Origin of the sequence: Corynebacterium nasorum, assembly GCF_022345765.1 — a bacterium.
Lineage (GTDB): Bacteria > Actinomycetota > Actinomycetes > Mycobacteriales > Mycobacteriaceae > Corynebacterium > Corynebacterium kefirresidentii.
The window spans coordinates 56,276-103,703 of record NZ_JAKRDR010000008.1 but is presented as its reverse complement, the minus strand read 5'-3'; the positions used below and the strand labels follow the sequence as shown (position 1 = coordinate 103,703).

General features: G+C 57.3%; 42 protein-coding genes, 1 tRNA gene and 1 pseudogene (1 of these 44 only partly in view). 34 read left to right on the top strand and 10 right to left on the bottom strand.

What is annotated here, in order from left to right:
• Positions 1 to 156 precede the first annotated feature (156 nt).
• From MHK04_RS07530 to MHK04_RS07520, 3 genes are read left to right on the top strand one after another with little or no spacing between them, the layout of a single operon-like run.
• The gene (locus tag MHK04_RS07530; protein WP_411350915.1) at positions 157 to 903 is read left to right on the top strand and encodes an ECF transporter S component; all 747 of its coding nucleotides are present in this window, start codon (positions 157 to 159) and stop codon (positions 901 to 903) included.
• On the top strand, positions 903 to 1,595 hold the full coding sequence (locus tag MHK04_RS07525; protein WP_023021524.1) for an energy-coupling factor transporter transmembrane component T family protein: 693 nt from the start codon (positions 903 to 905) through the stop codon (positions 1,593 to 1,595). Before MHK04_RS07530 ends, MHK04_RS07525 begins: the two co-directional genes overlap by 1 nt.
• Complete coding sequence (locus tag MHK04_RS07520) at positions 1,586 to 2,722, top strand: hypothetical protein (protein WP_023021525.1); 1,137 nt, start codon at positions 1,586 to 1,588, stop codon at positions 2,720 to 2,722. The genes MHK04_RS07525 and MHK04_RS07520 overlap by 10 nt, the downstream gene beginning before the upstream one ends.
• Before the next feature lie 74 nt (positions 2,723 to 2,796).
• On the opposite strand, the gene MHK04_RS07515 is transcribed toward MHK04_RS07520, so the two are convergent.
• Together MHK04_RS07515 and acnA are read right to left on the bottom strand one after the other, a co-directional pair.
• A complete protein-coding gene (locus MHK04_RS07515) occupies positions 2,797 to 3,372 on the bottom strand; it encodes a TetR/AcrR family transcriptional regulator (protein WP_023021526.1) in 576 nt (191 codons plus the stop codon).
• A 190-nt stretch (positions 3,373 to 3,562) separates the two neighbouring features.
• Positions 3,563 to 6,376, bottom strand: coding sequence for an aconitate hydratase AcnA (acnA, locus tag MHK04_RS07510; protein WP_239208994.1), 2,814 nt, complete (start codon positions 6,374 to 6,376; stop codon positions 3,563 to 3,565).
• 327 nt (positions 6,377 to 6,703) lie between these two features.
• On the opposite strand from acnA, the gene MHK04_RS07505 reads away from it, so the two are divergent.
• From MHK04_RS07505 to MHK04_RS07495, 3 genes are all read left to right on the top strand, one after another.
• Complete coding sequence (locus MHK04_RS07505) at positions 6,704 to 7,177, top strand: Rv1476 family membrane protein (protein WP_239208996.1); 474 nt, start codon at positions 6,704 to 6,706, stop codon at positions 7,175 to 7,177.
• Positions 7,178 to 8,890: 1,713 nt separating this feature from the next.
• A complete protein-coding gene (locus MHK04_RS12270) occupies positions 8,891 to 10,345 on the top strand; it encodes an NlpC/P60 family protein (protein WP_239208367.1) in 1,455 nt (484 codons plus the stop codon).
• 31 nt (positions 10,346 to 10,376) lie between these two features.
• Positions 10,377 to 11,450 (top strand): ferrochelatase, encoded by a 1,074-nt coding sequence (locus MHK04_RS07495; protein ID WP_239208366.1) that lies wholly within the window; start codon positions 10,377 to 10,379, stop codon positions 11,448 to 11,450.
• Here the strand turns inward: MHK04_RS07495 and MHK04_RS07490 are convergent.
• Positions 11,447 to 12,220: an Rv1486c family protein gene (locus MHK04_RS07490; RefSeq protein WP_239208365.1), complete on the bottom strand. Its 774-nt coding sequence runs from the start codon at positions 12,218 to 12,220 to the stop codon at positions 11,447 to 11,449. The genes MHK04_RS07495 and MHK04_RS07490 overlap by 4 nt on opposite strands.
• 33 nt (positions 12,221 to 12,253) lie before the next feature.
• On the opposite strand from MHK04_RS07490, the gene MHK04_RS07485 reads away from it, so the two are divergent.
• Positions 12,254 to 13,093, top strand: a complete 840-nt coding sequence (locus tag MHK04_RS07485; protein ID WP_239208364.1) for a DUF3097 domain-containing protein — start codon at positions 12,254 to 12,256, stop codon at positions 13,091 to 13,093.
• Here MHK04_RS07485 and MHK04_RS07480 read toward each other — a convergent pair.
• From MHK04_RS07480 to MHK04_RS07470, 3 genes are all read right to left on the bottom strand, one after another.
• Positions 13,090 to 13,668 carry a hypothetical protein gene (locus tag MHK04_RS07480; protein ID WP_023021534.1) on the bottom strand — a complete coding sequence of 193 codons (579 nt, stop codon included), beginning with the start codon at positions 13,666 to 13,668 and terminating at the stop codon, positions 13,090 to 13,092. The genes MHK04_RS07485 and MHK04_RS07480 overlap by 4 nt on opposite strands.
• A 54-nt stretch (positions 13,669 to 13,722) precedes the next feature.
• A complete protein-coding gene (locus tag MHK04_RS07475; protein WP_023027855.1) occupies positions 13,723 to 14,439 on the bottom strand; it encodes a TVP38/TMEM64 family protein in 717 nt (238 codons plus the stop codon).
• 76 nt (positions 14,440 to 14,515) lie between these two features.
• Positions 14,516 to 14,601 (bottom strand) — tRNA-Leu (locus MHK04_RS07470).
• 227 nt (positions 14,602 to 14,828) lie between these two features.
• Here MHK04_RS07470 and MHK04_RS07465 point away from each other — a divergent pair.
• A complete protein-coding gene (locus tag MHK04_RS07465; protein WP_086587667.1) occupies positions 14,829 to 15,368 on the top strand; it encodes a YbhB/YbcL family Raf kinase inhibitor-like protein in 540 nt (179 codons plus the stop codon).
• Positions 15,368 to 15,760 carry a hypothetical protein gene (locus MHK04_RS07460; protein ID WP_396335061.1) on the top strand — a complete coding sequence of 131 codons (393 nt, stop codon included), beginning with the start codon at positions 15,368 to 15,370 and terminating at the stop codon, positions 15,758 to 15,760. The genes MHK04_RS07465 and MHK04_RS07460 overlap by 1 nt, the downstream gene beginning before the upstream one ends.
• 98 nt (positions 15,761 to 15,858) lie before the next feature.
• Here the strand turns inward: MHK04_RS07460 and MHK04_RS07455 are convergent, their stop codons facing one another.
• Entirely contained in the window at positions 15,859 to 16,974 is a 1,116-nt protein-coding gene (locus MHK04_RS07455) for a quinone-dependent dihydroorotate dehydrogenase (RefSeq protein WP_239208362.1), read from the bottom strand.
• 4 nt (positions 16,975 to 16,978) lie between these two features.
• Entirely contained in the window at positions 16,979 to 18,025 is a 1,047-nt protein-coding gene (locus MHK04_RS07450; protein WP_239208361.1) for a YncE family protein, read from the bottom strand.
• 66 nt (positions 18,026 to 18,091) lie between these two features.
• Here MHK04_RS07450 and MHK04_RS07445 point away from each other — a divergent pair, with 66 nt between their 5' ends.
• The 9 genes and pseudogenes from MHK04_RS07445 (at position 18,092) to MHK04_RS07405 (ending at position 27,796) form a co-directional block, all read left to right on the top strand.
• Complete coding sequence (locus MHK04_RS07445; protein ID WP_049378148.1) at positions 18,092 to 18,946, top strand: undecaprenyl-diphosphate phosphatase; 855 nt, start codon at positions 18,092 to 18,094, stop codon at positions 18,944 to 18,946.
• 25 nt (positions 18,947 to 18,971) lie between these two features.
• Positions 18,972 to 20,210, top strand: a complete 1,239-nt coding sequence (mshC, locus tag MHK04_RS07440) for a cysteine--1-D-myo-inosityl 2-amino-2-deoxy-alpha-D-glucopyranoside ligase (protein WP_034655822.1) — start codon at positions 18,972 to 18,974, stop codon at positions 20,208 to 20,210.
• Positions 20,211 to 20,234: 24 nt separating this feature from the next.
• On the top strand, positions 20,235 to 20,618 hold the full coding sequence (locus MHK04_RS07435) for a hypothetical protein (RefSeq protein WP_023021542.1): 384 nt from the start codon (positions 20,235 to 20,237) through the stop codon (positions 20,616 to 20,618).
• 128 nt (positions 20,619 to 20,746) lie between these two features.
• The gene (locus tag MHK04_RS07430; protein WP_023021543.1) at positions 20,747 to 21,463 is read left to right on the top strand and encodes an HAD family hydrolase; all 717 of its coding nucleotides are present in this window, start codon (positions 20,747 to 20,749) and stop codon (positions 21,461 to 21,463) included.
• Between the two features lie 58 nt (positions 21,464 to 21,521).
• Complete coding sequence (locus MHK04_RS07425; RefSeq protein WP_023021544.1) at positions 21,522 to 21,785, top strand: phosphoribosyl-ATP diphosphatase; 264 nt, start codon at positions 21,522 to 21,524, stop codon at positions 21,783 to 21,785.
• Between the two features lie 29 nt (positions 21,786 to 21,814).
• Positions 21,815 to 22,660 (top strand): ATP phosphoribosyltransferase, encoded by an 846-nt coding sequence (gene hisG, locus MHK04_RS07420; protein WP_239208360.1) that lies wholly within the window; start codon positions 21,815 to 21,817, stop codon positions 22,658 to 22,660.
• Between the two features lie 110 nt (positions 22,661 to 22,770).
• Positions 22,771 to 24,330 carry an aspartate ammonia-lyase gene (aspA, locus tag MHK04_RS07415; RefSeq protein WP_023027852.1) on the top strand — a complete coding sequence of 520 codons (1,560 nt, stop codon included), beginning with the start codon at positions 22,771 to 22,773 and terminating at the stop codon, positions 24,328 to 24,330.
• Positions 24,331 to 24,682: 352 nt separating this feature from the next.
• On the top strand, positions 24,683 to 25,990 hold the full coding sequence (locus tag MHK04_RS07410; protein WP_023021547.1) for an anaerobic C4-dicarboxylate transporter: 1,308 nt from the start codon (positions 24,683 to 24,685) through the stop codon (positions 25,988 to 25,990).
• Positions 25,991 to 26,127: 137 nt separating this feature from the next.
• Positions 26,128 to 27,796, top strand: a pseudogene (locus tag MHK04_RS07405) (formate--tetrahydrofolate ligase).
• Between the two features lie 12 nt (positions 27,797 to 27,808).
• Here MHK04_RS07405 and MHK04_RS07400 read toward each other — a convergent pair.
• Positions 27,809 to 28,639 (bottom strand): RecB family exonuclease, encoded by an 831-nt coding sequence (locus tag MHK04_RS07400; protein ID WP_049378144.1) that lies wholly within the window; start codon positions 28,637 to 28,639, stop codon positions 27,809 to 27,811.
• A 46-nt stretch (positions 28,640 to 28,685) separates the two neighbouring features.
• Between MHK04_RS07400 and MHK04_RS07395 the strand changes: the two genes are divergently transcribed.
• The 13 genes from MHK04_RS07395 to MHK04_RS07335 all read left to right on the top strand — a co-directional run bounded on the left by MHK04_RS07395 (position 28,686) and on the right by MHK04_RS07335 (position 43,919).
• Positions 28,686 to 29,939, top strand: a complete 1,254-nt coding sequence (locus MHK04_RS07395) for a M18 family aminopeptidase (protein WP_239208359.1) — start codon at positions 28,686 to 28,688, stop codon at positions 29,937 to 29,939.
• Positions 29,940 to 29,967: 28 nt separating this feature from the next.
• Positions 29,968 to 30,804, top strand: a complete 837-nt coding sequence (locus MHK04_RS07390; RefSeq protein ID WP_023021551.1) for a tRNA (adenine-N1)-methyltransferase — start codon at positions 29,968 to 29,970, stop codon at positions 30,802 to 30,804.
• Between the two features lie 73 nt (positions 30,805 to 30,877).
• The gene (gene arc / locus MHK04_RS07385) at positions 30,878 to 32,443 is read left to right on the top strand and encodes a proteasome ATPase (RefSeq protein ID WP_239208358.1); all 1,566 of its coding nucleotides are present in this window, start codon (positions 30,878 to 30,880) and stop codon (positions 32,441 to 32,443) included.
• Positions 32,440 to 33,972, top strand: coding sequence for a depupylase/deamidase Dop (gene dop, locus MHK04_RS07380; RefSeq protein WP_239208357.1), 1,533 nt, complete (start codon positions 32,440 to 32,442; stop codon positions 33,970 to 33,972). Before arc ends, dop begins: the two co-directional genes overlap by 4 nt.
• Before the next feature lie 44 nt (positions 33,973 to 34,016).
• Positions 34,017 to 34,208 carry a ubiquitin-like protein Pup gene (locus tag MHK04_RS07375; RefSeq protein WP_005324778.1) on the top strand — a complete coding sequence of 64 codons (192 nt, stop codon included), beginning with the start codon at positions 34,017 to 34,019 and terminating at the stop codon, positions 34,206 to 34,208.
• Positions 34,209 to 34,246: 38 nt separating this feature from the next.
• On the top strand, positions 34,247 to 35,626 hold the full coding sequence (pafA, locus tag MHK04_RS07370) for a Pup--protein ligase (protein WP_275434392.1): 1,380 nt from the start codon (positions 34,247 to 34,249) through the stop codon (positions 35,624 to 35,626).
• 38 nt (positions 35,627 to 35,664) lie between these two features.
• On the top strand, positions 35,665 to 36,651 hold the full coding sequence (locus tag MHK04_RS07365; RefSeq protein WP_239208355.1) for a helix-turn-helix transcriptional regulator: 987 nt from the start codon (positions 35,665 to 35,667) through the stop codon (positions 36,649 to 36,651).
• A gap of 2 nt (positions 36,652 to 36,653) precedes the next feature.
• Positions 36,654 to 37,610 (top strand): helix-turn-helix transcriptional regulator, encoded by a 957-nt coding sequence (locus tag MHK04_RS07360; RefSeq protein ID WP_239208354.1) that lies wholly within the window; start codon positions 36,654 to 36,656, stop codon positions 37,608 to 37,610.
• Positions 37,611 to 37,707: 97 nt separating this feature from the next.
• On the top strand, positions 37,708 to 37,971 hold the full coding sequence (tatA, locus tag MHK04_RS07355; protein ID WP_239206021.1) for a Sec-independent protein translocase subunit TatA: 264 nt from the start codon (positions 37,708 to 37,710) through the stop codon (positions 37,969 to 37,971).
• 108 nt (positions 37,972 to 38,079) lie between these two features.
• Entirely contained in the window at positions 38,080 to 39,174 is a 1,095-nt protein-coding gene (tatC, locus tag MHK04_RS07350) for a twin-arginine translocase subunit TatC (protein ID WP_239208353.1), read from the top strand.
• Positions 39,175 to 39,195: 21 nt separating this feature from the next.
• Positions 39,196 to 42,012, top strand: a complete 2,817-nt coding sequence (locus tag MHK04_RS07345) for a DEAD/DEAH box helicase (protein ID WP_239208352.1) — start codon at positions 39,196 to 39,198, stop codon at positions 42,010 to 42,012.
• 32 nt (positions 42,013 to 42,044) lie between these two features.
• Entirely contained in the window at positions 42,045 to 43,172 is a 1,128-nt protein-coding gene (locus MHK04_RS07340) for a M24 family metallopeptidase (RefSeq protein ID WP_239208351.1), read from the top strand.
• Positions 43,173 to 43,919, top strand: coding sequence for an SDR family oxidoreductase (locus MHK04_RS07335; protein WP_023021562.1), 747 nt, complete (start codon positions 43,173 to 43,175; stop codon positions 43,917 to 43,919).
• 14 nt (positions 43,920 to 43,933) lie between these two features.
• Here the strand turns inward: MHK04_RS07335 and MHK04_RS07330 are convergent, their stop codons facing one another.
• Complete coding sequence (locus tag MHK04_RS07330; protein ID WP_239208350.1) at positions 43,934 to 44,722, bottom strand: precorrin-3B synthase; 789 nt, start codon at positions 44,720 to 44,722, stop codon at positions 43,934 to 43,936.
• 85 nt (positions 44,723 to 44,807) lie between these two features.
• On the opposite strand from MHK04_RS07330, the gene MHK04_RS07325 reads away from it, so the two are divergent.
• The 3 genes in view from MHK04_RS07325 to MHK04_RS07315 are tightly spaced (at most 5 nt apart) and all read left to right on the top strand, a layout consistent with a single transcriptional unit that may run on beyond the window.
• Positions 44,808 to 45,410, top strand: coding sequence for an FxsA family protein (locus MHK04_RS07325; protein WP_023021564.1), 603 nt, complete (start codon positions 44,808 to 44,810; stop codon positions 45,408 to 45,410).
• The gene (gene lnt / locus MHK04_RS07320; protein WP_239208349.1) at positions 45,410 to 46,939 is read left to right on the top strand and encodes an apolipoprotein N-acyltransferase; all 1,530 of its coding nucleotides are present in this window, start codon (positions 45,410 to 45,412) and stop codon (positions 46,937 to 46,939) included. Before MHK04_RS07325 ends, lnt begins: the two co-directional genes overlap by 1 nt.
• Before the next feature lie 5 nt (positions 46,940 to 46,944).
• Positions 46,945 to 47,428, top strand: partial view of a polyprenol monophosphomannose synthase gene (locus tag MHK04_RS07315; RefSeq protein WP_023021566.1) — the 5' portion only. The gene runs 410 nt beyond the window's last position; only the first 484 of its 894 coding nucleotides appear in the window; its start codon is at positions 46,945 to 46,947; the stop codon falls past the right edge of the window.

Sequence of the window (47,428 nt, the reverse complement as noted above, 5' to 3'; positions counted from 1 at the left end):
CATGTCGCGTGGGTGCAAAATGAGCTCAACGAAACACCCCGACAAATCCTCGGCGGCGCAACCCCACGTGAAATACTTAACGAACTATTCAAGCGTGGCGCATCCACCGCTTGATTCCGCCTGCCCTTTTTCTATTTATGGATTTGGACTTTTATTGTGTCACAGCTTTCTCTCACCCCCGCCCGCAAGGCCATGGTCATCGCGGGTGCATTAATCGTTGCCGCGACTTGGATTTACCTGGTGCTTTTGCGCCCCACGGACTGGCATTCTGTTGCTGGTTCGACTGAAGCGCTCGTTACCCTGAGCGGCTATCTTATCGGCGCCGCGCTCCTGCTTGCTGGCACCGTGCCGGCTTTACCAGCGCGAACCATCGCCATCATCCCGGTGGCGCTGGTCCTTAATATTGTCGTTGGTGAAATCATTGGTTCAATCGGCATACCTCTCTATATCGATTCCGTGGGAACTATCCTGGTAGCCGCGCTTGCCGGTCCCATTGCTGGCTTGGCTACCGGCACGCTGTCTTCTGTCGTCTGGGGCTTGCTCAACCCCGCTGCTTTGCCTTTCGCTGCAGTGTCCGCCGCCACGGGATTCCTATCCGGATTCGTCATCAAGAAGGGCGCATTTACCAAGGTATGGTGGGTCATTTTCAGTGGCGCCGTCATTGGCATTGTCTCCGGCATGCTCGCCGCCCCTGTCGCTGCCTTTGTTTATGGCGGTACTGCGGGTCTTGGTACGGGCGCGGTTGTCTCGCTCTTTCGCGAGCTGGGCAATTCCCTTATCGCCTCGGTTACCCTGCAGTCCTTCATCTCAGATCCCCTGGATAAAACGCTGGTTTTCCTCATCGTCTGGGCAGCGGTAAAAGCTTTGCCGCAACGCACCCGTGAATCGCTGCAACCACGCTGATGAGCCGCCTCCATCCTGCCACCGTAGTCACCATTGCGGCCTGCGGCTGGCTTCTTACCTTGGCGCTGAACACCCCAGTGGCGTCGGCAAGCGTCATGCTCGTTGCCCTTGCCTGCGGTACTGTATCTACCCGCAACGCCTCCGTGATTTTGACTACGATTGCACTGAGCGTGCCCGCGGCCCTTTCCATGCTGGTCATTCATGCTCCCTACGGTGACACCCCAGTTGCGCCTCTGCTTACTGCCGACGGCCTAATACTCGCCGGTAGCCTCAGCCTCCGCTTCTGTGCGCTCATGGCCTGCTTCATCGCGGCAATGGCGGCGCTGCGCATCGCGGATATCGCCAAATGGCTGCAAGTCTCCCGCGTCGGACACAAGGTGGCGTATGTGGTTGGTTCCTCCCTACAGACCTTGCCCCAAGGTGCGCATGCCTGGCGATGCGTCCGTGAAGCCAACCAATTAGCCGGAATCACCATAACCTGGCGCAATACCATCTCTCGCGTCATTATTCCTGTCATCGCTCGCCTCCTCATCCAAGGAACTCAACGCGGCCAAGCCCTGGCCGCCATCGGGTTCGACCAGGAAGGGAAACGCAGCTTATTGCGGCCCGTTGCCGATTCCAGGTTGTCCCGAGTCTTACGCTTCCTTATCCCGCTAGTGTGCCTTGCGGTGGTGATTGCTAGATGGATCTAGCCCACCTTCGCCCCACCCCTGGGACCATCGTTCAGGTTCTCGTCGATCCTGATAAAGCAGTGGAAGATGTTGCGGCGCAGCTAGCGGAATCTCTGTCCACCGCAGCAATCATCGGCACGGATGCTTCCGCACAAATTAGTTTCCTGCGCGAGTCCTGCATTGAAGAAGTAGTACTAGGCCTGGAAAACGCGGGTGTGCCTGCGGAGGAGATGCAAGTCCGCGGGGACCATATGCTTAGCGCAGTGGGCCTTTCGGCCTACTGTGAACATGACCCCGCGCAGCTGTCTGGCGGCCAAACTCGCAGATTAGCCGCAGCCTGTGTGGCCATCCGCGAGCCTGCGATCATGATCATTTGTGAACCCGCAGCTGGCCTCGATTCAGAGTCGCGCGCACAAGTGATTAACCTTCTGCAGGCAATGCCGCATACCTGCGTTATTGCCGTCTCGAGTACTACCTGGCCAGAGCTAGGCGGAGAAATCATAGGAACAGAACCACTCGTAGCACCCCTCAACCTGCCGCGGGTATATGCGCGCGGGCGGCAGGGGAGCATAGGCCCGCTAATTGCCCAGCGAGGACCAAAGAAGAAAAGGTGGTGGCAATTTTCCCAGCCCACCGGAACAACTTTTAGCGTCGGCCCCGTAGAAATCCCCACCGTGGAAGCCGGGGTGACATGGTTGCGCGGCAATAATGGTAGCGGTAAAACGTCGCTCTTGCGCGCCGCCGCCGGGCTTGATGGCGGGGGAGTTGTACGAAATCTTCCCGCCCTTGCTATGCAGTCGCCGTTTGACCAGGCGGCATTTTCCACAGTGGAGGAATTTGTACCCAATGAAGCTTTGCGCAACCTGCTGGGATTAAATCCTGCTGATCATCCCTTAGATTTGTCATCATCACGCCTGCGGCTTGCGCAAGTGGCCCACGTTATTGGGCAGCACCGCCAGAAGGTGCTGCTCGACGAGCCAGATACCTTGCTTTCCGCCGCGGACCGATGGCTTATGCACCAACTAATCCACTACGGATTACAGTCCGGCAGTGCCTTAGTGGTTACTTGCCATGATCCGCAGTTTGTGGCGGAAATATCGACCTACGCCCAAGTCACGGAAAAGAAATTACCGTCACCGCACCGCTGAGCACATGCGAAAAGCTCCCGGCTATTGCGCGTTTCAAGTAACAAGCAGCCGGGAGCAGGACTGTTCAGACGGGATTAAGACAGATCCGCCTGACCGCCACGGATAGATTGCTCTACTAAGTCAAGGACTTTTTCCAGCTCTGCGGTTTCGCCCAAGGCGAGCCGGTTGATGAACCCATCCATAAACACCTCTAGATAGATAGCCAAGGTGTCGATATTAACATCATCGCGCAGGCGGCCCTTGTCCGCATTGGACGCCAAGCGTGCGCGCACGGCCTCGCCACGAACCGACTGGTTTTCCTTCCACCTAGCGGCGAAGGAAGGATCAGTGCGGAGGAGGGAAGTGATTTCCAAGCGAGTGGCTAGCCAATCGTGACGCTCAGGATGCTGGAGCATCTCACGCATAACCTCAACCAAGCCATTGTGGGCTACGACCTCGGCCTGACGGGCGGCATCTTCTTGCGCCAATGCAAGAAAGAGAGACTCTTTGTCACCGAAGTGGTGAAAGATTGCGCCGCGGGACTTGCCCGTTGCCTGTTCTAGTAGACGAACTGTAGCTCCCTCGTACCCGTGCTCTGCAAAACACCGGCGAGCGCCTACGAGAATGTCGTGCCGACGGCGGCTGAGTTCAGATTCGCTGACGATTGGCATAGTAGGCAACTCTCCTTAATGGGGAACGTCTAAAGAATAATAAATCAGTAATTTTGAATAAGAATAAAATCTATGCGACGAAACGCGGGGCCGCAGCGCCCTCTACTGGGGAGGGCGGTGCAACCCCGCGTTATCGACCGAACCTAGGCCCTTAGCCCCTTCAGGGGCTTAAGGATTGTGCGAAAAGCGCCTAGCTCTTGACCATCTGGCGCAGGACGTACTGCAGGATGCCGCCGTGGCGGAAGTAGTCAGCCTCACCCGGGGTGTCAATGCGGACGTCAGCGTCAAACTCGACGGTGTCGCCGGACTCCTTGGTGGCGGTGACGTGGACGGTCTTCGGGATGGAGCCTTCATTGAAGGCGGTGATGCCCTCAATATCGAAGGTTTCAGTGCCATCCAGCCCCAAGGACTCGTGGGACTCGCCCTGTGGGAACTGCAGTGGGATAACGCCCATGCCGATCAGGTTGGAACGGTGGATGCGCTCGAAGGACTCAGTGATTACAGCCTTTACGCCAAGCAGGTTGGTGCCCTTTGCAGCCCAGTCACGGGAGGAACCAGTGCCGTACTCCTTACCAGCGATGACTACCAGTGGAATGCCGGCTTCCTTGTAGTTCTGGCAAGCATCGAAGATGAAGGCCTGTGGGCCGCCTTCCTGGGTAAAGTCACGGGTGTAGCCACCAGTGACATCGACCAGCTGGTTAGCCAGGCGAATATTCGCAAAGGTACCGCGCATCATGACCTCGTGGTTACCACGGCGAGAGCCCAGGGAGTTGTAGTCCTTGCGTGCAACGCCGTTTTCATCAAGGTACTGCGCAGCCGGGGTGCCCGGCTTAATAGCGGAAGCAGGGGAGATGTGGTCGGTGGTGACGGAGTCACCCAGCTTCGCAAGAACGCGAGCGCCCTTGATGTCCTCAACCGGGTTTGGCTCGGTAGGCATGCCATCGAAGTAAGGAGCCTTGCGGATGTAGGTGGAATCCTCATCCCACTTGAAGGTCTCACCTTCCGGCACGTCCAAGTTGCGCCAAGCCTCGTCGCCCTTAAAGACGTCGGCGTAGTCAGCCTCGTACATCTCGCGGGAAATAGCGGACTGAATGGTGTCCTCAATCTCCTGCGGGGATGGCCAGATGTCCTTCAGGTAGACATCGTTGCCTTCCATATCCTGACCCAGTGGCTGTGCATCAAAGTCAAAGTCCATGGTGCCGGCAATGGCGTAGGCGATGACCATGATTGGGGAGGCCAAGTAGTTCATCTTGACGTCTGGGGAGATACGACCCTCGAAGTTGCGGTTACCGGAAAGAACCGCGGTGGCAGCTAGGTCATTCTCATTGATGGCTGCGGATACCTCATCCGGCAATGGGCCGGAGTTACCGATACAGGTGGTGCAACCGAAACCGGAGAGGTAGAAGCCCATTGCCTCGAGGTCCTTCCAGAGATCTGCACGCTGGAAGTAACCATCAACAACCTGGGAACCAGGGGCACAGATGGTCTTAACCCACGGCTTGGACTGGAGGCCCTTTTCTGCTGCCTTGCGAGCAATAAGACCTGCGCCCACCATCACGGATGGGTTAGAGGTGTTGGTACAGGAAGTGATGGAGGCGATAGCGACCATGCCGTGGTCCAAGGTGAACTCGCCACCATTCTGGGACTCAACGGTAATCGGGTTGGAGTGACGGCCCTTTGCACCAATAGCGGAGGACTCGCCGTGGCCCTCGCGGGCCTTATTCAAACCGCCGGTGACGTCCTCCAATTCCGGAGCGCCGCCTTCTGCGGACATGCGCTTTGCCTCAACAGAGGTTTCATCGACGCAAACCTCGTCGGTGGTGTAGTTAGCCAAATCCTTGCGGAACTGCTCCTTGGCCTCGGTCAGCAGGATACGGTCCTGCGGGCGCTTTGGACCAGCAATGGAAGGAACAACGGTGGACAGGTCCAGCTCGAGGTACTCGGAGTACTTTGCCTCCGGGGCATCCTCTTCCAGCCACATTCCCTGCGCCTTGGCGTATGCTTCAACGCGGTCGATCTGCTCCTGTGGGCGGCCGGTGAGTTCGAGGTACTTGGTGGTCTCCTCATCAATTGGGAAGATCGCCGCGGTGGAACCGAACTCAGGGGACATGTTGCCGATGGTGGCGCGGTTAGCCAGCGGAACGGACTTGACGCCGTTGCCGTAGAACTCTACGAACTTCTGGACAACGCCGTGCTCGCGCAGCATCTCAGTGATGGTAAGTACAACGTCGGTTGCGGTAACACCGGTTGGAATCTCGCCGGTCAGCTTGAAGCCAACGACCTTCGGGATGAGCATGGATACCGGCTGTCCAAGCATCGCAGCCTCTGCCTCGATGCCGCCAACGCCCCAGCCAAGAATGCCCAGGCCGTTTTCCATGGTGGTGTGGGAGTCGGTACCGATACAGGTATCAGGGTAAGCAAGGCCCTCGTTGTCGAATACAACGCGGGACAGGTACTCGATATTAACCTGGTGGACGATGCCGGTTCCCGGAGGTACAACGCGGAAGTTGGAGAAGTTCTCAGCACCCCAGCGAAGGAACTGGTAGCGCTCTTCGTTGCGCTGGTACTCAATTTCAACGTTCTTTTCCAGTGCATCGGTGGAGCCGAAGGCCTCAACGATGACGGAGTGGTCAATAACCATCTCGGCTGGGTTGAGCGGGTTGACCTGATCCGGAGTACCACCCAAGGCAGAGACAGCCTCACGCATGGTAGCAAGGTCAACAACGCAAGGAACGCCGGTGAAGTCCTGCATGAGCACGCGTGCTGGGGTGAACTGGATTTCGGTGTCTGGCTCCGCTTCCGGGTCCCAGTTTGCCAGGGCGTTGATGTGGTCCTTGGTTACGTTCTTGCCGTCCTCATTGCGCAGCAGGTTCTCTGCTAGCACCTTGAGGGAGTAAGGCAACTTCTCCAAGCCGGAGACGGAGTTGATGTCAAAGTAGTCATAAGACTTGCCGTTGACGTCAAGGGTCTTCTTGGCCTCGAAGGAGTTCAAGCTTTCAGTCACAGGGAGCTCCATTCCTTGTTGATAAACAGTGTGTTCTGTTTGGTACTCGTCGTCTGTCGTTACCGCGGGGCGGTGCTCTGCGTCTACGGTCACTAATGTGACAGGACGCGACCATGGGGCCCGCAGTGCTGAAGGCGACAAAGAACGCGATGGTTCACCTAGATATTGTAGAGGCTAAAACCTTCGGTCGCTGCCATTGTAACAGTACAAGCGTTCTGTTTCACCTTTTCGGGAAAACCGGCGAGTTGAGGAGTTGGGTCGCTTCAAGCTGCCCGTATCTTGGGGGAGAAGTAGTTTAGGGGCCCTATATATAAGGAAGGGATTCGCATGGTTCCCGCAGGGGTAGATATATCTGACTTGGCGAATCAGCTCAAAGACGATGGCGTGGCCTATACGGCCACGGCGCTTAGCCACGATGCCACACTCAATGCGGATGTGAGCAAGGGGTTGCGGGACGGCGACGGTGTTGCCGTAGTTGATGTAATCGATGTTCGGGCCCCCGACGTCCGCGACATCGCCCAAGAGCTTCAAGATGCCACGGGATTGAACACAGTCATTGTCCAGACCCCACAGCATGTCTCTTCGGTCAGTGATACTTATAGTCGAGCCGATATTGAGTCAGTACAGGCGCAACTGGCGCCCGGGCTTGACCAGGTGGACCTACTGGCTAAGTACTACGGGGGACTAGACCAAATCAGCTTCCCGGTGGCAACAATTGTGGGTGCGGTTGCTGTGATTGCTGTGTTTGTCTTGGTTAGCTCTTTCATGGTGGCAAGCCGACGCAAGTCTGAAGGGCTGTAAGCGGACCCCAGGGGTATGAAAGGCAGGGCGCCTCGGCATTGAGCGCTGGATCCGAGATTCCAAGTAAAGCCTCTTGAACAAGGTGGAGACTGTAGGAAAATAGGTTTGTTCGAAAAAGTTTCAGATAAGTAGCTGAAACTTTTGCGAACCGTTTTAGGAGGAAAGTAATTTACGTAAAGGCCACCAGGGGGTGGGGTAGAGGTGCCCGGGCGGCGATGAACAAGTTGCTGTCTCGTTTATTCGTAGGAGTGATGAAGGCGTCTAAAAATTGGGTGCCGAAGCAGGGGCCCGTATCCGATGACAAAACGATTAGGGGTGTCGGTGAAAGGTGTGGGAAGGGCAGGGGAGGGGACAAAGTAAATTCTTAGGGGTTGACTCGGGGTGGGGGAGTGGTCGGTTTGCTTCTATACTGTCCACAGGGGCCGGTTCGAAGCGTGTGTCCATCTAGTTGGCCTGTGATTAAAATCACAATAACGGGATGGTAACAAAATCATTGCAGGTTAGGTGCTCATGTTGAGTCATGTGAATTAACTTGACTCACGTGAATTGCGGGAAAGTTGTGCGAAGCGGGCGTGTCGTGACGTAAGGTTCGGATGTCGACTCAGGGGACATTTCTTGCTTCCTGGGTTCATGGGCTTAGCCTTGACTGTCACGAGAGAACTCGCACGGGTATGTGGGGAAGCACGCCTCGAGCGAATGATGGAACATCGAGTGGCCGTTCTTGGAAGTCAATGAACCGGGCTCCATCGAAAGAGATTGGGGATGCAAGTTAAAAACTTGAGCGATTGCAATGTTCGAAAAAATTAAGCATCAACCCACCTTCCGTTTATGAGGTGAGACGGGTTCATTAGAACTCCACCGTGTGGAACTTTTGGTGCGAATCTTTCGATAGGGCAGAGCGCGAAGCTCAGAGCCACGAAAGGGGTGCACGGATAGGTCCATAGGGTTTGGGTCTAGGAATTCCTGTTCACTCCGCCAGGGCCAGCTTCGTGTGGCCTGTTCATGGTTTGTGGCTGCTTGCCCTCGACGGCTCAGGATTGTTAAAGGGCTAGACCTTTTAGCAAAGCCAGCCGGCGCCGCGGCGAGTTATGCCAGAACCCGTAGAGCAGTTCTCACGGCGCTCAGTGCAATAGAACGTGATCGGGGCATGCGGAATCTTGGGTTGTAAAACGCATCCTGGAACGTATGTCGCAAATATCGCGAACGAGTAAGTGGACTTCGCAGTCATGGAAACTTCTGCTGTGAACAAAGGATATGTGTAGACCTTTTGCGCCAGCCTGTTGATTTTGGGCGAGTAGGCTTTTAACAAATTCAGCCGGATCCAAAGGTGTCTGATTCTCGCTGTTGTGGGGAAACAGTAGCGATTTAAGGCAGTCGGCTGGAATGCGATAAAGGTCAGGTTTTCCAGTTACAGCACGAAAAGTCCCTGGACTGTTGGGTGGTCCATAGAAACAACACGCCCGGAGTGAAGTCTCAGCCAATTGAGGCAGTCCATAACCATTTACCCCTCTAGTGTCTACGGGCGCTTGAGAATAGCTTCGCGTACCTATCTTTATCATCTCGAGGCGATTTTCTAGTTACCCCGGTTAGACATGCGATAACGCCTGCGTTTGTGCGAAATAGGCAGGCGGGGAGCCCGGGCATTCCTATGCCCGGTAGCGGTGATGGGCACTTCTTAAAGGAACTGTGTGGGTCCAATCTAGGAGTATTTCAGTGGCCACCATTCGCCTTCCGCGCATTCGACATGTTCGCGCTTTCCTTGCTGCAGTAGTAGGTACCGCAGCCGTATCAACTCTTTCTACCGTAGCGCCAGCAGGCGCCGATGATTCACCGGCGGACAATGCTGGTGTAATCCAAGCACACGACTCAGAGCGTGCGGCAATCGACCGCGCGGTTAACAACGCAGACTCTTTGCAGGGGGCTGTTGAGGCTTCGCGTGCAGAGCTAAGTCGAGCGGAAGCTGATGTCGCTGAAGCCGAGGATCGTATCGCTCGGATCCAGAGCCAAATGGAACAAGTTAGCGACGATCCAGGGGCGAATGAAGAGTACCTTGCTAGCCTGCAGGGCGAGTTGGATCAGGCAGACAAAGACAAGCGAGACGCCGAGAATCGTGTGGTGCAAGAGCGTCGAGAGTTAGCACAAGATGAGGCTCGACTGAACGCTACCCAACGGTTTGCGGAGGCAACTTTTGCTCGCCAGCAGGGAGCGGAATCCCAGGAGGCAAACGAAAGCGGTCTTCAGCTCTCTCAGCAGGACACGCTTGATACCGGCCTAAATCCAGTTAATGAGCTTGACAATCAAAAGGCTTCCGACGCCGCAACGGTCAACCCTGAAAACTTGACCGAAGAAATCAAGTCAGAAAACTTTACCGATGAGGTTGTTGGGGAGGGGGTCCCGCAGGTTTCTGCTGGCCCGAACGCGTCCAATAATTCGGAAGAGCGAGGCGCTATCAACCAGGGTGGTACCGCTCCGGAAGCTGAATTTGGAAACGCCCTCAATCAGGGTGCTACCCCGAGGTTTCAGAACGTCGACTTCGCAACTGGGTCCTCTGTAGATGATGCGCTCGGACTTGCGAATGATATCGCTGCTGCAGTTGATGAGGACGATGTGCGCACCCTCATGCAGGGCTCATCTGACTTGCTTGGATTGGGAAGCCCGAACACTGCACCCGCTGCTAGCGCTGATGCGCCTGAGGTGGACGAGGTGACGGAGTCTGACGATGCTATTGCGGGCGCAGATGCTGGGCGTGATGCTCAGATTGAGGCCGTCATTTCCCGTGCTGAATCTCAGGTTGGCGTGCCTTATGTTTGGGGCGGCGGCGATAACAATGGTCCTACCGGTGGGCTCCGAGATGGCGGAGTGGCTGACTCTTTCGGTGATTTCAACCAGTCGGGCTTCGATTGCTCTGGCCTCGTAAAGTACGCCTACGCGGCAGCTGGCCTGGACCTGCCTCACTACACTGGCGCACAGTACCAGCAGGGCAAGAAGGTTCCTCGCGACAACGCGAAGCGCGGTGACCTTATCTTCTACGGTCCTGGTGGCAACCAGCACGTAGCTATCTACCTAGGTGACGGCCAAATGATTGAGGCGCCACAGTCTGGTCAGACTGTTTCAGTAGTTCCAGTTCGCTGGGGCGGTGCTACTCCCGACGTCGTGCGCCTTCTCTAATCTCGAACTTTTGGTTGGTATTGTTTAGGGCATGACTGACGCACAACAGAATGCCCAAAACTTCGACGCCCTCCTCGTCCTTTCTTTCGGTGGCCCGGAAGGAAACGAGGAGGTCGTTCCGTTTTTGGAGAACGTTACCCGTGGTCGAGGCATTCCTCGCGAACGGCTTGAAGTAGTGGGTGAGCACTATTATCACTTCGGAGGCGTAAGTCCGCTCAATGCGCTCAACCGTGAAATTATCGAGCATGTCCAAGGTGAGCTGAAAAAACGCGGACATAATCTACCGGTTTATTTTGGCAACCGGAATTGGCATCCCTTTGCCAACGAGACCGCAGAACAGATGTCTCGGGACGGTATCCGTAAAGTAGCTGTGTTTGCCACCTCCGCATGGGGTGGGTACTCCGCGTGCCGGCAATATGACGAAGATATTCAGCGCATGCGCGAGCATCTCGCGCAGCAAGGCCTGCCGGAGATTGAATTTACGAAGATTCGTCAATTCTTTGATCATCCGAAATTTGTGGCCGAAATGGCCACTGCCGTAACGGAGGTCTGGAAACAAGTTTCAGCTGATAGGAAGCGGACTACCCGGCTTTTGTTCACCGCGCATTCTGTCCCCGTTGCGCACGATAACGTTGGCGGCGCGGAAGGAGATAAAAACCTCTACTCCCGCCAGGTGGCTGAGGCGGCGCGGTTGGTGGCGTTGCAGGCCGGTATTTCCGATTATGACCTTGTATGGCAGTCACGCTCAGGCAATCCACGCACTCCGTGGCTAGAGCCCGACATTGTTGATCACACCACTGAGATTCACCACAACGAAGGCGTCGACACGGTTGTGGTTTGCCCAATTGGTTTCATCTCCGACCATATGGAGGTTATTTGGGATCTCGATTCCGAGCTGCAGAAGGCGGCCGAGGATATGGGGGTCAGGGTCGTGCGTACCCGTACTGCAGGCCCGACCCCTCGGTTTGCAGAAATGGTGGTTGACCTTATAGAAGAGCTGGAGCATGGCCGCGAGAAGGAAACCAGCGGGCAGGTGACCGTGCAAGGGTGCACGCTCAATGGTGCGCCGTGTGCCGCGGGATGTTGCGATATCTGGTCCCGCTAACGCGCGAACTCTCCGAGTGCATAGGCAACGCCCGTCATGCGGGCCTGCCGGATGTGGCGCCACAAGCGAAGTAATTGCGGGTCAAGGCTGTGATCGTTGATGCGGTCGGTAACCGTTTCGATGATCGCGGCCACTCGGTCGGCACGGGCGAAGAGCTTGGCTGCTCGGGCCGGCGTTGATTGGGGAAGGCCGGGGGTGTCATAAAAGTCGCTTAAAGTTCCTACGGTGAGGCGGGGGTTGGGCAGTGCTTCAGTGCTATACCCAGTTGCGGCGATAAGGTCAGCGGATTCATTGGTTGCTTGAGCAAGCAGTGCGTCGGCTTCCCCAGGGCTCAGCCAGGCGGGGGCGGGGAGCTGCTGCTTTTCGACGATCACCTGCCACGCGGTGTGGCTGCGGTGGATATGAGGTATGAGGACTAAGTTGCGCGTGGGATTGTTGGTGCGAACTATGATTGCTCCGGCGGAACTTTGGATAGCTGCGTGATAGGACTCCGATCCTGCGGGTAGGGCAGGGGGCTCTCCCGGCCCGGAAAGCGCGAGGCGTACAATGGGTTCCGCGTGCTCACCGCGCTTCGCGGTAAGTTCAGCGGTCTCTGCGCGCAGCATCGCTAGCACATCGACGAACGGTGCTTCATCCACACTCTCCGGACGCCCGCCCAGTTCTTTAAGAGCATCTAGCAAATCATCGGTGGTTTCGTGTCCCCACAGCCACGAGCCCAGCCAGACAGCGGTGTTTTGTAAAGGTGACCATACTTCGGCGCGCATATCCATGACGAGCCAGTCTAATAGATAGACTAACGGGCCATGAGTTTTGATCCTTATGGCGGAGACATATTTGCTGGCCACTCGCGGTCGAAGCCGCGTCAATATCCTGAGGTGCCAGCTGAGCCCGGAATGGTAGTGGAAGTACGTGGTGACGACTTTGTGGGTGCTGTCATGGGGGTGGATAAGACCGTTTTCGGTGAGGTAGTTCGCCTTGAGGATCGCCACGGTGTGGAACGCGTTTTTAATTTGGTCAAAGGCGGGTTCCTAGTGGAGGGTAAGCCGGTTACGCTTACCCGGTACGTCGAAAAGCAGGCACCCCGCAAGTCCAACTCCGGTTCCCGCCGCGTAGAAAACGTGGAGGCTAAGGTCGCCGCGCCCTCGCGCATTTGGGTGGAAGGTGTCCACGACGCCGCTATTGTGGAAAAGGTGTGGGGCCACGACCTACGCGTGGAAGGCGTAGTGGTGGAATACCTTGAAGGCCTGGACAATTTGGAAGACCGCTTGGCGGAATTTCAGCCCGGACCCGGCCGCAGGGTAGGTGTGTTGGCTGACCACCTCGTTCAAGGTTCCAAGGAAACCCGGTTAACGGAAACCGTGGGAGAGCATGTCCTAGTCACTGGTCATCCATTCATCGATATTTGGGCAGCGGTGAAGCCGCAGCGCGTGGGATTGCGTGCATGGCCAGAAGTACCTTATGGCGAGGACTGGAAGACCGGAATGTGCAGGCGCGTGGGGTGGAGCGACCCTAAGGACGGTTGGCGTCATGTGTATAACGCCGTGCATTCTTTCCGTGACTTAGATTCCAGTCTGATTGGCGCGGTGGAGCGGCTCGTGGACTTCGTTACGACGCCCGAACTGAGCAAGTCTGATTTGCTCTAAGGCTGGGTAAGATTCGCGCGTTCAATCAGGTTGACGGCCAACTGCCATCCAGCCAACTCCGCGCTCCAGCCGGCCGCCTGGAGGCGCTGCGACATGGCTTGTTTAGAAATCCCTAGCTCTTCGGCGGCCTCATTTTGGTTCAGCCCAGCACGCACGAGTGAGGTAGCCTCGCGCCCCTCGATAGTGCGCTTGTGCAAAACATATCCCAGCAGGGCAAAGGTGGCCGCGATATCGCTTGCCTCGGAAGCGCGGCCACGCTTGTTGATCTTGGCGTAGACTTGGCCCATACGGGCGGACTTCCGCAACGCGGCGGTAGCTATTTGGCGTGCCCCCTCCTCATCTTCTTGGTTGCCGGGGCTTATACCGATGCCGATGGCCCAGTCGCCGTCGGCAAGCAAGGCCATGACGACGTCGCAGACGGCCGTTGCTGAATCAACTACGGCGCAAATATCTTCCACGCCAAGCACATGGAACTCTCCAACGCCAGAAAGAGTTGATAGGGCCGACGCAGAACGCTGGACCAACTCTGCACGACGCACGGAACGGCCACGGTAGCGGGCGTGGACAGCAAGCATGGAAAACCTCCCTCTAAGAACCTAATGCGAAATAGTCTACCGCTCGAACTTGACTTAAGGGCGAGTGGGAAGCCGCGAATCCATATAAAGCCCGCTCGCTCCAATCGCAGCGAAAACCACCATAGCGAGGACGATGCCGGGAGAGGTATGTCCGGTGAGGGTATCGCCGAAGAACACGCCCAAAGCCGTAGTAGGAATAGAACCGACAAGGGTGGCCAAGGTGAAGTGGCTGAGCTTTACCGGAGTAAGGGCAGCAACGTAGTTCAGGAGGCTAAACGGGACGCCGGCTACCATCCGGAGGGAAGCGATGGCCAGCCACCCGCGCCGCTCGAGATGCGCGTTGATTGTGAACACTGCGGGATGGGTCAGGTGCGGGCGGATCCAGGCTCCGAGGAGCTTGCGGACGATAAGAAAGGACAAAGCCGCTGATACCGTCAAGGCGCACAGGGAAAGCGCGAGTCCCTTCCACGGGCCAAATAAGAGTCCTGCGGCTACCGTCCAGAACGTTCGAGGAAAGGGAAACTGGGTAAATATGACATAACCTAGGGTGAAGATGAAAGGGGACCATGCGCCAAATCGGGTGGAGGCATCACGCAGGTGAGCCACATCCGGCAGATCGTAGAAATAAAGCACGGCGAGGAGGGCGATTACTGCAGCGAGAACGGCTATCCACCGCTGCACGGTCCACCGCTGGATTGAGCGCCAAGCGGACCGAGCGAGCGAAAGCAGGAAGTGGCCGAAATTGCGCACCCAACTCAGAAATGTGGTCATGGGGAAATCGTAGTCCTTGAGGGAGTGCAGGATAGAAAAATCCGGCGGCTACCTCGTGGTAGCCGCCGGAAGTCTGTGCCCGAGGGGGGACTTGAACCCCCACGTCCGTTAATAGGACACTAGCACCTCAAGCTAGCGCGTCTGCCATTCCGCCACCCGGGCAGGGTGTTTGTCAGCCTCTCGGCTGGGCACTCCGATACTGTATCTTGCGTGGGGTGTGCTTTACAAATCGCCAGCGTAGGGCGCCGAAAAGTCCATGCGTGAAGGGTGGTGAAATACATGGGTGTAATCCGGCCTAGGCGTCGTACTGGGGTACGACTGTAGTGTGACCATGGCGTGCGGTTACACCACATCGACATCGCCTTGTGAGGTGGGGTACAAATGGGTCTATGACTTCTTATGCAGATGACTCCCGTTTCCCTGGACCAGATCCCTACGCACCGCTGCGTGATGTTCCTTCCTTTGTTCTTTCTTCCACCGACGTGGTCGAAGGCGATGAGCTGCAAGAAAAGCTTCGCGCTCCGGAAAGCGTTTCCCCTCAGCTTGCGTGGTCCGGTTTGCCTGAAGGCACTAAGTCCCTGGCTGTGACCTGTTTCGACCCGGATGCACCCACCGCTTCTGGTTTCTGGCACTGGGCGGCCTTCAATATCCCCGTTGAGGTAAGCGAGTTGCCTACCAATGCTGGTGCTGCAGAAGACCTGGGCATTGACGGTGTTATTAGCTTGCGCAACGATTCGGGCGAGCGCACCTACTATGGTGCCAACCCGCCTGCCGGTCACGCACCTCACCGCTATCTGTACGCAGTCCATGCAGTAGACGTGGAGAAGCTCGATATCGACCCAGATGCAACCCCGACTGTGCTCGGTTTCAACCTGCATTTCCACGCGCTCGGCCGTGCCATTTTGTGGGGCTGGTACGAGGCAAAGTAATGGCAAGTGGCTCTAGTGCATCGCAGGCTAGCCCTCCGGCGACCCTGCGGGTCGGCGGCGCCTTCATGGTGGTCGCATTCGTGCTGGCTCTCTTCGCGCTAATCTCTGTCTTTTCGGATGGCTGGGGAGCCGACTTCGCATGGACGTATTCGAAGGTGGCTATTGTTGCTGCCGCGTTCCTCGTGGGGGCCTTTAGCACCATGAGTAAAGGCCAGGCGGGAAGCCGCGCCCAGGTTGTGGCATTAGTGGTTGCGATCGTAGTCATTGCGGCGAGCAGCTTCTTACCCGGCGGGATTTTATTCACCCAAGCGCAGTTTTGGGTGGTGTTCTACGCCGGCTTCGCAGTCCTGTGCGCACTTATTCTCAGGCGCAGCGCTATGGCGCAAGCCTAGCCAGTACCGTGTTTAATCAATGAAAGTCCGCCCCCAGCTGCTTAGGGTAGAGCAGGTGGGGGCGGACTTTCTTGTTCAACCAAGAGTCTCTATAGGGATTAATCCACGGGTTTCCATGGCAGGCCAGAGCCAACCGCTTGGGAAATATTGCGCAAGCGGTGGGCGCGGATTTGGGCGGCAATGCCACGGTGGATATCGCGGATCCAATCCGGACCGCCATAGATGAGGCCGGTGTAGCCCTGCAACAAGGAAGCGCCGGAAGTGATGCGTTCCCACGCCTGCTCCGGCGTGGAGATGCCCCCGACGGAGATGAGGGTGAGCTGGCCTCCGACACGCTCATTGAGACGGCGCAGCACCCCCAGAGAGCGCTCGGCTACCGGGGGACCAGATACGCCACCGGCCCCCATTTCCGCTACCTCGGCAGGAGGGGTCTTGAGCCCCTCGCGGGAAATGGTGGTATTGGTCGCTACGATACCGTCGAGACCGAGTTCAAGGGCTAGGTCTGCCACGGCATCTACGTCGGAATCCGAAAGATCGGGAGCGATTTTCACCAACACTGGAACGGCGGTGCACTCTTGCACGGCAGAAAGAATGGGGCGCAGCGACTCCACTGCTTGCAGATCACGCAGGCCCGGGGTATTCGGCGAGGAAACGTTGACTACAAGGAAGTCAGCCAAGTCGCCCAATACGGAAGCAGAGCGGCGGTAGTCTTCCACAGCGTGCTCGGCAGGGGTGACTTTAGTCTTGCCAATATTGATGCCGATAACATCGCTGTAGCGGCGCTTGCGGAGGTTTTCTGCAGCGGCCGCTGCGCCTTCATTGTTAAAGCCCATGCGGTTCAAGATGGCCTTATCGGCCTTTAGGCGAAAAAGTCGCGGCGCAGGATTTCCCGGCTGTGCTTGGGCGGTGACGGTGCCCAACTCCGCGAAGCCGAAACCAATCGGGGACCAGGTATCAGCAGCGGCGGCATTTTTATCAAACCCTGCAGCTAGTCCCAGTGGGCGGGGAAACTCTACGCCAAAGACCTCTTGGCGGAGCACCGGATCGTTGACCGGCAGCACCTTTGCCAAGGCCCGGTTGGCCGGACCAGCCGCCTGGAGTCCACTCAGTGCGGTGTTGATAATTCCGTGGATTCGCTCCGGGCTGAGCTGAAACATGCCTCGCAATGCCACTTGGTAGGCCTGCGCGCGCAGTCGATCGATTGTGCTGGTCATGGTGTTAAGACTCCTTCTTCAGGTGCGGGGTGTCCACGAACTGGAGGCCGTGGCCGGTGGTGGAGGCGGCGACAAAGGTGCCATCGGCAAGCACGGCAATGTTTTGTGCATCTGGCACGGTAGAGATATCTCCGCGCAGTTCCGGAACGCCTTTATTTATCTCATAGGCATGAGCCTTGTTCGTATCTGTGGCGCTGACCCACGCCAGATTGTGCTCCTTGTCCCAAGCTACGCCCCATGGGGTGCCATTGACGTTGCCGTATTGGTGCAGGCGAACGACATCATCGGAAGTGTAGATAGCCAAGCGTCTGCCCTCAGTATCGGAGGCAAGAACAACGCCATTGTCGCCCACCGCGATGCTTCCTACACCCTGGCCTACGCGCAGTCGACCGCCCGCGCGATCATTAGTCCAATCCACGTTTTGAATGGTGGAATCCTCGCGGTGAATGCGTACCACTCCATCGTCACCCGTGGAATTGGGCACGGCTAGTAGCTGGTCCGAGCCGGCTTCGACCTCGATGTCACCTTCGCGTTTGCCGTCTTTATAAATGCCAACGGTGCTGGAATCGGCTGAGGTAGCAAAGATCTCGCCGCTGGAAAGCTGGGTGGCAGCAGTAACAGGAGTCTCCTCCTCCATACGGACCTCCTCGGGAGAATCCGGGGAGGAGGGATCGATGAGTAGGACCTTTTCCGGGCAGGCCAGTACAAAGCCCGACGACGATGAACTTAGATCACCGCACTCCGCAGAAATGTCTAAAGCAGTGGCCTTATGGCCCGCAAACTCTTTATGGCTGCCGATAAGGAGCTGGTCCTTAGTGCGCACCGCAAGCGAGTTATCGACGGCAGCAAGGTCTGTGATGTCTTCCTTAAGGCCTACGACGGTGCCCTCCGGGTCCGCCTTGACAGGGGAGGCCGCTGGGGTGGCATTGCCCTTGACCGCGGTTTCTGGGTCGGCGCCCACGCCCACATCGGGCTGGCAGGCGGCCAGTGCGGTGGCGCTAAGCGCCAGCAAACTAGAAAAGATCAGTGCGGAGCCGGATTGAGATTTCACGACTCCTAATCCTAACAGCGCGCGTTATAAAAACCCGAAGCCTTGTTCCGCTGTAGTGTGAAGCGGGTGATTTCAAATACCGCAACAGACGCCGTCTCTTGGGCACAGGTCATTGTTTTGTCCATCGTGCAAGGTCTGACCGAGTTCCTTCCGGTTAGTTCCTCTGGTCACCTGCGCATTGTTTCCGAACTTTTTTGGGGCAAGGATGCTGGCGCATCTTTTACCGCAGTCATTCAGCTTGGCACCGAGCTAGCGGTGCTGGTTTATTTTGCTCCCATGATTTGGCAGATACTTACCGGTTGGTTCCGCGGCTGGACCGATAAATCCTCTCGTGGCCAGGACTGGCGCATGGGTTGGATGGTTATCGTTGGCTCTATTCCTATTGGAATCATCGGCTACGCCTTCGAAGATGCAATCCGCGGAGCCCTGCGCAACCTGTGGATCACCGCCGCCATGCTGATTGTTTTCTCTTTTGTATTTATCGCCGCAGAAAAGTTGGGGAAAAAAGAGCGTGGCTTTGAGCAGTTGACTATGAAAGACGCCATCGTGATGGGCCTGTGTCAGTGCCTGGCGCTCATGCCAGGTGTTTCTCGCTCCGGCGGCACCATCTCTGGTGGTCTGTTCTTAGGGCTGGACCGCGAGGTGGCCACGCGCTTTAGCTTTTTGCTTGCCATTCCAGCAGTCCTAGCTTCGGGGCTTTTCTCGCTTCCCGACGCCTTTTCCCCCGCAGCCGGCCAATCCGCTACCGGTCTGCAGCTTTTGGTTGGCACTGGCATCGCTTTTGCCTTGGGTTACGCCTCCATTGCATGGTTGCTGAAGTTTGTAGGTAACCACTCCTTCTCGTGGTTTGCCGCATACCGCATACCCGTTGGTGTACTGGTAATGCTTCTCTTGGCATTGGGAGTCCTACAGCCGCTTTAACAAGCACCGCGTTACTATGGTGGCTATGCAATCTTGGCCAATACCTTCTTTCCGCCCTGTGCCCGGTGATGCGGCGCAGCTGCGCTTGTACGATTCCGCGAATCAAACCATCGCTCCCGTAGAGGTCGCAGGGGATACCGCCACCATGTACGTGTGTGGCATTACGCCCTATGACTCCACCCACCTGGGCCATGCCGCGACATACTTGACGTTTGACCTTATCTACCGCGCCTTTTTGGACGCCGGAAAGAAGGTCCACTACGTACAAAACATCACCGATGTCGATGATCCACTGTTTGAGCGCGCCGAACGCGATGGCGTGGATTGGCGCGAGCTTGGTACGTCTCAGACTGACCTTTTCCGCTCCGATATGGAGTTGCTCTCCGTCTTTCCGCCGCAAGATTATGTCGGCGCCATGGAGGCCGTTGATGAAATCGTGGAGATGGTCCAGAAGCTTCTTGACGCTGGTGCGGCCTACGTCGTAGATGATCCCGAACACCCAGACATCTACGCCTCCATCGAGGCCACTGCGCAATTTGGATACGAGTCCAATTATTCTGCGGCAGAGATGCAGACCTTTTTTGCCGAGCGTGGCGGCGATCCAGACCGCCCAGGAAAGAAGAACCCACTTGATGCACTCATCTGGCGCGCTCACCGCGAGGGAGAGCCCGCTTGGGAGTCGCCCTTTGGTCCTGGCCGTCCGGGCTGGCATATTGAATGCTCCGCTATTGCCACCAATCGTTTAGGTTCGACCTTTGATATTCAAGGTGGCGGCAGCGACCTGAAGTTCCCTCACCACGAATTTTCCGCCGCCCACGCCGAGGCGGCCCTGGGTGTGGACCGCATGGCAAAGTTTTATGTACACACAGGCATGATCGGCCTCGACGGGGTCAAGATGTCTAAGTCCTTGGGCAACCTCGTCTTCGTCCACAAGTTAGTAGGAGCAGGCGAGGAGCCGTCCGCTATCCGTCTCGGCGTCTTCGCTGGGCATTACCGCGACGAGCGGGATTGGTCGGATGAAGTGCTCGAAGAGGCAAAGCACCGTCTGTCCGCGTGGCGGGAAGCAGTGGCTACGCCAGGAAGCATGGCGGGGGCACAAGGGGTCGTCGCCAAGCTGCGCGCGGCGATCGCCAATGACCTCGATACCCCGGCGGCGCTGGCTGCTGTGGATAAGTGGTCGCAGGCTGAGCGAGGCACAGACGAAGAAGGAGCGGGCGATTTGGTTCGCACTGCACTAAATTCACTCCTCGGCGTGCAGGTTTAGCCAAGATAGGGCAGTATCTACAGCATGAGCATTCGCGCCGATTTCCAGCCCACCGTAGATGAGTTCATAAGTGATCTGAAGTCCTTTGCCACCGGCGATTACCTCAAAGAGGAGGAAAAGGAGTTCTGGGAGGCTCCGTTTGATGCCAGCGTGCTTCCGGAGCTGCGCGGTCACCTTGAGAATATGCTCGATGGGCTGGATGCCCTTCCGGATGATCCAGATGGCCCGCAGCTGGTAACCGTGTTGTCCAAGACCGTCCGTGCGTTGGCCGATTTTAATCGTGCCCAGCACGACGCTGTCCTCGAGCCGGAAGAGAAGGAAGAGCTATCTGAGCTTATCTACAATGCCTGCGCGGCAACTGGAGCAGATGACGAAGCTCTATCGCACATTCCAGAACTAGACTTTTAGTTCTTGTCCTCCCGCTTTTTGAGCGCCGGCCCGCGGCATATTCGCAGCCTGGCGCTTACTTCTGTGCCCTTAGCGCATGGTCGGTTTCACCCCACAGCCTTTTTAAAGAGAAAGTTAGTTTTATTCTCGTGCAGCACCCCGATGCCGTTTCTGGTCTGACAAAGCCCGCCGCCATTTTCTGGGACATGGATGGCACGCTCACCAATTCGGAGCCGCTTTGGGCGGAGGCAACGTTCTATCTCTCGGAGCTCCTGGGGAAGCGTTTAACTCCCACCCAGCGCCTTGCCACTGTGGGGGCGACTTTTGAGACGACCTTGGGGATTTGCGCAGATAATGCGGGGGTGACACTGCGGCCCGGTGACAGCGATCGATACCGCGCTCGGATGTTTGACTATGTCAAAGGTCTTTTCGCTCGCAAGCTGGAGATTTTCCCTGGCATTCCTGCGTTGCTGCATGAGCTGAAGGCGGATCGCGTGCCAATGATGGTGACGACTAATACCGAGCGCAACGTCGCCGATGCCGCCATTAGCGCGTTGGGGTGGCAGTACTTTGTCGATACTATTTGCGGGGATGAAGTGCCTGCCGGGAAACCTGCACCGGATATGTACCGCGAAGCGGCCCGCCGCATCGGAGCTAAGCCCGCAGATTGCTTGGTATTTGAAGATTCCGCCAACGGAATGCGCGCCGCAGTTGATGCTGGCTGTGTAGTCATCGGCTTGCCCGAAGATGACGAGGTGGAGGTTCCGCCGGAGGTCACCGAGGTCTCCCAGCTCCGCAACTCGCGGCACCTCGCCGGTGCCCGGGCCTCCGAGGTCTATGAGTGGTTTAGCAAGATTTCGGAATAGCGGTAGGACTTCAGGGTTTTACTACATTCCCTAACTACCTGTGGAACAATAGGTAGCCGTGAAGAACTTTGAGAACCTTTTTGCTGAATTATCCGAAAAAGCTGCCCAGCGCCCCGCTGGTTCTGGCACCGTTGCCGCATTGGATAAAGGCGAGCATCACATAGGCAAAAAGATCATCGAAGAAGCCGGGGAAGTGTGGATCGCCGCAGAGTATCAGTCTGATGCTGAGCTAGCAGAAGAAATGTCTCAGCTGCTCTATTGGATTCAGGTCATGATGCTCAAGCGGGGGCTTACCCCAGAAGACATCTACAACTACCTTTAAACAGCGCCCCACGGGACGGAAGGATCCACATGATAAAGATTGCTGTACCGAACAAAGGCTCATTGTCAGAATCCGCCGTGGAGATTCTTACAGAGGCCGGCTACAAGGGGCGTGGACATTCCAAAACACTCAACGTGGTTGATGCGGATAACGGGGTTGAGTTTTTCTTCTTGAGGCCCAAAGATATCGCCATCTATGTCGCCCGCGGTGTTTTGGATCTGGGTATTACCGGTCGCGATTTAGCTCTCGACTCAAAAGCGAGCTTTGATGAGGTTCTGCCATTAGGGTTTGGAGGATCTACTTTTCGCTATGCAGCCCCGCAGGGGGAGGAGTGGGATATCTCTCAACTGGATGGTCGCCGGATCGCGACCTCTTACCCCAATCTTGTCCGTGCGAACCTTGCCGAGCATGGAATTGAGGCCGATGTTATTCGGCTAGACGGAGCGGTAGAGATCTCCATCCGGTTAGGCGTTGCCGATGTCATTGCTGATGTCGTGTCAACTGGTACTACCTTGCGCCAACAAGGGTTGGCGCCGTTCGGCGAGCCGATCATTGAGTCCGAGGCGGTAGTAATCAAGCGCACAGGGGTGGACGTTAGCGAAGAAGAGCAGGTGGTGCTCGACCGCATGCAGGGAATTTTGCACGCTCGCACCTATTTGATGATCGATTACAACATCGCGCAATCCAATCTCGATGCGGCTGCTGGTACTACTCCCGGGTTAACCGGTCCTACGGTCTCACCTTTGGCGCGTGAGGGCTGGGTGGCGGTGCGCGCGATGGTTCCCAAGAAAAACGCCAACCAAGTCATGGACCGGCTTTCCCAACTCGGCGCAGAGGCGATCTTGGCTTCTGATTTACGCATCGCCCGCTTTTAGGGGGAGCGAATTTTCTGGGTCGGCCCAAATAGATTCAGTCGTGGCTAACATTAGCGCTTGAGGTTACTCATCCGAATATAAGTCTCGACAGGCAAAGGAGCCGAGCCATCATGGCAAAGTCCTCTAAGAAAGAAGAAAAGGACACCAAGTCTGCAGCAAAGGACGTGAAGAAGAAGGAAGCTGATACTTCCACTCACGCTGCACAGCAGAAGGTGGCCGAACAGAAGGCACCTAAGAATTCCAGCAAGAAGACTCGCACCGAGACCGACCTTCTTGGCTCTTTGGAAGTTCCAGCGGACGCTTACTACGGTGTGCACACCGTTCGCGCTATGGAAAACTTCCAGATTTCTTACGTGACCATCAACACCATCCCGCACTTCATTCGCGGCATGGTCCAGGTCAAAAAGGCGGCTGCCATGGCAAACCGTCGCCTTCACGTGTTGCCTAAGAAGAAGGCCGAAGCCATCATCTGGGCTTGTGACCAGATCCTGGAAGAGGGCCGCTGCATGGACCAGTTCCCACTGGACGTTTTCCAGGGTGGTGCTGGTACCTCGCTGAACATGAATACCAACGAGGTCGTTGCCAACCTCGCTCTGGAATACCTTGGTGAGGAGAAGGGCTCTTATGACATCATCAACCCCAATGATGATGTGAACATGTCCCAGTCCACCAACGATGCTTACCCGACCGGTTTCCGCCTGGGTCTGCATGCAGCGGTTGACCACCTCATTGAGCGCATGGATGGCCTGCGCGCCGCGTTCCAGGACAAGGGCAATGAATTCCAGGACATCCTGAAGATGGGCCGTACCCAGCTCCAGGACGCTGTTCCGATGACCTTGGGCGATGAGTTCAAGGGCTTTGCCAATAACCTGAACGAGGAACAAGCATTGCTGCGCGATGCTCAGCGCCGCCTGCTGGAGATCAACCTGGGTGCAACCGCAATCGGCACCGGCGTAAACACTCCTGCCGGCTACCGCCACCAGGTCACAGCAGCCTTGTCTGAGGTTACGGGCTTGGAAATGAAGACCGCACGCGATCTCATTGAAGCAACCTCTGACTGTGGTGCTTACGTGCTGCTGCACGCAACCATTAAGCGCGCAGCGATGAAGCTCGCCAAGATTTGTAATGACCTGCGCCTGCTGTCCTCCGGCCCTCGCGCTGGCCTGGCTGAGATTAATCTGCCAGCCCGCCAGGCTGGCTCCTCCATCATGCCGGGTAAGGTAAACCCGGTTATCCCGGAGGTTGTCAACCAGACTTGCTTCAAGATCTTCGGCAATGACCACGTAGTCACCATGGCCGCTGAGGCAGGCCAGCTGCAGCTAAACGTCATGGAGCCGGTCATCGGCGAAGCACTGTTCCAGTCCATTCGTATCATGGGCAACGCCGTCGATGCGCTGCACGAAAAGTGCGTCACGGGCATCACCGCCAACGCGGATGTGTGCCGCGCCTACGTAGAAAATTCCATTGGTATCGTCACCTACCTGAATCCGTTCATCGGCCACCACAATGGTGATTTGATCGCTAAGGAGTCCTTGGAGACCGGCAAGGGCGTCAAGGAACTCGTCTTGGAGAAGGGCCTGCTGGATGAAGCAACCTTGAACAAGGTTCTGTCCGTAGAAAACCTCATGCACCCAGAGTTCCGAGGCCAGCTCTTCATTGACGAAGACTAAGCCCACAGCGCTTTAGGAGCAGCAGGGTATAGTGCCCGCGGAGTAGGCCCCCGCAGTTGCCGCCACTTTTACTTCACATGGAAGTAAAGCAGGCGGAGGCTGCGGGGGTTTGTGCATGGTGAAGGGGCACTATTCACATTCATCTTTTATTCTCCTATACAGGGACGATGCGTCTTAGAATACCGGTCATTTTATAGCGGAATCCTTATTTTATGTGGGAATCAACACAAACAGGCACTTTGAATGAATAAATCACCACAGCGGGTGCAAAATAGAAGATGTTGAGGACGGCATGCACTCTTTATGGAGATGCGTGCCCATAGTTTGCATAGAGAGCGTATGGAGTACGTCCATGGTTATTGTTCATATAGTCATCGTTCTCGCGGCCATCGTTTTGGGTGCGAGAATTGGATCAATTGGTATCGGTATGGCCGGCGGCCTCGGCGTGTTGGCGCTTGGTCTCACCGGTGTTCCCATTACTAGGGAAGATATCCCCTTCGATGTTATCGGCATCATCATGACCGTCATTGCTGCTATCGCAGCAATGCAGCGAGCTGGCGGTATGGACTATTTGGTGCACATTGCAGAGAAGTTCCTGCGCAAAAACCCAAAGCGGATCACGTTCTACGCGCCAATTGTGACGTGGCTAATGACGGTTCTCGCTGGCACCGGGCACACTGCGTTTTCTACTTTGCCGGTTATCGTCGAGGTAGCTAAAGAGGGTAAGGTTCGTCCTTCACGCCCGCTATCCATCGCGGTAGTTGCCTCTCAGATGGCAATCTGTGCTTCGCCCATTTCGGCAGCCGTGGTGTTGCTCGCTAGCCTGCTAGAGCCGACTGGGGTGGGCTATTTGCAGGTACTGGCGGTCGTTATTCCGGCGACATTCCTGTCTATCTTCCCAGCTGCCTGGGTAGCTAATAAGTTTGGCAAAGAGCTTGAAGATGATCCGGTTTACTTGGAGCGCAAGGCACAAGGCCTGGTCAAGGAACCACTCGGCGCAGGGAACTACTCTCCGCAGAAGGGTGCCAAGGCTTCTGTTCTCGTGTTCTTGGTAGCCATCATCATCGTGATGGCGTGGGCCACCCTGACCTCGGAGCAGGTGGGGCTTATCGCCGACCCGACCCTTCCACGTAATGAAGCCATTATGACGGTCATGCTCACCGCTGCCACCATCATCGTTATGATGACCAAGGTCCCGGCTGGAGATGTTTTGAATACGCCGGTCTTCAAGTCCGGTATGTCCGCATGTATTTGTGTGCTGGGCGTGGCTTGGCTGGGCACCAGCCTTATCAACCACTACATGGACGATATTCAGTCTATGGCTGGCAGCGTTATTGAATCTTCGCCGTGGCTGCTCGCAGTGGTGCTATTCTTCGCTGCAGCGTTGCTGTACTCGCAAGCCGCTACGACCAAGGCCCTTATGCCGGCAGCCCTTGCCCTGGGAGTAAGCCCCATTACCGCAGTCGCTGCGTTCCCGGCGGTGTCCGCTCTGTTTATCCTGCCGACTTACCCAACCTTGTTGGCAGCAGTGGAGATGGACGATACCGGCTCGACTCGTATCGGCAAGGCCGTATTCAACCACCCATTCCTGATCCCAGGTACGGTCAGCATCGTGCTCTCGGTTCTCTTGGGCTATGCATTCGGTTTCGTCCTCCTATAACTAGAGGAAGTTAAAACCATCTCCAAGGCGCCCTTCAGGGCGCCTTTTTGGTTGCAGCATCAGCGGGCAACTTAATTCATTTCACTTTCTTGTCTAAATGAGCCTTATTTAACTCAATCGCTCGGTAGGCTTAGGCCATGACTACTCAGCTATCCGATGTTGAAATTGCCCAAGCCCACCAACTGCAGCCGATCACGGAGATTGCCGCCAAGGCGGGCATTCCTTCCGACGCCGTGATTCCCTACGGCACCACCAAAGCCAAGGTAGATATCACCAAGGTTGACTATTCCAAGGAAAACCGGGGCCAGCTGGTGCTTGTCACCGGCGTATCACCTACCCCTGCCGGCGAGGGAAAATCCACCGTTCTCATCGGCTTGACCGATGCCCTAGACCAATTGGGCAAGAAAGCGATAGTTGCCCTGCGAGAGCCCTCCCAAAGGGCCAGTGATGGGCATTAAGGGCGGTGCGGCTGGCGGCGGCTATGCACAGATTGTGCCCATGGAGGACATCAATCTGCACTTCACCGGGGATTTTCACGCGGTTACCTCCGCAACCAACACCTTGGCCGCCATCATTGATAACCACATACATCAAGGAAACGCGTTGGGTATCGACCCACGACGAGTAACGTGGCAGCGGTGCATGGACGTCAACGACCGTGCCTTGCGCAACGTGGTCACTGGACTGGGCGGCCCAGCCCACGGCGTACCCGCTGAAACCGGTTTCACCATTACTGCCGCTTCTGAAATCATGGCCATTTTGTGCTTGGCCACAAACCTTGAAGACCTGAAGAAACGTCTTGGCGATATCACCATCGGGTTCACCTACGATCAACGCCCTGTTACCGCGCGTGACCTGAACGCAGAAGGTGCGCTCACGGCACTGATGCGTGATGCCCTTAATCCGAACCTCGTACAGACCCTCGGCGGGGTACCAGCCTTGGTACACGGTGGACCATTCGCCAATATTGCCCACGGTTGCAACTCCCTATTAGCAACTCAAACCGCTCTACAATTCGGCGATATTGTCCTGAGCGAAGCTGGCTTCGGCTCCGATTTGGGCGGGGAAAAGTTCGTCGATATCAAGGCACGCTTTGGCGATCTGGATGTTGCCGGTGCGGTTGTTGTTGCCACCATTCGTTCGCAAAAATACAACGGCGGAGTAGCCAAAGATAAGCTCACGGAAGAGAACCTAGATGCGCTCAAGGCGGGCATTGTCAACCTTGAGCGCCACGTAGAAAATCTGCGCAAATTCGGTATCAAGCCAGTGGTAGCGCTCAACCTCTTTTGGTCGGATACGGAGGCGGAACGCGAGTTTATGCGGCAGTGGGCCAAGGACTTTGGAGTGGCCTTGGAAGAAGCCAACGTCTGGTCCGAGGGCGGTGCAGGTGCGACTAAGCTGGCAGAGACCTTGCTGGAGAACCTGCAGGGCGGTGCCAAGCAGCTCTACGATCCGCAGCAAGGAATTGAAGCCTCCATCGAGACCATTGCTCGCGAGATTTATCGCGCCGACCGCGTGGAGTATGGAGCAAAGGCGCTTAAAGATCTGAAGTACATCCAGGACAATGGCTGGGACAAGCTACCCGTGGTCATTTCCAAGACTCAGTATTCCTTCAGCGATGATGCATCTGAATTGGGTGCGCCGGAAGGCCATACGCTGCATGTCCGTGAATTGCTGCCGCGCACCGGCTCAGGCTTTATCGTTGTGCTTACCGGCAATGTTATGACGATGCCGGGGTTGCCAAAGAAGCCAGCGGCCAACAACATAGACGTCGATAAGGACGGCACTATCTCCGGACTTTTCTAAGGCCGCGTGGACCTAGTCCTTGTTATCCGCCGCGGAACCAGGCCACCCTGGATACTGCGGCGGCGTGCCGCCGAATTCGGGGCAGAGATCCTGGTGGGCACACCAGCCACATAGCTTGGAGGGCTTGGGGCGGAAATCCCCGGCGCGCCCATCGGCTTCAATTTTGGCCCACAACTCGCCGAGATCGCGCTCGAAGTACTCCAGCTCCTCTCGGTTTGGGCTAAGAAACATCGAGTCCAAGACCTTGAGGTACATAAGCCGCAACTGGTGGGGGATAGTGCCTAGAATGCGCCAGTAGACTAGCGCGTAGAAACGCATTTGGAATTGGGCATCTTGTGAATAGCGGGGCAGTGGTTTCTTGCCGGTTTTATAGTCAACGACGCGGACCTCGCCCGTCGGCGCGCGATCCACTCGGTCGATGAAGCCACGAACGGGAACGCCATTGGGAAGAACTGTGTTGACGTACATCTCGGTTTCTTGGCAATCAAAGCCCTGTGGGTTTTCCATCTGGAAATAGCCTTTGAGCAGTTCTCTGGCGGAAACGAAGAAGTCATAGGTGTCTTCTTCTGGCACGAGCTCGAGCAGTTCCGCGTCCTTTGCGGTCATGTCTGCCCACGAGGGCTTAATCATCTTTACTGCGGCAGGATAGGTGCGCTCTGCGCGCGGTAGCTTATGCATTTCTTCCAGTACGGCATGCACTAGGGTTCCTTTGACCTGTGCAATGGTTTTGGGTTCGGGCAGCTTGTCAATGGCCCGGAAGCGATAGAGCAGTGGGCACTGCTTGTAATCGGAAGCGCGCGAGGGTGACAGGGCAAGCGGGCGGGGTGTCGATGAAGTAGCCATGGTGTATCTAGCCTATCGCCGTGCGTTTCGTGGCAAGCTAGGAGGTATGAGTTATACCGAAGAATTCCTTAATTTCATCGCCGCTTCTCCTTCCTCTTATCACGCTGCGGAGGAGGTATCCCGCCAATTGCGCGAGGTGGGATTTGATCTACAGGATGAGAGTGAGGAATGGTCGGCCGCACCAGGTGGCCACGTGATGGTGCGCGGTGGCGCGGTAGCGGCTTGGTATGTACCACAGGAGGCGGATAAGAATTCTGGTTTTCGCATCGTGGGGTCACATACGGACTCGCCGGGCCTGGTGCTCAAACCCACGCCGGACTTTTCGGCGGCGGGCTGGCAGCAAGTAGCAGTAGAGGTCTACGGCGGGGCGCTACTGCATACCTGGTTTGACCGAGAGTTGACCGTCGCTGGCCAGATTGTGACTAAGGACGGCACGCGGCATGTGGTAAATACTGGCCCTGTCCTGCGCCTGCCGTCTTTGGCCATCCACCTGTACCGCAAGGATGAGTTCAAGCCAGACCGACAGCACAATATGCAGCCTATCCTCGGCGTCGGTGACCCAGAGGCATCGATCTTGCAGGTAGTGGGGGAGAAGGCGGGCGTCGGCAAGCAGGATATTGCATCCTTCAACCTGATTACGGCCGATGCCGCCCGCGGTGAGGTCTTTGGGGCAGGAGAGCAGTTCATTGCAGCCGGGCGCATGGATAATCTTTCTTCTGTACATGCCTCCTTGGCGGCGATGAAGAATGCTGCCAAGGACTATCAGGGCAAGGATATTTTGGTCATGATGGCCTTTGACCACGAAGAGGTAGGTTCCAGCTCCCGCTACGGTGCGGGCGGGCCTATTCTGGCGGACGTCATTACTCGAACGGCCCGGGCACTGGGAGCTAACGAGGAGGAACGCTTCCAGATGTTTTCCCGCTCGAGTTGTGTGTCGGCCGATGCGGCACATTCGGTGCATCCCAATTACGTGGGCAAGCACGATCCCACGCACCACCCGATAATCGGCAAGGGCCCAGTGACCAAGATCAACGGCAACCAGCGCTATGCCTCCGATGCCACCACAGTGGCGTTGTGGGAAGCAGCGTGCGACAAGGCTGGCGTGCCGGTGCAGCGCTTTGTGGGCAATAATGACGTGCCGTGCGGATCGACCATCGGTCCCATCACCGCAACCCGTTTGGGCATCGACACCGTGGATGTGGGCGTGCCCATGCTGTCGATGCACTCGGCGCGTGAAATGGTGGGCGAGCGGGACCAAGTATGGCTTGCACAAGCGCTTGAGGCATACTTGGTGGGATAGTAATCGCAACCTCGAGGAGTCTTGAGACATGGCTTATTCCGGCCCCTTTGCCTATGGCGACCGCGTGCAGCTTACTGACGCCAAGCGGCGCCACTACACGGTCATCCTTGAAGAGGGAGGCCAGTTCCACTCCCACAAGGGCATAATTAACCACGATGACATCGTGGGTATGGATGAGGGTTCGGTTATTGAGTCCACCCTTGGCTCCTCCTTCCTGCTTTTCCGCCACCTGATGGTGGACCATGTGCTGTCCATGCCGCGCGGTGCCGCGGTGATTTACCCCAAGGATGCGGCACAGATCTTGGTAGAGGGCGATATTTTCATGGGCGCGCGCGTGCTCGAGGCCGGTGCCGGTTCCGGTGCGCTATCCATGTCTTTGCTGCGTGCCGTCGGCCCAGAAGGCCATGTGTATTCCTATGAGGTGCGCGATGATCACCTTGAGTATGCGGTGGATAACGTGAAGGAATATTTTGGCGAGCAGCCGGAGTGGTGGTCGCCGCGCCTTGGTGATCTGGCAGACGTTACCGCTGCAGACCTGGGTGGGCCGGTAGACCGCGTTATCCTCGATATGCTCGAACCATGGGAACACTTGGAGACCGTGCGCGATCTCCTCATCCCAGGTGGCGTGTTTATGACCTACGTGGCAACGGTGCCACAGCTAATGAAGGTCATGGAAGGCATTCGTGAACTCAAGTGCTTCACTGAGCCCAAGGCATGGGAATCGCTGGTGCGTGAATGGAAGGTCGAAGGCCTAGCTACCCGCCCAGAGCACCGCATGAATGCGCACACCGCCTTCCTCATCTGGACTCGCCGCCTGGCCGATGGTGTCACCCCACCACGCCCGCAGCGCCGTGCCCGGAAGTAGGGCCCTCTCAACGCCCAGAATTTAAAGCGGAAGTGCCCTCTTTCGCTGCCCGCGCCGCGTTAGAGTAGTGGGCATGGATGAAGCCACGGACTATAAGCGGCAGGTAAGCCAGCTTGCCGCCCGCAATCAGAAGTTGGCGGGCTTATTAAAAGAATCGCGCGTGAAGCTGGAGCAGCTTTTTGCCGAGCTCAACGCGCTGGCTGAGCCGGCATCGACCTACGGTGTTTTTCTAGGTTATTCGCCGAACCACAGCGAGGTGGGAACCACCGCGGAGGTCTATACCAATGGCCGCATTATGCAGCTTAAGGTCTCGCCTAACGTGGAACCAGGCAGTCTCTCGGCCGGCCAGCAGGTTCGCTTGGGCGATGGCTTCGTGGTCGTGGAAGGGTGCCCGCCTGAGCGTACAGGCGAGCTAGCAACGGTGGTGGAGCGCCTCAGTCAAGACCGCCTGATAGTGGCAAATTCCTCTGGTGAGGAAAAGGTAGTGCTGCTAGCCCAAGCACTGCGCGAGGATACCCGGGTGTCGGCAGGCGAGGTAGTACTCGTGGATCCCAAAGCTGCCATCGCACTAGAAAAGGTGGAAAAGACTGAAGTCACCCAGCTTTCTTTGGAAGAGGTCCCGGATGTGCGCTATGAGGATATCGGCGGGCTGGGCGAGCAGATTTCCCAGATCCGCGATTCCGTAGAGCTACCGTTTATCCATCCCGATCTCTATCACCAATACGAGCTACAGCCGCCTAAGGGCGTGCTCCTGTATGGCCCGCCAGGGTGCGGTAAGACGCTTATTGCCAAGGCAGTAGCCCACTCTTTAGCCCAGCAATTAGGCAGTGAGGAGCCGAGCTACTTCCTTAATATCAAGGGCCCAGAGCTGCTCAATAAGTATGTGGGGGAGACGGAACGCCGCATCCGCCTCATTTTTGAGCGGGCCCGCGAATTGGCCCAGCTCAGCGCTGACCGGCCAGTGGTCATCTTCTTCGATGAGATGGAATCGATTTTCCGCACTCGTGGCTCGGGTGTGTCCTCCGATATGGAAACCACGGTTGTTCCCCAGCTGCTCACGGAGCTCGATGGAGTTGAGAGCCTGTCCAATGTGATCGTCATTGGCGCTACCAACCGCGAGGAGCTCATCGATCCCGCCATCATGCGCCCCGGCCGGCTTGATATCAAGATCCGGGTTAACCGGCCGAATAAACAGGGTGCCCGAGAAATTTTCGCCCGGCACTTCACCGAATCCGTCCCGCACCAGGGCGCGTTGGACGAACTCATTATCGCCGCGGTGGATGAGCTTTATGCCGATCGCCCCTTCGTACAGCTGCACTTTTCCAGCGGGGAACGGGAAATATTGCATTACCGCGACTTTGTCTCCGGCGCAATGATTGCCAATATCCTCTCGCGGGCCAAAAAGCTGGCTATCAAGGACGCTCTCCGGTTGCGTGCAGGCAGCGAGCAGGCGGCAGGTGGGGACCACGAGGGCATCGCCAAGCAGCACTTGCTCGATGCCATCGCTGCCGAGCGCGCCGAGTCCGAATATGTACCTACCTCCACCAACCCGGAGGAATGGACCAAGATCATTTCCCAAGACCATTCCGGTGCCCGCGTGGAACGGGTGGAGTTATTGACCACAAGGAGGAGCGCATGAGCCGCATTGTAGGTACCGAAACCGAGTACGGAATTGCGACCCCAGAGCTACCGGAGTACTCACCTATTATTTCTTCCACTCACGCGGTAGTAGCTTATGCCGCGATGCACACAGGGGCGCGCTCACGCTGGGATTTTGCCGAGGAACACCCGCTGCGCGATTCCCGCGGTTTTGATCTCAAGCGCTACCAGACGGTGCCCGTAGTCGACCCGAATGCCATCGGAGTAGCCAATGTGGTCACGGCTAATGGCGCGCGCTTTTATGTTGACCACGCGCACCCGGAGTATTCCGCGCCGGAATGCACTAATGCCTGGGAAGCTACGCTTTATGACGCCGCAGGTGACGCCACGCTCCTGCAAGCGGCTGCGGCCGTGGCGGGGCTGAGCGCGCAAGGAAAGTCCGTTCTTGCCAACCATGACCCGTGCCCTGTCTTGCGTTTCTATAAAAACAACGTGGACGGCAAGGGCGCGTCTTATGGCTCGCACGAGAACTACCAATACTCCCGTGAAACGGACTTTGACACTCTGGCGCAGGCCCTCATCCCTTTCTTTGTTGCTCGCCAGGTAGTCATCGGTGCCGGGCGCATGGGGCTAGGGGAGTTTGGCGAGGAACCAGGTTTCCAGATCTCCCAACGCGCTGACTACATTGAGCAAGAAATCTCGCTAGAGACCACCCTCAATCGCGGCATTATCAATACCCGCGATGAGCCGCATGCAGTCCATGCAGACTACGGCCGCCTCCACGTCATCATTGGGGACGCGAATATGTCGCAGACCTCTACATTGCTCAAACTGGGGATGACCTCCCTAGTGCTCGATGCTATCGAAGAGGGCGTGGACTTCAGCGACCTCCGCCTTAAGGATGCTGTGGCGGAAGTCCCACGAGTGAGCCGTGACCTTAAGCTGCAGCATCGCCTCACGCTTGCCGACGCCCGCCGGCTCACCGCCCTAGAGCTCCTTGCCGAATATCGCGCACGCCTAACCCCACGCACGCCAGCCGATCATAAGGTCCTCGCGGCCTGGGACGAGGTAGTTGCGCTACTGGAGAAAGACCCGATGCAGGCCGCACACCTGCTGGACTGGGTGGCAAAGTATCACCTGATTAAGGGCTATCTCGACCGCGGCATCAATCCAGACGACCCCAAGCTGCGGCTCATTGACCTGCAGTACGCGGAGATTGATCCAACCAAGTCGCTTCACCACGCTCTAGTGCGCAAAGGCCAGATGCGGCAGCTTTTTAGCCCCGCCGAAATTGAGCGTGCTTCCAGCTGTCCGCCGGAGGACACCCGCGCATATTTCCGCGGCCGAGTAACGCAGAAATTCGGCGAGGATATCATTGCCGCAAGCTGGCAAAGCCTCACCGTACGAGTAGGGGAGGGCACCGCCGCACCGTGGGCCACAGTTCCCATGGATATCGCCACTGGTCTCACTCAGGCTGAATGTGGAGAGATGATTGACGCCGCCGACACGGTCGAGGATCTTCTCCAAAGACTCACTGACAGTGGGATCCACCCCGAGTACCGTAATTAACAACCACGAATTAAAGCAGGATCCACAGAAAGGATTTCCCACCTATGTCCACTCACCAGTCCCAGGTTACCGGCGGTAATGGCGGCGATGACTCCGCCGGCGACGAGGAGTTTACCTCTACGCAGCTCAGCATCAATACCACCGGTACCGATGAACTTCTCGATGAGATCGACGGGCTGCTAGAAAATAATGCCGAGGAATTCGTGCGCTCCTATGTCCAAAAGGGCGGGCAGTAAGGGTGAGTGACCAGCGCCCTGTCTTTGCCCGACGCATCATGGGCATCGAAACAGAATATGGCCTAGCTACCAGCGCAGGCTCTGAGGAACGCACTATGAGCCCCGATGAAGTAGCGCGTGTGCTCTTTAGGCCCATTGTCCAAAAGCATTCCTCCTCCAATATTTTTTCAACCAATGCCAGCCGCCTTTACCTGGATGTCGGCTCCCATCCCGAGATAGCCACCGCCGAGTGCGACAGTTTGAGCCAGCTTTTGGCCTATGAATGCGCGGGCGATGCCATTGTCAACCGGCTTGGCGAGCAAGCAGAGCAAGCTTTCGCTGCCGAGGGCCACCCGCGTGCGGTGTACCTTTTTAAAAACAACGTGGACTCGGCTGGCAATTCCTTCGGATGCCACGAAAACTATCTCATTAGCCGCCATATGGTCCTCAAGGACTTAGGGCTAGCGCTGTTGCCGTTCCTAATCACCCGTCAGCTCATCTGCGGCGCCGGCATGGTCCAACCCGCTAAGGGCGATAAGCCCGCCCAATTCCTGCTCTCGCAGCGTGCGGACCAGGTGTGGGAAGGCGTTTCTTCTGCTACCACCCGTTCGCGTCCCATCATCAATACCCGCGACGAGCCGCATGGCGATTCCAAACGCTTCCGCCGCATGCACGTCATCGTGGGAGATTCCAATATGGCCGAGCCCACTATGGCGCTGAAAGTAGGTTCAACGCTGCTCATTTTGGAAATGTTGGAGGCCGGATTTGAGCTGCCGGAATATGAGATCGAAAAGCCGATTCACCATATCCGCGCTATTGCGCGCGATATGACGGGATCGACCGAACTACCACTTAGCGGAGGTGGATCAGTCACCGCGCTGGAGGTGCAACAGCAGCTCTGTATGCGCGCAAGCCAATGGCTGGAAGAAAGGGAAGACGCTGGTACCCCTACCGCCGAAATGCGGCGCGTAGTTGATCTCTGGCAACGCACCCTGCGCGCCATTGAGACCCAAGATTTTTCCGAAGTGGACAGGGAAATCGACTGGGTCATTAAACTCGCCCTGCTTGAGCGCTACCGTGCGCGGCTCGGTGGGCAGTGGGACCACCCTAAGCTGGCCCAGATTGATATGACGTATCACGATATCCGTCCTGGACGCGGGCTCTACCATGTACTGCTGCGCAAAGGTCTTATCGATCGCTGGATTGAGGATGCTGATATTGAACGCGCGATGGACACAGCGCCGGCGACCACGCGCGCTGCGCTGCGCGGCCAGTTCTTGGCTACCGCGCGTAACTGTGGCGCCAATGTCACCGTTGATTGGACGCGGCTGAAAGTCAATCGGCCCGAACCGCGAACCGAGGAACTTTTGGATCCCTTCATTGCCCACGATGAACGAGTCGATGCATTGCTAGACTATATGCGTTCACACCACAGCTAGATCCACCATAGAGTCATATCAGGGAGACAACACAGCACGTGGCAGCACACAACCCCACGCCCAAACGGCATGATGAGGCGGTAGAAAGGCTCACCAACCTCTCCTTCGCGCTACAAGGCGCGGCAAACTCCGGCGGTAGCCCTGATCGCAGCGCTGCATGGATTCGTCGCCACGTTGCCGGGTACGGCGATAAGTCGGGCGAGGCTTTTGCCAAGTCCTTGGCGCGCGATATAGCGACCCTCCAACGCGCTGGGGTGCCCATTGTGCATTCCGGTGGTGAGGATGGTGCGCGCTACCGTCTTGACGCGAGTAGTTACCAGCTACCGCCGGTGGAATTTTCTCCGGAAGAGGCCATGGTTTTAGGCATAGCAGGGGGAATGGGTACCACGGGAGGCTTAAGCGATTTCTCTTTATCTGGGTGGACCAAGATTGCTGCCAGCGGCGCCTCGCGCAACCTTTCCGGCGCGCCGGTGTACACAGCAGTCAATGACATCACCCGCCTCGCCCCGGAAGTTATTACCTCTGTCCTCGCTGCGGTGCGCAACCGACTGCGCATTACTTTTTCCTACCGCGCAAACCCGGCCGCTAAGCCAGTACGCCGCGTGATGGATCCTTGGGGAGTGGTCAACCGTGATAGCCACATTTACATCGTGGGTTTCGATGTGGACCGCGGCGCCCCACGTGTCTTTCGTGCGCTTCGTGTCTCCGATATCAAACGCTCACATCATCCTGCAGAACGCACCGTGCCAACAGAGACCTTGCAGGTCTTGGTAGAGCGCGCATTGCAGCGCGGAGAAAAGGTAGACGCGCGGCTTATTATTCCGGTGGGAAAGGCACAGGAGTTAATGGATGCGGGCGAGAAGCAGCCTGATGGCACAGTAATGCTGCGCAACGTGGATAAGGATTGGCTCGTGCGCACAGCGGCCGGGTACGCGCCAGAGGTACAGGTGGTCGAACCTGGCGGGGTGCGCCAGGAGGTCATTTCTCTTCTGCGCGCCGCCGCGCAACGGCAGGAAGGACGCTAGCTATGGCCGATGCATCGCAAAAGCTCCAGGCGCTCGTGCGCTCTTTGAACCTGATTCCTTACTTTAAAAATCACCCCGACAAAACGCCCATGGAAGCGGCTACGGATTTGGGAATGGAGCCCGGTGAGCTGAAGGAGGCCCTCGATCGTCTATTTTGTTCCGGCACGGGCCGCAATACTGAAGATCTCATTGATCTCAGCTTCAGCTACCGCGATGGGGTAACCATCCACAATGATCAAGGCTTAAGCCAAGCTTTGCGGCTTACCCCCACCGAGGCCGGCGCCTTGCTCCTTACCTTAGAGTCCCTGCAGGCCATGCCGGGGCTTATCGATGCCCACGCGGTCGAATCCGCCGCTGCTAAACTGCGCGGCATCATGGATGAAAAGACTGCAGCTATCTACGATTCGCTGTCTACTCCAGCCCCTGAAGAAACGGATATTCAGGCGCTTTTGACCCAAGCGGTCAATGAACGAAAGCGGGTGCGGCTGCGCTACTGGAGTGCTTCGTCTAATGCAGAATCCGAGAGGCTAGTGGATCCGGCGCGCATATTCATCGTTGATTCTGAGCCGTACCTGGCGGCATGGGAAGAAGCAAAGCAAGCCCATCGCACCTTCCGGATCGACCGCATTAGGAACGCTCATATGGAAAAAGAGCAGGCGCAGCCGCACCTGAAGGACCTCGATTTTGATGCCGCTTCACCCTTTAATTTGGGCAACGCGGACACCGTGAAATTAGCAATTCACCAAGAATTCACGTGGCTGGCTGAGTATTACGATATGCGGCTGGGCGAAGACCTGGGAAATGGGGAAATAGCTGCAACGATGCCTATGGGATCAGTAGATTGGCTTATTCGCTTTGCCTTGGGTCAAGCTGATAGGTTGCGGGTAGTGGCTCCTCAATCCGTGGTTAAGCTCATTGCGGAGCGAGGAAATGCCGCTTTGAGCGGCTATACTCAATAGCCAGTTACTTGCCCGTTAACTGCGCCCGCCCGCTGGAAGATTTTCCGGCAGTACCGCTGCTCGGCATGCTGGCGCACTAGTTGAAAGAGGTTTCTCCATGAGCCTAGGACCTATGGAAATCGGCCTAATCGTTCTCGTTATCGTCTTGCTATTCGGTGCAAAGAAGTTGCCGGATCTGGCACGTTCCATGGGCCGTTCCATGCGTATCTTCAAATCTGAGGTTAATGAGATGCAGTCCGAGGATACCCAGCGTTCCCAGGCGCAGGCACAGCTGAACCAGAAGCAGCAGTCCGATGAGGAATTCTGGAATCGACCGGACATGCAGCCGGGCCAGCAGAGCAACACCAACCCTCAGCAGTAAACGCCCCCAGCCCGTCGTTGCGCGAACACCTCTGCAGCGCGTGGATACACTCTCGTAATCCGCGTAGCAGGGAAGTGTTCGCTTCTTTGCGTTGAAAGAGCCATACTGATGTCGCCACAGTCACAGCCTGTTTCTGCCCCGAAGGCAAGCAAGAACGTGAAGGGGAAGCTGCGTTTTTCGCGCAAGCAGAAGAACCCTACCGGGGAGATGACCTTGGTGGAGCACCTGCAGGAGCTTCGCCGCCGCGTCATCATCGCCGTTTTAGCGGTGGTCGTCGGCGCCATCATTGGCTTTATCTGGTACCAACGCGCACCGTTCGGTATCTCCCCGCTGGGTGAGATCCTCCGCGAGCCCTATTGTGCGCTGCCAGCAGACAAGCGCGCCTCTTTCAGTGCGGATGGCGAATGCCGTCTTTTGGCCACCAGCCCTTTTGAAATGCTCCTGCTGCGCTTGAAGGTAGGCGCTCTGGCGGGCACCGTATTGTCCTCGCCGGTGTGGCTATATCAGATTTGGGCCTTCGTAGTCCCTGGCCTCCATAAAAATGAGCGTCGCTACACCTTGAGTTTCGTCTCTGCCGCAGTGGGACTATTCGTTGCTGGCGCCGTGCTCGCGTATTTCATCCTGTCCGTTGGGCTGGAATTCCTCATGGGCATCGGTGAAGAGTACCAAACAGCAGCGCTGACAGGTGAACGCTATTTCTACTTCCTTTTGGCATTGCTGCTGATATTCGGCATCAGCTTTGAAATTCCCCTGCTCATTGTGTCGCTCAATCTTATTGGTGTGCTGGAATATGAGCATGTCAAGGACAAGCGGCGGATCATTATTGTCGTCGTGATGATTTTCGCCGCCTTTGTTACCCCGGGCCAGGATCCCTTCTCAATGGTGGTTTTGGCTGGATCGCTCATCCTTCTCATCGAGATTGCATTCCAGTTCTGCCGCATCCACGATAAGCGCATGCAACGCCAGCGCCCCGAGTGGATGGACCTTGACGACGAGGCTGCTTCACCGCTTGGTGCCGGTCCAGACGCTGTTGGAGGGCCTACTCCCGTCGCGGCGCCAACCCAGGTACACCCTTCGCCCGCTCCTTCTCAGCCGGTTTCTCAACCAGTCCAGCAGGCACAGCGACAGCAGCCGCAGACGTGGACCACCGGCGGCACCGGGACTTCGTCGAACAGCGGCGGCTTTTTCGACGATGTCCTCTAGGCACGGGTAGCCTGGGGAGTCATGACTGAAACTCATCTGGATTATTTTTCTGCAGCCCTGCCATACCCCTTGGATGAGTTCCAGGTTAAGGGATGCCAAGCCGTGGAAGACGGGCACGGTGTGCTGGTGTGCGCGCCGACCGGCGCCGGCAAAACCATTGTGGGCGAGTTCGCAGTATCGCTGGCATTAAGCCGAGGTACCAAGTGCTTTTATACAACTCCCATTAAGGCGTTGAGCAACCAGAAGTATCACGACTTGGTGGAAGAGCACGGTGAGGAAGCCGTCGGCTTGCTCACCGGTGATGTATCGATCAACTCCGATGCAGAGATCGTCGTTATGACCACCGAGGTGCTGCGCAATATGATCTACGCAGAATCCGCAGCACTAGATCGCCTTACCCATGTGGTCATGGATGAAATCCACTTTTTGGCTGATGCTTCGCGCGGCGCAGTGTGGGAAGAGGTAATCCTCAACCTGGCAGACCATGTCTCCATCATTGGTCTATCTGCCACAGTGTCCAATTCGGAAGAATTCGGCGATTGGCTTTCCACTGTGCGTGGCGATACCAACGTCATCGTTTCCGAACACCGCCCAGTTCCGCTCGACCAGTGGATGATGCTGGGACGTAAGATTTATCCGCTTTTCGAGCCCGAATCCGGCGGACAAGTCAACGCCGAGCTAGAGCGTAGAATCCAGCGCCTTGAGGCCGGCGATACCGATGACGGTCGCGCAGACTATAAGTCCGGCAAGGGCTTTCGCGCCCGCGCCCGCCACAAGGGCGGCGGTCGTAGTGAATTCCGCGGAAAGGGAAGGGGACGCTCCGGTGCTTCTCGCCAGCAGGATCGCTATCGCCCCTTGGGCCGTCCGGAGGTACTGAAAGTACTCCAGTCCCAAGACATGCTGCCGGCCATTACCTTCATTTTCTCCCGCGCTGGCTGCGATGGCGCGCTCTATCAGTGTCTGCGCAGCCGCATGGTGCTTACCTCCCAAGAAGAAGCGCAGCAGATCAAAGAAATCGTCGATGCTGGTGTAGAAGGTATCCCCGAAGAAGATCTACAGGTCCTAGACTTCAAGCGCTGGCGCGAAGCCCTTTCCCGGGGCTTCGCGGCACACCATGCAGGTATGCTGCCGGCCTTCCGGCACATCGTGGAAGACCTCTTCGTACGCGGCCTCGTCCGCGCCGTCTTCGCTACCGAAACCTTGGCTCTCGGCATCAATATGCCGGCGCGCACCGTGGTGCTAGAAAAACTCATCAAATTCAATGGTGAGGCCCACGTTGATCTCACCCCCGGCCAGTACACGCAGCTAACTGGCCGCGCGGGGCGTCGCGGCATCGATACCTTGGGCAATGCAGTCGTGCAATGGGCCCCCGCCATGGATCCGCGTCAAGTAGCCGGCCTTGCTTCCACCCGCACTTACCCTCTCATTTCTACCTTCGCTCCAGGCTACAATATGGCAATCAACTTGCTGGGCATGCTTGGGTTCGAAGACTCTCTTCGGTTGTTAGAGAAGTCTTTTGCCCAGTTCCAAGCGGATGGCTCGGTGGTGGAAGAAACCCGTGAAATTGAGCGCGCGGAACATCGAGTACGCGAGCTGCGCAGCCAGCTGGATGATGCCGTGGCGTCGCTAGCACCTCCTGCCAAAGACGGGGAAGATCCCGCCGAGGTACTGATGGACTACGTCCGCCTGCGCCGCGAACTCAGCGCTGAAGAAAAGCAGTCCAAAATCGATAGCGCTAACCAACGCAACCAAGAGGTTATTGCGGTTCTGGGGCGTCTGCAGCTAGGTGATGTTATCGCCATGCCCGGCAAGAAGCGCCCTATTCTCGCTGCGGTTGTCACGCCCGCTAACCAGACCGCGGATCCCCGCCCGTGGATTACCACGGAATCTGGGTGGTCTGGTCGGATCGACGCCGCCGGGATCAATAATCCTCCCATTCAGGTGGGGCGCATTAAAGTGCCGAAGCCGGTACGCAAGAACCCACGGCGCAATACCCGTTACGTGCAGGATGTCTTGCGCCGTGAGCACTTCGATCGCCCCAAGCGGATGAAGTCGCAGCCCCGTACTCGGCCCAATAAGCGGGTAGGGCAGTTGCGCGATCAGCTACGCGCTCATCCCGCGCACGAGTGGCCGGCTACTGATCGCGAGCAGCTGGCGGGCTTGGCACAAAAGCTCGCACGGCGCGAGCGTGACCGAGACAAGCTCCAGTCCAAGGTAAATAAGGCTACAGATACTTTGGGCCGCACCTTCGAGCGCATCGTTGACCTTCTGGCAGAAATGGACTATGTCGAGTTCACCGGGGTAGGTTCCGAACGCACGCCCGTAATTACTGAGGAAGGCGAGCGTCTAGCCAAGATTCACAGCGAATCCGATCTGCTCGTGGCACAGTGCTTGAAGCGCGGGATTTGGGATGAGTTGGATCCTGCCGAGCTTGCCGGCGTTGCTTCTTTGTGCTGTTTCGAAAACCGCAAGGCTACCAGTGGGCAGCCAGAAGCAGCTACCGAGCGCATGGCCGATGCCATGAATGGCACGTGGCGCGTTTATACCGAACTCACCGCCGATGAGCAGCGCCACCGTCTGCCGCCTACCCGTGAGCCGGAGGCTGGTTTCGCCCTGGCCGTCCACCAATGGGCAGCCGGTGCCCCCTTGGGCTATTGCATGGCTGCCGCTAATGAAGCCGGCGCCGAACTTACCCCCGGTGATTTTGTCCGCTGGTGCCGGCAGGTCATTGACCTCCTGCAGCAGGTGGCGAAGACCGGTTATGACGGCGAGATTCAGCGCAATGCCCGTCGGGCTATTGATGCCATTCAGCGCGGTGTGGTAGCCATCGGCGCCTAGAGGCCGCGGCTTGGGCGAGTAGACTCTGGGACATGACTGTTACTCAGACTTTTTCCGCTGATGTCTACGCCCAGCGCCTGCAGGCCGCCCAACAGGCCGCTAAGGACAAGGACATCGATCTACTCCTCATCGGTACGGGTCCAGACTTTGCCTATCTCACTGGCTCCTGGGTTTCCTCGCACGAGCGCCTTACCGTTTTGGTCGTGCCGCAGCAAGGCAATGCGTGGATCGCAGCGCCTAATACCGATATCACCGATATCAAGGCGGCTCCAGTAGGAGAGCTGGATGTAGAGCTAAGGAGTTGGAACGACGGCGATAATCCCTATGAGCTAGCACTAGATGGTGCAGGCGCTGCTCTAAACAATGTGGCCCTGGGGCAGTCGCTGACTGCAGACCACGTCCTGCGTTTTCAGGATCTAATCCCACAAGCCAATTATCAGTTGGCTACCTACGCGCTGGCGGAGCTTTTTACCCGCAAGGATGAAGCTGAGATTGCTGAGCTGCGCAAGGCTGGCCAGGCCATCGATGCGGTCCACGCACAGGTACCAAAACTCCTCCAGCCGGGCCGCACCGAGGCGGAGGTGGCTCAGGAATTGGAAGAGCTCATCTTGCAAGAGCACACCGTTATCGATTTCGTGATTGTCGGCTCGGGCCCGAACGGCGCCAACCCGCACCATAGTTTCTCGGACCGTGTGTTAGCGGAGGGCGAGCCAGTCGTCGTCGATATCGGCGGCACTCTGCCTTCCGGTTACCACTCCGATTGCACCCGCACCTACGTGGTCGGCGGGGAGGTTTCCAAGGCACCGCAGGACTTTCAGGATGCTTATGCCGTGCTTGCCGTCGCCCAAGCAGCCGCCCGCGCTGCAGCCCACCCCGGTAGCACCGCCGCAGAGATCGATGCCATTACCCGCAAGGCAATCGCTGCAGCCGGCTGGGGCGACAACTTTGTCCACCGCACTGGCCATGGCATCGGCCTATCCACTCACGAAGAGCCGTTCATTATGGAAGGCAATGACCTCACATTGGAAGAAGGCATGGCCTTTTCCATTGAGCCGGGCATCTACGTGGAAGGCAAGTGGGGCATGCGTTTGGAGGATATCGTGGTGCTTACTAGCGATGGCTACGAGTCCCTTAACCTAGCTCCGCGTGAAGTCCGTTAAATGGCTGGCGTACTAATCCTCGGTGGCCGCAGTGATATCGGCGGCGAAATAGCTCGGCGGGTGGCTCCCGGTAAGGACATCGTGCTCGCTGCTCGTGGCACCCATGGAATGGACGGTAGAGAACAGCAGTTGCGGGCGGCGGGCGCGCGCAGCGTGCACTTGCTTGATTTCGACGCCGCAGATTTTCCGTCCCATGCTGGCGTTGTCGATCGCGCGATAGAGCTAGCAGGACCTCTGGAGATTGCGGTTGTAGCCTTTGGCATCCTGGGTGACCAGGAGCGAGCGGAACGCGATGCTTCCCACGCGGTCGACATCGCCAAAATTGATTACGCGGCGCAGATTTCCCTGCTCACCTTGGTTTCTGAGCGCATGCAGCGCGGTCACATCATCGCGTTTTCTTCGATCGCAGGGTGGAGGGCCCGTCGAGCGAATTACGTCTACGGTTCTACCAAGGCTGGTCTTGACGCCTTCTGTCAAGGTTTGGCCGACAAGCTGCACGGCAGTCGGCTAGGACTCATTACCGCACGCCCCGGCTTCGTGATTGGCAGCATGACAGAAGGAATGAAACCGGCGCCGCTTTCGGTGCGTCCAGAGGATGTGGCCGAGGCCGTGGTCAGCTGCATAGACCACGATGCACGGCGCGGGAGACCGCGTTCGCGCACCATCTGGATCCCCAGAGCTCTACAGGGCCTAGCGTGGATCATGCGCCTCGTGCCGCGCCCAATCTGGCGGCACATGCCACGCTAGAGTCTGCGATCCTGCTAGTGTGCGCGGAGCAGTGGGGAGTTGATGTCGAAGATGAATCCACGCGGGGCGAGTACGCGCAGAACCACCTCGGCATCGCCCTCAGCGATATTGTGAAAGACTAATCCGCCCCAAGGGGTGACGGTGATGTCTACTTCCAGCTGCCCAATGAGCTGTGCAAACTCGGCTGGAATTGCGCCTTTATGAACGCCTGCGCCCAGATCAACGATGCCCGCAGGCAGATGCTCATCCAGCCAGCCAATGGGGCCGGGTTCTGCCAGGGCGGAGCTTGTGTGTTCCTCGGCCTCCGCGCACTGGAGTGCTTCCTCATAATGACGGGCGGCGGCGTGTGGGGTAAGTGGGGCAGTAGGGGTGTCGACAAGCGGGGAGCGCCCAAGGTACAAAGAACCATCCTTGTCGATGTTTAAGCTCACACCAGCGGCACCCGCGGGCAAGTTATCCTCTTCCGCGATGACTGCAAGACCTGGCCCACCTTCTACCGCACCCAGTTCAGCCGCAATGTCTTGGGCCGCCTGCTTGGCCGCTGCCGATAGGGGTGAGGCCAGCACCGGCACCGTGGCGGCATGTAGATGCAGGCCCTGGAGCCGCCGCTTAAGCGCCTCCGCATCCGTAATTCCGCGCAGCTCGATGGCAGAAAACCGGTCGATGTACACAAATCCATCCGCGCAAGCACTGGCGCATTCTGCCAAAGTTGCCCAATCTGGGGCGTGGGTGCTGCCGCCGGCAACGTGGATGCGGGTGCACGTGCAGTACTGAGGGTCGTCGAAAAGCGCAGGAGTAAACATGCGCACCAGTTTAACCTGCCGCGGCTGCAGCATAGTTCACGAGTGTTGCCAGCGCATTTTCAGTCTGCCTCGTTAAACTGAAGCCATGCCGTTTTTCTATTTTGCTCTCTACATGGTCGCAGAAACCCTGACTTTCTGGGCCGTATCCACATGGATCGGTGTTGGTTGGGCGCTAATCGCGCTCTTTGTCACCATGTTTTTCGGAATGTCCATCGCCGGCATTGAAGTCCGGCGCTTGATGGGAAAGCAGGTCGAGCGCACAGGAGACGGCACTTACGTTGTCCGCGGCGGCAATATGGGCAAGACTGCCAGCAACGTAGGTCTTACCTTGGTAGGCGGCATGTTGCTCTCCTTGCCTGGCTTCCTAACCACGATTCTCGGCGCCCTACTTATTTTCTCGCCCACCCGTGCAATCATCCGCACAGTTATGGCAGCGTCTTTGTACCGCAAGATCGAGAATATGGGTGTCAAGATCTACGAGGCAACCCCGATGGCGCAGCAGCATGACACGTATGGCGATTTTGGCTCCTTCGGCCGCGGACAAGCCGCACACAGCGGGCACCCGAGTACTCAGGACGCTGGCCCACATGAGGTCTTGGATGAGGAAGAGATTCGCCGGTGGACTGAAAACCTAGATCCGGATGACTTTGGCCCTGCCGGTGGCGAGACTAAGGGCGGCAAGAGCTAGTGTTGCCTATCCTTGCCCGCCTTTTAGTGGCGGGCCTTTCTGGTCTGCTTACTTATGCCGCCCTTGAGCCCCGCGGCTGGTGGTGGGCCGCAGTCGCAGGCATGGGCTTGCTCTATGTGAGTTTGATGCCTTGGGGAACTAGGCACGTCTCCGCCCGTCTGGGCGCACTACTCGCGGTAGCGCATTCACTCGTGCTCTATCTTCTCACCTTGCCCTGGATCGGTGAATTGGTGGGAAGCGGGCCGTATATTGCGTTGGCAGTATGGCTTGCGGTTTACGCCATCCTATTGGGCTTTGGCGGCGCCGCGGTGGCACGGTGGAAGTACGGTTTTATTGCTTTCCCGTTCGTCTACCTCGCGGTGGAGGTGCTGCGTTCTTCTCTACCTTTCGGTGGTTTTTCCTGGGTCAAACTGGCTTGGGGGCAAATCGACGGGCCGCTAGCCAAGCTAGCGCCGTGGGGTGGCACCTCGCTTATCACCGTCGCCACAGTACTGTGTGGCTGCGGAATCGCCGCCTTGGTGATTCAACGCGGGTGGAAGGCCAAGGCCGTCGCACTGGTGACAGTTATTCTTCCCCTTGCGACCGCGACGGTAGCGGGCTTGAGCATCAACCGCGACGACTCCATTGTCGGTGAAGCAAAGGTTGCTGCCATTCAAGGAAACGTACCCCGCATGGGCCTAGATTTTGCTGGGCAGCGCCAAGCGGTTCTCAATAATCATGTGGCTGAAACGAAGAAGCTGGCCGCGCGTGACAAGGACATCGACCTTGTCATCTGGCCTGAAAACTCATCCGATATCAATCCTTTCCATGACGGTAGGGCAGCCGCGGCAATCAGTGGTGCCGTTGATGCGATTGATGCCCCCGTTCTGGTTGGCACCGCTACGCGCGATGACGTGGGCGCCCGCAATACAATGCAGGTCTTTGCTCCTGGCCACGCGGTAGGGGACCACCACTATAAGAAGTACCTGCAGCCTTTCGGTGAGACCATGCCGATGCGGGATTTCTTTGCCAAATTTTCTGGCTACGTGGATCTTGCCGGGGACTTCAAACCCGGCGATGGTCCAGGTGTGGTTTCCATGGCGGGCGTGCCGGTAGGCGTGGCAACGTGTTACGAAGTCTCCTTCGACAACGCCTTTAGAGAATCGGTCAAAAATGGCGCACAATTGCTGACTACGCCAACCAATAACGCCACCTTTGGCTACTCGGATATGACTTACCAGCAATTGGCCATGAGCCGGCTGCGTGCGATGGAGACAGACCGTTCCGTGGTGGTGGCGGCAACCTCTGGAGTATCTGCCATTGTTCACCCCGATGGCCGCGTCAGCCAGTCCACGGAAATTTTTACGCCGGCCGCTCTCGTGGAGCAGTTGCCTTTGCGTAGCGGCGAGACCTTTTCCGTTAGGTTTGGTTCGCCCCTGCAATGGCTCATGGTTATTATTGGAACAGTCTGCGCACTGGTAGCTTTGCGCACAAACCGCCTGCGACGCACCCCGCGCCGCTCCGGCACAGATACATACGTAGGAGCATAAACACTGTGAGCACGCTTGAAGCCTCGACCTTGGTCATCATCCCGACCTACAACGAGATCGAAAACCTACCTCTCATTACTGGACGCGTCCGCGCGGCGGTCCCAGAGGTGCATATCCTCATCGTGGACGATAACTCGCCCGATGGCACCGGCGACAAGGCCGATGAGTTCGCAGCGCAGGATGACCATATCCACGTTCTCCACCGCGAAGGCAAGGGTGGCCTGCTAGGCGCCTATATCGCTGGCTTTGAGTGGGGCTTGGAGCGTGATTACCAGGTACTGTGCGAGATGGATGCAGATGGCTCCCACGCGCCGGAGCAGCTGCACTTGCTGCTCGAAGAGGTAGACAAGGGTGCGGACCTAGTTATCGGCTCCCGCTATATTCCGGGCGGCGAGACCGTCAACTGGCCGGCTTCTCGCGAGTACCTTTCCCGTTTGGGCAATATCTACATTTCCGTGGCGCTGGGCGCTGGTCTGTCCGATATGACCG

Bases quoted from the DNA above. Each gene is read 5' to 3' on its own strand.
- MHK04_RS07490 (WP_239208365.1), bottom strand. From the start codon at position 12,220: ATGGATATGCGCGCCGAAGTATGGTCACCTTTACAAAACACCGCTGTC.
- aspA (WP_023027852.1), top strand. From the start codon at position 22,771: ATGGCAAAGTCCTCTAAGAAAGAAGAAAAGGACACCAAGTCTGCAGCA.
- arc (WP_239208358.1), top strand. From the start codon at position 30,878: ATGGATGAAGCCACGGACTATAAGCGGCAGGTAAGCCAGCTTGCCGCC.
- MHK04_RS07465 (WP_086587667.1), top strand. From the start codon at position 14,829: ATGACTTCTTATGCAGATGACTCCCGTTTCCCTGGACCAGATCCCTAC.
- MHK04_RS07455 (WP_239208362.1), bottom strand. From the start codon at position 16,974: ATGACCAGCACAATCGATCGACTGCGCGCGCAGGCCTACCAAGTGGCA.
- MHK04_RS07435 (WP_023021542.1), top strand. From the start codon at position 20,235: ATGAGCATTCGCGCCGATTTCCAGCCCACCGTAGATGAGTTCATAAGT.
- pafA (WP_275434392.1), top strand. From the start codon at position 34,247: ATGGGCATCGAAACAGAATATGGCCTAGCTACCAGCGCAGGCTCTGAG.
- MHK04_RS07460 (WP_396335061.1), top strand. From the start codon at position 15,368: ATGGCAAGTGGCTCTAGTGCATCGCAGGCTAGCCCTCCGGCGACCCTG.
- tatA (WP_239206021.1), top strand. From the start codon at position 37,708: ATGAGCCTAGGACCTATGGAAATCGGCCTAATCGTTCTCGTTATCGTC.
- MHK04_RS07485 (WP_239208364.1), top strand. From the start codon at position 12,254: ATGAGTTTTGATCCTTATGGCGGAGACATATTTGCTGGCCACTCGCGG.
- hisG (WP_239208360.1), top strand. From the start codon at position 21,815: ATGATAAAGATTGCTGTACCGAACAAAGGCTCATTGTCAGAATCCGCC.
- MHK04_RS07395 (WP_239208359.1), top strand. From the start codon at position 28,686: ATGAGTTATACCGAAGAATTCCTTAATTTCATCGCCGCTTCTCCTTCC.
- MHK04_RS07340 (WP_239208351.1), top strand. From the start codon at position 42,045: ATGACTGTTACTCAGACTTTTTCCGCTGATGTCTACGCCCAGCGCCTG.
- MHK04_RS07375 (WP_005324778.1), top strand. From the start codon at position 34,017: ATGTCCACTCACCAGTCCCAGGTTACCGGCGGTAATGGCGGCGATGAC.
- MHK04_RS07480 (WP_023021534.1), bottom strand. From the start codon at position 13,668: ATGCTTGCTGTCCACGCCCGCTACCGTGGCCGTTCCGTGCGTCGTGCA.
- MHK04_RS07495 (WP_239208366.1), top strand. From the start codon at position 10,377: ATGACTGACGCACAACAGAATGCCCAAAACTTCGACGCCCTCCTCGTC.
- MHK04_RS07360 (WP_239208354.1), top strand. From the start codon at position 36,654: ATGGCCGATGCATCGCAAAAGCTCCAGGCGCTCGTGCGCTCTTTGAAC.
- MHK04_RS07345 (WP_239208352.1), top strand. From the start codon at position 39,196: ATGACTGAAACTCATCTGGATTATTTTTCTGCAGCCCTGCCATACCCC.
- MHK04_RS07400 (WP_049378144.1), bottom strand. From the start codon at position 28,639: ATGGCTACTTCATCGACACCCCGCCCGCTTGCCCTGTCACCCTCGCGC.
- MHK04_RS07520 (WP_023021525.1), top strand. From the start codon at position 1,586: ATGGATCTAGCCCACCTTCGCCCCACCCCTGGGACCATCGTTCAGGTT.
- dop (WP_239208357.1), top strand. From the start codon at position 32,440: ATGAGCCGCATTGTAGGTACCGAAACCGAGTACGGAATTGCGACCCCA.
- MHK04_RS07335 (WP_023021562.1), top strand. From the start codon at position 43,173: ATGGCTGGCGTACTAATCCTCGGTGGCCGCAGTGATATCGGCGGCGAA.
- MHK04_RS07390 (WP_023021551.1), top strand. From the start codon at position 29,968: ATGGCTTATTCCGGCCCCTTTGCCTATGGCGACCGCGTGCAGCTTACT.
- MHK04_RS07515 (WP_023021526.1), bottom strand. From the start codon at position 3,372: ATGCCAATCGTCAGCGAATCTGAACTCAGCCGCCGTCGGCACGACATT.
- MHK04_RS07330 (WP_239208350.1), bottom strand. From the start codon at position 44,722: ATGTTTACTCCTGCGCTTTTCGACGACCCTCAGTACTGCACGTGCACC.
- MHK04_RS07505 (WP_239208996.1), top strand. From the start codon at position 6,704: ATGGTTCCCGCAGGGGTAGATATATCTGACTTGGCGAATCAGCTCAAA.
- tatC (WP_239208353.1), top strand. From the start codon at position 38,080: ATGTCGCCACAGTCACAGCCTGTTTCTGCCCCGAAGGCAAGCAAGAAC.
- MHK04_RS07475 (WP_023027855.1), bottom strand. From the start codon at position 14,439: ATGACCACATTTCTGAGTTGGGTGCGCAATTTCGGCCACTTCCTGCTT.
- MHK04_RS07410 (WP_023021547.1), top strand. From the start codon at position 24,683: ATGGTTATTGTTCATATAGTCATCGTTCTCGCGGCCATCGTTTTGGGT.
- mshC (WP_034655822.1), top strand. From the start codon at position 18,972: ATGCAATCTTGGCCAATACCTTCTTTCCGCCCTGTGCCCGGTGATGCG.
- MHK04_RS07325 (WP_023021564.1), top strand. From the start codon at position 44,808: ATGCCGTTTTTCTATTTTGCTCTCTACATGGTCGCAGAAACCCTGACT.
- MHK04_RS07525 (WP_023021524.1), top strand. From the start codon at position 903: ATGAGCCGCCTCCATCCTGCCACCGTAGTCACCATTGCGGCCTGCGGC.